Origin of the sequence: Microvirga sp. HBU67558, assembly GCF_018069605.1 — a bacterium.
GTDB classification, from domain to species: domain Bacteria; phylum Pseudomonadota; class Alphaproteobacteria; order Rhizobiales; family Beijerinckiaceae; genus Microvirga; species Microvirga terrae.
Window position 1 is genome coordinate 1 of record NZ_JAGPUP010000557.1, and the last position, 57,671, is coordinate 57,671.

46 protein-coding genes (1 of these 46 running past the window's edge) are annotated in these 57,671 nt (G+C 63.8%); 32 read left to right on the plus strand and 14 right to left on the minus strand.

Features of this window, described 5'->3' with window-relative positions; all coding sequences use genetic code 11:
* On the plus strand, positions 1–3,519 hold a 3,519-nt coding region (locus tag KBI52_RS27105), incomplete at its 5' end, for a response regulator (RefSeq protein WP_210812326.1).
* The gene (locus KBI52_RS27110) at positions 3,516–5,624 is read left to right on the plus strand and encodes a response regulator (RefSeq protein ID WP_210812327.1); all 2,109 of its coding nucleotides are present in this window, start codon (positions 3,516–3,518) and stop codon (positions 5,622–5,624) included. The genes KBI52_RS27105 and KBI52_RS27110, both read left to right, overlap by 4 nt.
* 470 nt (positions 5,625–6,094) lie before the next feature.
* Here the strand turns inward: KBI52_RS27110 and KBI52_RS27115 are convergent, their stop codons facing one another.
* Positions 6,095–6,859, minus strand: coding sequence for an SDR family oxidoreductase (locus tag KBI52_RS27115; protein ID WP_210272364.1), 765 nt, complete (start codon positions 6,857–6,859; stop codon positions 6,095–6,097).
* Between the two features lie 399 nt (positions 6,860–7,258).
* On the opposite strand from KBI52_RS27115, the gene denD reads away from it, so the two are divergent.
* Positions 7,259–8,239 carry a D-erythronate dehydrogenase gene (gene denD, locus KBI52_RS27120; protein WP_173949611.1) on the plus strand — a complete coding sequence of 327 codons (981 nt, stop codon included), beginning with the start codon at positions 7,259–7,261 and terminating at the stop codon, positions 8,237–8,239.
* 45 nt (positions 8,240–8,284) lie between these two features.
* On the opposite strand, the gene KBI52_RS27125 is transcribed toward denD, so the two are convergent.
* Together KBI52_RS27125 and KBI52_RS27130 are read right to left on the minus strand one after the other, a co-directional pair.
* A complete protein-coding gene (locus KBI52_RS27125) occupies positions 8,285–8,551 on the minus strand; it encodes a hypothetical protein (RefSeq protein ID WP_371823219.1) in 267 nt (88 codons plus the stop codon).
* 228 nt (positions 8,552–8,779) lie between these two features.
* Complete coding sequence (locus tag KBI52_RS27130) at positions 8,780–9,079, minus strand: hypothetical protein (protein ID WP_173949609.1); 300 nt, start codon at positions 9,077–9,079, stop codon at positions 8,780–8,782.
* A gap of 186 nt (positions 9,080–9,265) precedes the next feature.
* Between KBI52_RS27130 and KBI52_RS27135 the strand changes: the two genes are divergently transcribed.
* From KBI52_RS27135 to KBI52_RS27155, 5 genes are all read left to right on the plus strand, one after another.
* Positions 9,266–10,585, plus strand: a complete 1,320-nt coding sequence (locus KBI52_RS27135; protein WP_247654684.1) for a globin-coupled sensor protein — start codon at positions 9,266–9,268, stop codon at positions 10,583–10,585.
* 273 nt (positions 10,586–10,858) lie between these two features.
* Positions 10,859–11,071 (plus strand): hypothetical protein, encoded by a 213-nt coding sequence (locus tag KBI52_RS27140; RefSeq protein ID WP_173949607.1) that lies wholly within the window; start codon positions 10,859–10,861, stop codon positions 11,069–11,071.
* 173 nt (positions 11,072–11,244) lie between these two features.
* Positions 11,245–12,225, plus strand: a complete 981-nt coding sequence (locus tag KBI52_RS27145) for a S1C family serine protease (RefSeq protein WP_173949606.1) — start codon at positions 11,245–11,247, stop codon at positions 12,223–12,225.
* A gap of 105 nt (positions 12,226–12,330) precedes the next feature.
* Positions 12,331–13,167 carry an aldo/keto reductase gene (locus KBI52_RS27150; protein WP_210812330.1) on the plus strand — a complete coding sequence of 279 codons (837 nt, stop codon included), beginning with the start codon at positions 12,331–12,333 and terminating at the stop codon, positions 13,165–13,167.
* Positions 13,168–13,203: 36 nt separating this feature from the next.
* Complete coding sequence (locus KBI52_RS27155) at positions 13,204–14,037, plus strand: inositol monophosphatase family protein (protein WP_173949604.1); 834 nt, start codon at positions 13,204–13,206, stop codon at positions 14,035–14,037.
* On the opposite strand, the gene KBI52_RS27160 is transcribed toward KBI52_RS27155, so the two are convergent.
* Both KBI52_RS27160 and KBI52_RS27165 read right to left on the minus strand, forming a co-directional pair.
* On the minus strand, positions 14,028–14,669 hold the full coding sequence (locus tag KBI52_RS27160; RefSeq protein WP_173949603.1) for a transcriptional regulator: 642 nt from the start codon (positions 14,667–14,669) through the stop codon (positions 14,028–14,030). The genes KBI52_RS27155 and KBI52_RS27160 overlap by 10 nt on opposite strands.
* Complete coding sequence (locus KBI52_RS27165; protein WP_210812331.1) at positions 14,666–15,781, minus strand: aminotransferase class I/II-fold pyridoxal phosphate-dependent enzyme; 1,116 nt, start codon at positions 15,779–15,781, stop codon at positions 14,666–14,668. The genes KBI52_RS27160 and KBI52_RS27165 overlap by 4 nt, the downstream gene beginning before the upstream one ends.
* Positions 15,782–15,957: 176 nt before the next feature.
* Between KBI52_RS27165 and KBI52_RS27170 the strand changes: the two genes are divergently transcribed.
* The 4 genes from KBI52_RS27170 to KBI52_RS27185 are packed head-to-tail and all read left to right on the plus strand — an operon-like array spanning position 15,958 to position 20,409.
* On the plus strand, positions 15,958–17,070 hold the full coding sequence (locus KBI52_RS27170; RefSeq protein ID WP_210812332.1) for an aminotransferase class I/II-fold pyridoxal phosphate-dependent enzyme: 1,113 nt from the start codon (positions 15,958–15,960) through the stop codon (positions 17,068–17,070).
* A 30-nt stretch (positions 17,071–17,100) separates the two neighbouring features.
* On the plus strand, positions 17,101–18,480 hold the full coding sequence (locus KBI52_RS27175; protein ID WP_247654679.1) for a M20/M25/M40 family metallo-hydrolase: 1,380 nt from the start codon (positions 17,101–17,103) through the stop codon (positions 18,478–18,480).
* Positions 18,477–19,439, plus strand: coding sequence for a pyridoxal-phosphate dependent enzyme (locus KBI52_RS27180; protein WP_173949599.1), 963 nt, complete (start codon positions 18,477–18,479; stop codon positions 19,437–19,439). The genes KBI52_RS27175 and KBI52_RS27180 overlap by 4 nt, the downstream gene beginning before the upstream one ends.
* Positions 19,440–19,452: 13 nt before the next feature.
* Entirely contained in the window at positions 19,453–20,409 is a 957-nt protein-coding gene (locus KBI52_RS27185; RefSeq protein WP_210812334.1) for an ornithine cyclodeaminase family protein, read from the plus strand.
* Between the two features lie 16 nt (positions 20,410–20,425).
* On the opposite strand, the gene KBI52_RS27190 is transcribed toward KBI52_RS27185, so the two are convergent.
* From KBI52_RS27190 to serA, 3 genes are all read right to left on the minus strand, one after another.
* Complete coding sequence (locus tag KBI52_RS27190; RefSeq protein ID WP_210812335.1) at positions 20,426–21,031, minus strand: hypothetical protein; 606 nt, start codon at positions 21,029–21,031, stop codon at positions 20,426–20,428.
* 195 nt (positions 21,032–21,226) lie between these two features.
* Positions 21,227–21,805 (minus strand): hypothetical protein, encoded by a 579-nt coding sequence (locus tag KBI52_RS27195; RefSeq protein WP_173949596.1) that lies wholly within the window; start codon positions 21,803–21,805, stop codon positions 21,227–21,229.
* A 114-nt stretch (positions 21,806–21,919) separates the two neighbouring features.
* On the minus strand, positions 21,920–23,167 hold the full coding sequence (serA, locus tag KBI52_RS27200) for a phosphoglycerate dehydrogenase (RefSeq protein WP_210812336.1): 1,248 nt from the start codon (positions 23,165–23,167) through the stop codon (positions 21,920–21,922).
* 627 nt (positions 23,168–23,794) lie between these two features.
* On the opposite strand from serA, the gene KBI52_RS27205 reads away from it, so the two are divergent.
* The 3 genes from KBI52_RS27205 to KBI52_RS27215 all read left to right on the plus strand — a co-directional run bounded on the left by KBI52_RS27205 (position 23,795) and on the right by KBI52_RS27215 (position 27,056).
* Positions 23,795–25,108 (plus strand): O-antigen ligase, encoded by a 1,314-nt coding sequence (locus KBI52_RS27205; RefSeq protein WP_210812337.1) that lies wholly within the window; start codon positions 23,795–23,797, stop codon positions 25,106–25,108.
* A gap of 130 nt (positions 25,109–25,238) precedes the next feature.
* Complete coding sequence (locus tag KBI52_RS27210) at positions 25,239–26,006, plus strand: endonuclease/exonuclease/phosphatase family protein (RefSeq protein WP_371823220.1); 768 nt, start codon at positions 25,239–25,241, stop codon at positions 26,004–26,006.
* Between the two features lie 105 nt (positions 26,007–26,111).
* Positions 26,112–27,056: a YbhN family protein gene (locus KBI52_RS27215; protein ID WP_210812339.1), complete on the plus strand. Its 945-nt coding sequence runs from the start codon at positions 26,112–26,114 to the stop codon at positions 27,054–27,056.
* A 3-nt stretch (positions 27,057–27,059) separates the two neighbouring features.
* On the opposite strand, the gene KBI52_RS27220 is transcribed toward KBI52_RS27215, so the two are convergent.
* A complete protein-coding gene (locus KBI52_RS27220) occupies positions 27,060–28,547 on the minus strand; it encodes a phospholipase D-like domain-containing protein (RefSeq protein WP_262265550.1) in 1,488 nt (495 codons plus the stop codon).
* Between the two features lie 159 nt (positions 28,548–28,706).
* Here KBI52_RS27220 and KBI52_RS27225 point away from each other — a divergent pair, with 159 nt between their 5' ends.
* The 4 genes from KBI52_RS27225 (at position 28,707) to glgA (KBI52_RS27240) (ending at position 32,774) form a co-directional block, all read left to right on the plus strand.
* On the plus strand, positions 28,707–29,312 hold the full coding sequence (locus KBI52_RS27225) for a DedA family protein (protein WP_173949591.1): 606 nt from the start codon (positions 28,707–28,709) through the stop codon (positions 29,310–29,312).
* 209 nt (positions 29,313–29,521) lie between these two features.
* Positions 29,522–29,860 (plus strand): DUF2934 domain-containing protein, encoded by a 339-nt coding sequence (locus tag KBI52_RS27230; protein WP_173949590.1) that lies wholly within the window; start codon positions 29,522–29,524, stop codon positions 29,858–29,860.
* A gap of 152 nt (positions 29,861–30,012) precedes the next feature.
* Positions 30,013–31,296 carry a glucose-1-phosphate adenylyltransferase gene (gene glgC / locus KBI52_RS27235; RefSeq protein ID WP_173949589.1) on the plus strand — a complete coding sequence of 428 codons (1,284 nt, stop codon included), beginning with the start codon at positions 30,013–30,015 and terminating at the stop codon, positions 31,294–31,296.
* Positions 31,293–32,774 carry a glycogen synthase GlgA gene (gene glgA, locus KBI52_RS27240; RefSeq protein ID WP_210812340.1) on the plus strand — a complete coding sequence of 494 codons (1,482 nt, stop codon included), beginning with the start codon at positions 31,293–31,295 and terminating at the stop codon, positions 32,772–32,774. The genes glgC and glgA (KBI52_RS27240) overlap by 4 nt, the downstream gene beginning before the upstream one ends.
* A 33-nt stretch (positions 32,775–32,807) precedes the next feature.
* Here glgA (KBI52_RS27240) and KBI52_RS27245 read toward each other — a convergent pair whose 3' ends face one another.
* The 5 genes from KBI52_RS27245 to treZ form a co-directional block, all read right to left on the minus strand.
* Positions 32,808–33,200, minus strand: a complete 393-nt coding sequence (locus tag KBI52_RS27245; RefSeq protein ID WP_210812341.1) for a GFA family protein — start codon at positions 33,198–33,200, stop codon at positions 32,808–32,810.
* A 166-nt stretch (positions 33,201–33,366) separates the two neighbouring features.
* The gene (glgX, locus tag KBI52_RS27250) at positions 33,367–35,574 is read right to left on the minus strand and encodes a glycogen debranching protein GlgX (protein ID WP_173949586.1); all 2,208 of its coding nucleotides are present in this window, start codon (positions 35,572–35,574) and stop codon (positions 33,367–33,369) included.
* Positions 35,575–35,654: 80 nt separating this feature from the next.
* On the minus strand, positions 35,655–37,901 hold the full coding sequence (gene glgB, locus KBI52_RS27255; RefSeq protein WP_173949585.1) for a 1,4-alpha-glucan branching protein GlgB: 2,247 nt from the start codon (positions 37,899–37,901) through the stop codon (positions 35,655–35,657).
* 168 nt (positions 37,902–38,069) lie between these two features.
* The gene (locus KBI52_RS27260) at positions 38,070–42,914 is read right to left on the minus strand and encodes a malto-oligosyltrehalose synthase (protein ID WP_210812342.1); all 4,845 of its coding nucleotides are present in this window, start codon (positions 42,912–42,914) and stop codon (positions 38,070–38,072) included.
* Positions 42,911–44,731, minus strand: a complete 1,821-nt coding sequence (gene treZ / locus KBI52_RS27265; RefSeq protein WP_210812343.1) for a malto-oligosyltrehalose trehalohydrolase — start codon at positions 44,729–44,731, stop codon at positions 42,911–42,913. The genes KBI52_RS27260 and treZ overlap by 4 nt, the downstream gene beginning before the upstream one ends.
* 255 nt (positions 44,732–44,986) lie before the next feature.
* Between treZ and glgA (KBI52_RS27270) the strand changes: the two genes are divergently transcribed.
* The 13 genes from glgA (KBI52_RS27270) to KBI52_RS27330 form a co-directional block, all read left to right on the plus strand.
* A complete protein-coding gene (glgA, locus tag KBI52_RS27270) occupies positions 44,987–46,513 on the plus strand; it encodes a glycogen synthase GlgA (protein WP_210812344.1) in 1,527 nt (508 codons plus the stop codon).
* Between the two features lie 311 nt (positions 46,514–46,824).
* Positions 46,825–48,081, plus strand: a complete 1,257-nt coding sequence (urtA, locus tag KBI52_RS27275; RefSeq protein ID WP_210812379.1) for an urea ABC transporter substrate-binding protein — start codon at positions 46,825–46,827, stop codon at positions 48,079–48,081.
* A gap of 68 nt (positions 48,082–48,149) precedes the next feature.
* On the plus strand, positions 48,150–49,739 hold the full coding sequence (gene urtB, locus KBI52_RS27280) for an urea ABC transporter permease subunit UrtB (RefSeq protein WP_210812345.1): 1,590 nt from the start codon (positions 48,150–48,152) through the stop codon (positions 49,737–49,739).
* Entirely contained in the window at positions 49,736–50,872 is a 1,137-nt protein-coding gene (urtC, locus tag KBI52_RS27285; RefSeq protein ID WP_210812346.1) for an urea ABC transporter permease subunit UrtC, read from the plus strand. Before urtB ends, urtC begins: the two co-directional genes overlap by 4 nt.
* Before the next feature lie 3 nt (positions 50,873–50,875).
* Complete coding sequence (gene urtD, locus KBI52_RS27290) at positions 50,876–51,628, plus strand: urea ABC transporter ATP-binding protein UrtD (RefSeq protein WP_173949579.1); 753 nt, start codon at positions 50,876–50,878, stop codon at positions 51,626–51,628.
* Positions 51,629–51,630: 2 nt separating this feature from the next.
* Complete coding sequence (gene urtE / locus KBI52_RS27295) at positions 51,631–52,326, plus strand: urea ABC transporter ATP-binding subunit UrtE (protein WP_210812347.1); 696 nt, start codon at positions 51,631–51,633, stop codon at positions 52,324–52,326.
* Between the two features lie 115 nt (positions 52,327–52,441).
* Positions 52,442–53,155 (plus strand): urease accessory protein UreD, encoded by a 714-nt coding sequence (locus KBI52_RS27300; RefSeq protein ID WP_315974845.1) that lies wholly within the window; start codon positions 52,442–52,444, stop codon positions 53,153–53,155.
* A 9-nt stretch (positions 53,156–53,164) separates the two neighbouring features.
* Positions 53,165–53,785 (plus strand): urease subunit gamma, encoded by a 621-nt coding sequence (locus KBI52_RS27305; protein ID WP_173949576.1) that lies wholly within the window; start codon positions 53,165–53,167, stop codon positions 53,783–53,785.
* Entirely contained in the window at positions 53,785–55,512 is a 1,728-nt protein-coding gene (ureC, locus tag KBI52_RS27310; protein ID WP_173949575.1) for an urease subunit alpha, read from the plus strand. Before KBI52_RS27305 ends, ureC begins: the two co-directional genes overlap by 1 nt.
* A 1-nt stretch (position 55,513) precedes the next feature.
* Positions 55,514–55,993, plus strand: coding sequence for an urease accessory protein UreE (locus KBI52_RS27315; protein WP_173949574.1), 480 nt, complete (start codon positions 55,514–55,516; stop codon positions 55,991–55,993).
* Complete coding sequence (locus KBI52_RS27320; RefSeq protein WP_247654681.1) at positions 55,986–56,687, plus strand: urease accessory protein UreF; 702 nt, start codon at positions 55,986–55,988, stop codon at positions 56,685–56,687. The genes KBI52_RS27315 and KBI52_RS27320 overlap by 8 nt, the downstream gene beginning before the upstream one ends.
* On the plus strand, positions 56,681–57,307 hold the full coding sequence (ureG, locus tag KBI52_RS27325; RefSeq protein WP_173949617.1) for an urease accessory protein UreG: 627 nt from the start codon (positions 56,681–56,683) through the stop codon (positions 57,305–57,307). The genes KBI52_RS27320 and ureG overlap by 7 nt, the downstream gene beginning before the upstream one ends.
* A gap of 15 nt (positions 57,308–57,322) precedes the next feature.
* A protein-coding gene (locus KBI52_RS27330; RefSeq protein WP_173949572.1) for a HupE/UreJ family protein crosses the window boundary here: on the plus strand, positions 57,323–57,671 show its 5' portion. Its footprint extends 221 nt past the window's final position; only the first 349 of its 570 coding nucleotides appear in the window; the start codon lies at positions 57,323–57,325; its stop codon lies off the right edge, out of view.

The following is a 57,671-nucleotide window of genomic DNA, read 5'->3' on the forward strand; positions in this document are numbered from 1 at the left end:
CGCGGCGAGATCCTGGAGCTGAAGTCGACCATCAACACCATGGTGGATCAGCTCAACTCCTTCGCGTCCGAGGTGACCCGCGTGGCCCGCGAGGTGGGCATCGAGGGCAAGCTCGGTGGGCAGGCGCAGGTGCGCGGGGTCGCCGGCACCTGGAAGGACCTCACCGACAACGTCAACATGATGGCGAATAACCTCACCGGCCAGGTGCGCGGCATCGCCAGCGTGGTGACGGCGGTCGCCGAGGGCGATCTCAAGCGCAAGCTGACGGTGGATGCCAAGGGCGAAATCGCCGCGCTGGCCGAAACCATCAACGAAATGATCGACACGCTCGCCACCTTCGCCGATCAGGTGACTAACGTGGCCCGCGAAGTGGGCGTGGAAGGCAAGCTCGGCGGGCAGGCGAGGGTGCCGGGCGCCGCCGGCCTGTGGCGCGATCTCACGGATAACGTGAACCAGCTCGCGGCCAACCTGACCACTCAGGTGCGCGCCATCGCGGATGTGGCCACCGCCGTGACCAAGGGCGATCTGACCCGGTCGATTTCGGTGGAAGCCTCGGGCGAGCTGGCCTCGCTCAAGGACAACGTCAACGAGATGATCCGCAACCTGCGCGACACGACGCTCAAGAATGCGGAGCAGGATTGGCTGAAGACCAATCTCGCCAAGTTCACCCGCATGCTGCAGGGCGAGCGCGATCTCACCACCGTGTCCAACATGATCCTGTCGGAGATCGCTCCGCTCGTGAACGCGCAGCAGGGCGTGTTCTATACGGTCGAGACCGACGGGAGCGAGCCCATCCTGGAGATGGTTGCCTCATACGCATTCACGGAGAGAAAGCACCTTAACAACCGGTTCCGTCTGCGCGAAGGTCTGGTCGGGCAGGTCGCCTACGAGAGGAAGAGGATCCTGCTCACCAACGTGCCGGGCGACTACATCACCATCAGCTCGGCCCTCGGCGAGGCGCCGCCTCTCAACATCATCGTACTGCCGGTGCTGTTCGAACAGGAGGTGAAGGCGGTCATCGAGCTCGCCTCCTTCAGCCGGTTCTCGGAGACGCACCAGTCCTTCCTCGAGCAGCTCACCGAGTCGATCGGCATCGTTCTCAACACCATCGCGGCGAACATGCGGACGGAGGGCCTGCTGAAGCAGTCGCAGCTCCTGACCACCGAGCTGCAGAGCCAGCAGGAAGAGCTGCGGAACACCAACGACCGTCTGGAGCAGCAGGCTGCAACCCTGCGTCAGTCGGAAGAGCTCCTGAGGCAACAGCAGGAAGCGCTTCAGAAGACCAACGAGGAGCTCGAGGACAAGGCGCAGCTGCTCGAGCTCCAGAAGCGGGAGGTCGAGACCAAGAACCAGGAAGTGTCCGTCGCCAAGACGGCCCTGGAGGAGAAGGCCGAGCAGCTTTCGCTGACCTCGCGCTACAAGTCGCAGTTCCTGGCCAACATGAGCCACGAGTTGCGGACGCCGCTGAACTCGCTTCTGATCCTGTCGAAGCTGCTGACCGAAAACTCGGACGGCAACCTGACCGACAAGCAGAGGGAGTTTGCGAAGACCATCCACGCGGCGGGATCGGATCTTCTCTCGCTCATCAACGACATCCTGGATTTGTCGAAGATCGAGTCCGGCACTGTCAGCCTGGAAGTGTCGAGCGTCGCCTTCAAGGACCTGGTCGACAACATGGAGCGCACCTTCCGCCAGGTGGCGGAGGAAAGAAGGCTCGACTTCCATGTGGAGGTCGATCCCAAGCTGCCGCCCGCCATCCGGACGGATTCGAAGCGGCTGCAGCAGGTGCTGCGCAACCTCCTGTCGAACGCGTTCAAGTTCACGGAGCGCGGAGGCGTGACGCTTCAAATCGGATCGGCCGAGGGAACGCCCTTGAGGGCGGGAAGCCAGTGGATCGCCATGTCGGTGACCGATACGGGCATCGGCATCCCGGAGGAGAAGCAGCGCATCATCTTCGAGGCTTTCCAGCAGGCGGACGGCACGACAAGCCGGAAGTACGGCGGAACCGGTCTGGGTCTCTCGATCAGCCGCGAAATCGCCCGTCTGCTCGGCGGCGAGATCGTGGTGTCGAGCACGCCGGGGAGCGGCTCGACCTTCACGCTCTTCGTCCCGGTCGATCCTCCGGCCAGTCACGGAATTGCCGGCAGCGAATCCGCCGCCAGACCCAACGGAAATGGAGCAGGGCAGTACCTCGCCTCCGACGAATCGGCCGGATCGATGATCCGTCAGCCCTCGGCCGCAATGGCCCTTTCGGCCTCGCTCGACGATCGGCACGCGATCACCGGTGGTGATCGCGTGGTGCTCATCATCGAGGACGACGCGATGTTCGCCTCCGTCCTGCTGGAGCTCGCCCGGGAGGAGGGCTTCAGGGGACTGATCGCCATGGACGGGGCATCGGCCCTTGCCCTCGCGCATCGCTACAAGCCCCATGCGATCACGCTCGATATCGGACTTCCCGACATGGACGGCTGGGCACTCCTCGATCTGCTCAAGCACGATCCTCGCACCCGGCATGTGCCCATCCACGTGATCTCGGTCGACGATCAGAAGAAGCGCGGTCTCAAGGCCGGTGCCTTCGGGTTCCTGGAGAAGCCCGTCGACCGGGAAGCTCTCATGGGAGCGCTCAACCGCACCAAGGAGTTCATCGACCGGCCCGTGAAGAAGCTGCTTCTCGTCGAGGATGACGACAATCAGCGCATGAGCCTGTCCGAACTCATGAAGAGCGAACAGGTCGACGTGACCGCGGTGGGAACGGCCGAAAGTGCCCTGGAGGTGATCCAGGCGCGGCAGTTCGACTGCGCGATCGTCGATTTGGGTCTTCCCGACCTTCCCGGTGCGGAGCTCATCGAGCGCATCCGCAAGACGAAGGGAGGCGAGGAGCTGCCGATCGTCATCTATACCGGTCAGGACCTGACGAAGTCCGATGAGCGTCGGCTGCAGGGCATCGCCGCGACGCTCATCGTCAAGGGCGAAGGCTCGTCCGAGCGCCTCCTCAACGACACGGCTCTCTTCCTGCACCGGACGATCAGCGCCATTCCGGAAGAAAAGCACATCATCGTCGAGCGGCGTAGCGACAGTTCTCTCGAAGGCCGGAAGGTGCTGATCATCGACGATGACATGCGCAACATCTTCTCCCTGACGAGCGCACTCGAGCAGCATGGAATCTCGGTCGTCTTCGCTGAGAACGGACTGGAAGGCATCGAGAAGCTCCAGGCGAATCCGGATCTCGACGTGGCACTCGTCGACATCATGATGCCCGAGATGGACGGCTACGAGACCATGCGGGCCATCCGGAAGATTCCGCGCTACCGTGACCTTCCCCTCGTTGCGGTAACGGCGAAGGCCATGATGGGTGATCGCGAGAAGTGCCTCGAGGCGGGTGCGACCGACTACGTGTCGAAACCTGTCGATGTGGATCAACTCCTGGCCGTCTTGCGCGTTCAGCTCAGCCGGAGCACATATATCCCGGACGGGAGGATTGCTCCCAATGGTGCCGCAGAGACCGGGCTGAACACATGACGGAAGACGTAAGGCGAGGGGAGTCGGGTCTGGAACCGGACGATTTTCATCTCGTGTCGGCGCGTCCTCTTTCGGATCCGATACCGGCCAAAATTCTGGTTGTCGATGACGACCCCCGCAATCTGATCGCCGTCGAGGAGGTGCTCCGTTCTCCAGGCGTCGAGATCGTCACCGCCGATTCGGGTGAAGGAGCCCTGCGGCATGTGCTGAAGGACGACTTCGCCGTCATCCTTCTCGACATTCAGATGCCGCGTCTCGATGGATACGAGGTTGCGAGCCTGATCAGGAACCGGCCGCGTTCGTCGCGGGTGCCGATCTTGTTCCTGACGGCCTTCAACAAGGACGACATGCACGTCTTCAAGGGATACTCGGCAGGGGCGGTTGACTATGTCTTCAAGCCCATCGAGCCCCTGATCCTGAAGTCCAAGGTCGACATCTTCGTCGACCTTTACCGCAAGACCGAAGAGATCCGCCGGCAGGCCGAGCAGGAGCGGCGCCTGCTGATGGACAACCTTCATGTCCGCAGCGAAAAACTGAAGGCGGAACAGGCCCTGCGCCGGCGCGAAGAACATCAATCGATCGTCCTGCAGTCTCTGCCGATCGCGCTCTATACGGCTTCGGTCGAGGAGGATCACCGGCGTCTGCATTTCACCAACGAGAGCATCGAGCGCATCACCGGATTCGGTCCGGCGGCCTTCCTCGAGCGGCCCGACTTCTGGTCCTCCCGGATCAACCCGGAAGATCAGGAACGCGTCCTGATTCAGCTCAAGCGTCTAGGGGAAGAGGGAGCTGTCAATCTCGAGTACCGGTGGCGATGCGCCGATGGCGTCGAACGGTATTTTCTCGATCAGACGGTGCTCATGCGAGATGAGGACGGACGACCGCGTGAGTTCTTCGGCATGTGGTTCGACATTACCGAAAGCAAGCAGATGGAGCAGAACCTGCTTCACGCCAGCAAGCTCGAGGCCGTCGGCCGTCTCACTGGCGGAATCGCGCATGACTTCAACAACATGCTGAGCGTCGTGATCGGCAATCTCGACCTGCTGAAGAAATCCATTCAGGGCAACGAGAAGGCCGAGCGTCGGGTTCGCATGGCCCTGGAGAGCGCCCAGCATTGTGCGGATCTCACGTACAGGCTCCTGACCTTCTCGCGGCGTCAGGCGCTGCAGGTCTCGACGATCGACGTCACGAGCCTGATGCCGAGCCTTCTGGAACTGATGCGCAGAACGCTGGGCGAACATATCAATGCAAGCTTCCGTTCTGGCGACGGCATCTGGCCGATTCAGGTCGACCGTGCTCAGTTCGAGGCAGCCTTGCTGAACCTCGCGGTCAATGCGCGCGACGCCATGCCGGACGGCGGCGATCTGACGATCAGCATCGAGAACCAGGCTGTGGAGGAGGGCAGACCCACGCCCGGCGGCGAGTTCGTCGTGATTTCGGTCAGTGATACGGGCATCGGCATGCCGCCCGAGGTGCTCGAGAAGGTCTTCGAGCCCTTCTTCACCACGAAGGAGAGCGGCAAGGGGACCGGCCTGGGCCTGAGCATGGTCTATGGCTTCGTGCAGCAGTGCCATGGCCATGTGGAGATCGACAGCACGCCGAACGCCGGTACGACGATCCGCCTCTTCCTTCCCCGTTCTCATGAAGCTGCGGAAAGCGGGCCGGATCATCAACCAGGCATGGCTCATCCGTTCGGGGACGGGCGCACGGTGCTCGTGGTCGAGGACAACCCGGCAGTACGCCAGGTGGCGCAATCCACCCTTCATTCCCTCGGCTTCAAGGTGCTCGAAGCCGAGACCGGCGACGAGGCCGCCCGGCTCCTGAAGGCGAAGACGGACATCAAGCTCGTCCTTTCCGACGTTCGGATGCCGGGAGAACTCAGCGGCATCGACTTGGCGCGGCTTATTCAGCGGGAGCAGCCCGAGATCCAGGTTCTCCTGACCACCGGCTACTTCGATGGCGACGACAAGCTCGAAGACCTCAATCTTCTCTACAAACCCTATCGAGCAACGGACCTCGCAGAAAAGATCCAGTCGCTGATGAAGACGCCGCAGAGCGTCGAGTTGGAGAACACGGCGATCCACCAGGCTGCAGCTGTCGCTTAGCTCGGTTCAGACTAAGGTCGGGGGAGGAGTGTTGGCGTAGAAGATCATGCCTTCGAGCCCCGGCGCTTGCCCGCCCTCAGTCGTGCCCAGCGATGTTCGGAAGTCTCAAGAATGCACTCACGCCTCGGCGCTGAGGCTGTCCCGCCCCCCGCACCACGCCGTATAGAAGTCGCCAGTCCGATCGAGAACGAACACGGTCGGACGGTTCGATATGGCCGACCAGCATGCGGACTCGACGGCGAATTTCAGGGCCTTCGCGCGAAAATGGAACGATCCAAGATCCCGTCCGAATTGAGAAACAGTCCAGCGATCATGCTTAAATGCAACGCAGTACGCTCCGTGGGGCATGAAGCACCTCCCAAGTAGCTTTCCGGCAAATCACAGGTGACGTTGCTAACCACCCTGCGCCGAGATGGCAACCGCCAATGGCGATCTACGGCTCAAACGTTAACGCCAGGTTTCGGTGTCGTTCAGAGGGAGGCCGTCACACCGCCATCGACGTAGAGGATCTGCCCGTTGACGAAGTTGGCGGCATCGGATGCGAGGAACACGGCCGCTCCGATGAGATCCTCCAGCTCTCCCCAGCGGCGGGACGGCGTACGGGCAATGAGCCAGTCGGAGAAGGCCTTGTCGTCGACCAGGGCCTGATTGAGCTCCGTCTTGAAATAGCCCGGGCCGATGCCGTTGACCTGAAGGCCATGCTTGCCCCAGTCGATCGCCATGCCCTTCGTCAGCATCTTGACGGCGCCTTTCGTCGCCGCATAAGGGGCGATCGAGGGGCGGCCGAGTTCGCTCTGCACCGAGCAGATGTTGATGATCTTTCCCCGACCGCGCGGAATCATGCGCCTGGCAACCGCCTGGCTCACGTAGAAGACGCTGTCGACATTCGTCGTCATCAATTGGTGCCAAGCTTCCTCCGGGTAGTCCTCGAGCGGCCCGCGACGCTGCATGCCCGCATTGTTGATCAGGATGTCGATGGGCCCGACGTCGACTTCAATTTCCTCGACGGCCGCCATCACGGCGGCCCTGTCCGTCACATCGAAGGCCATCTCGAAAACCAGTGCGCCCTCGTCCCTAAGCTTCCGTGCCGCATCGGCGACTTTCTCGGGTCGGCGCCCGTTCAGAACGACCTGCGCTCCTGCTCGCCCGAGTCCGCTCGCGAGTGCGCAGCCGATCCCGGCGCTCGATCCGGTCACGAGGGCGATGCGACCTGACAGATCGAAGAGCTTCTCCATGTTCCTCATCATCGTCGGCCCCTGGTTGGCCCCGTACGTTCGGCAGAGAAGAAGACCTGGGTCGACGGCGTGCAGCGTGCGCTTCGCGTTCACCATCGGGCCGGGTTCGATTCCGCCGCACCGATCGCATAAAGGCCCGAATCCGATCGTCGATCAAGACGTCGCGTGCAGGCTGAAAGGACGAGACGCGGGATGGGCAGCAGGCTCGGTGGACAGGCTCCCGTACGTGCCGGCGTCCATGTACGCGGCACTGGACAAGGTTCGGCAAAAGTGACCTATTCTTCCTGAGCGAAACAGCGCCGCTGAATGGGTTTAATCTGCAGCGGCGGCGTCAACCCACATTTCCGACCTGGACGTCCATTGCGGTGACCGGGCATGACCTGAAAGGATTGCTGATCGATGCGGATCCTCATTCTCGGAGCGGCCGGCATGGTCGGCCGCAAGCTTACGGAACGCCTGGTGAAGGATGGCCGGCTGGGGCGAGAGGCAATCACGCGTCTCGACCTCCACGATGTGGTCGAGCCCGAGCGCCCCGATGCTCCCTTTGCGGTCGAGACGATGACGTCGGATTTCTCCATGCCGGGAGAGGCGGAGAAGCTCGTTGCCGGCCGCCCCGACGTAATTTTTCATCTCGCGGCCATCGTGTCCGGCGAGGCCGAGGCCGATTTCGACAAGGGATACCGGATCAATCTGGACGGCACCCGCTACCTGTTCGACGCGGTGCGGGTCGTCGGAGGCGGGTACAAGCCGCGGCTTGTCTTTACCTCCTCCATTGCGGTTTTCGGCGCCCCGTTCCCGGATGCGATCGGGGACGAGTTCTTCCTGACGCCGCTGACGAGCTACGGCGCGCAGAAGGCGATCGGCGAGTTGCTGCTGGCCGACTACACGCGACGCGGGTTCTTCGACGGCGTCGGAATACGGCTTCCCACGATCTGCGTACGCCCCGGCAAGCCCAATAAGGCCGCTTCAGGTTTCTTTTCAGGCATCATCCGCGAGCCGCTCAACGGTCAGGAGGCGATCCTGCCGGTCTCGACGGATGTCCGGCATGCCCATGCCTCGCCCCGGTCGGCCGTCAATTTCCTCATCCATGCGGCGAGCATGGACACCTCAAAGATCGGCCCTCGCCGCAGCCTGACCATGCCGAGCGTGTCGGTGACCGTGGGCGAGCAGATCGATGCGCTCCGGCGGGTCGCGGGCGACGAAGCCGTCGCTAGGATCCGTCACGATCCCGATCCCGCCATCATCCGGATCGTCGAAGGATGGCCCCGTCACTTCGATGCCCGCCGCGCGGAGAGCCTCGGCTTCCGGGCCGAGTCCAGCTTCGACGAAATCATTTCCATCTACATCGAGGATGAGCTTGGGGGCGTCAAGCCGAGGTGAGCAGCAGTCCTGAGCGACCCGGGCGGCTGGTCCTCGCGACGGGCCTCAGCCCCTCGGGCGCTCCGGAAAGAACCATTGCCGGAAAGAAGCCCATTTCTGGATCGCCCAGAGGGTGAAGCGACCGACCGGCTTCTGCAGGAAGGGGATGTCATAGGCGATCAGCAGCAGGCCCAGGGGGAGCATCCAGAGACCGAGAAACGGCAGGATCGAAAAGATCCCGCCCAGGATGAGCAGGATGCCCGCGGGAATCCTCACCCAGCGCGAATCCGGGTGACGGAGGCTGCGAAGGACGCGGGCAACCTTGCCCGGCACCTCCTGCTCCAGCCGCCTGAATGCCCGCCTCAGAACGACTCTTCCGCTTTCATGTTCCATGCTCTTCGAGACATCCATCCGCGAGAGGAGTTAAGACGCACCGGCAGGATTGCCGGGCTCTTCCTCGAGCTCAGCTCTTCTGGGCCGCGGACCTTGAACGCGACCTGAATCGGCACCTGCCGTCCGGCGGGACGGGATGAAAAGAACTCCGCTCCTCCGGGATGCGCTTTAGATCTCGAGCCCCGAGAGCGCGTCGGCGACCGCCCGCGTGCCCTGTTCCCGAGCCCTCATGAGCCTGAGAGCCCGCTCTTTCTGTTCGAGACGGTAGAGATATGGGTCGAATTCGAGCGGAAGCGCAGTATCACCGAGGTAACGCGGCTTTTCCGTCCGCTCATAATAATCGGCTCTCAACATCTGGCCGAGATGTTCCTGTACCGCATGGGGAAGCGGCGGCACATTGTGCCGCGAGGGAAGCGTCCGCGAACCGGAAAGGGAGGATCCTGAATAATCTGCAATGTTATCGAGCATCTCGAAGCCCCGCAAAACCGCTAAGGTTAACGCTTGGTTCATGGAATGGTTTCAGCGTGGATAGGTACAAACTGACGCAGATCACGGGTCACTGCCCCGGGTTGGCAGTCAGCTTCGGCCAAGCATGGCACCTTAGAGATTTCCCCAATTGCCGAATCCTGAGGAAGTCCATTGCAAAATGATTCATTGCTCGCTGAGCGGCTCGCGTTCATTGGAATCGATGGAAGGGTGTGCCACGATCTTCCCATCATCTGGAAGGACATCTCGTCCGAACTGCCCCGGATCCTTGAGCTGTTCTATGCCCATATGCATCGGCAGCCGCACCTGTCGAAGATGATCGGAACCCAGCAATCCAGGCTCGTGTCCGCCCAGATGCAGCATTGGGGCCGGCTGTTCAGCGGCAGGTTCGATGCGGCCTATGTGGAGGGGATCCAGCGCATCGGGCTCATTCACAACAAGATCGGCCTGGAGCCCCGGTGGTACATCGGAGGCTATGCTTTCATCATGAACGAGCTGGTGAAGGCGCTGTCGAAAAAGCACCGCTTCAACGCAGCAGCGCTCGCGCGCAAGCTGGCGGTGGTGAACCAGGCGGTCATGCTCGACATGGATTTCGCGATTTCCGTGTATCAGGATGCTTTCGTCCAGGACCGCCAGAAGAAGGGCGAGGTTCTGTCGCAGGCCGTCGCCGACTTCTCGGACGCCGTGCAGGAGAGTCTCGATATCTCAGGCCAGGCAAGTGGTGCCTTGTCGGAGAGTGCGATGGTTTTGGACGAAGCAACCGGGAGCGCCAGCAGCCTAGCCGTTCAGGTTACGACAGCGGCCGAGCAGACGGCGTCGAACATGCAGTCGGGAGCCGCCGCAACGGAGCAGCTTGCGTCGTCCGTGCGTGAGATCGGGCAGCAGGCGAGCCGCTCGGCCGACGTCGCGCGACATGCCCTGCAAAGCTCCCAACGTACGAAGGAATCCGTCAACGGATTGGCCGAGCAGGCAAGACAGATCGGAGATGTGGTCGACCTGATCGAGCGCATTGCGGCTCAGACCAATCTGCTCGCCCTGAACGCCACGATCGAGGCGGCCCGTGCGGGAGAGATGGGCAAAGGCTTTGCGGTCGTCGCGCAGGAGGTCAAGACCCTTGCGAACCAAACCGCCAAAGCCACGACGGAGATCGGCTCCCGCATCGGCGCGATCCAGGAGGCGACGCAACGCAGCGTGGCCGATATCGATGACATCGGCCGCATCATGGAGGAACTGAGCGGTATCGCCACGGCCATCGCCGCCGCGGTCGAGGAACAGGCCGCGGTAACCTCGGATATCGCGGTGAACGTCAGCCAGACCACCGATCATACGCATGCGGTCGTTCGCAGCATCGAGGCACTGACCGGATCGACGGCATCCGCGGCAGCAGCGGCGCAGCACGTCTCAAGCGCGAAGCAGACTCTGGATCAGCAGCTTGGTCGCCTGAGGCAGGACATCGGTCGGTTCCTGGCTACGGCGAGGGCTGCCTGAGCACCGTGCGAGAGAAGGCGGTCGTGATCCGTCAGCCCGGCTTTGTCCGATAGCTTGGACACGTGGAGTGCTCCAGGAGAAGGGCGTCGGATCAAGCGGCGAGGCCTTTGCCCTGCCCCGCGCGGGAAGGTCTTCCGACCCGCATTTGCGGCAGAATCGTGTCTTTTTGGGTACAGACACGAGTCCGCAAATCAGACACCTTGCCGACAGTTGCAGCCGAAAGTGCTTTTCGGAGCAGTTGACGGAGCCGTAAGGGCTTCTGTGGGGGCACAGGTGGATCAGACGGACCAGGAAATCGAGCAGATCGCTCGGGCATTCTTCGTCGCTCGGCATGAAACCGGGGTTTGGGAAACTGCGTCGCGGGTTCTGAAGCACGAGTTTCGTCTTTATGCCCGGCACGCGCTGCGCACACTCGAAAAGAAGCAGGAGCAGATCTGGGTTGAAGCCCAGAGCGTGGCTGTTATGGAAACCCGCGAGGCGGCGTAACGTACCCTCTGCCTTCACCACGTCGGGCACGTCGCGAAGTTGCACATCGTTGCCGGATCCTCTGTCTGGTGACGGGTTTTTCTGCGTCAAAAGGGGGAGGCCTGTTGAAGGCGCCGCGTTTCCTGCCATTTTGAAGGGTGCAGGCTCTCTGCCGGGAGCCTGAGGAGCAATTCATGCAATCACCCGACGAATGGGAAATCCCTCCTGAGTACCAGCCCGATCCGCGAACCCTCGACTATGATCTGAAGAATGCCCTGGCGGCCGTAGTTTCCCTTAGGGCGCGGGTGCCCGACGATGCCTTCACGGCGGAAACGCTCGGGACGGAGCGGGCCGGGCAGGGCGTCGTCATCCGGGATGACGGCTTGGTCGTCACCATCGGGTACCTGATTGCCGAGGCGGAAGAAGTCTGGCTCACGACCAACAAGGGCCGTGTCGTTCAGGCACATGTGCTCGCTTACGACTATGAAAGCGGCTTCGGATTGGTGCAGGCGCTCGAGCCCCTGGGCGTGCCGGTGCTGACCCTCGGGGATTCTCGACGTTTGCAGCCCGGTGACCAGGTCGTCGTCGGAGGCAGCGGGGGCCAGAGCCATTCGCTTGCCGCACAGGTTGTCGCGTGTCAGGAGTTCGCCGGTTACTGGGAATACCTGATCGATCCGGCCATCTTCACCGCGCCGGCGCACCCCAACTGGGGCGGAACGGCGTTGATCGGCCCGCGAGGGGACCTGATCGGCATCGGGTCTCTCCAGCTCCAGCACCAAGCTTCGGGCGGTACCGTCGTTCCTCTGAACATGAGCGTGCCCGTCGATCTCCTGAAGCCGATCTTGGACGAGCTCCTGACTCATGGGCGGACCAGAAACCAGCCAAGGCCGTGGCTCGGATTCTATGTCGCGGAGGCGGAGGACGATCAGATCATGATCATCGGGCTCGCCGGGGATGCCCCCGCACAGCGGGCGGGCCTGCGGGCTGGAGACCAGATCCATGCGGTTGCCGGTCAGCCGGTGACGTCGCTGGCCGAGTTCTATCGCGCCATCTGGGCTCTTGGCGCCGCCGGCGTCGATGTTCCCCTGACCCTTGAGCGGGAAGGAGACAGGTTCGATGTGACGGTACGATCTGCCGATCGGGGCCGCTTCATGAAGGGCCCTCGTCTGCAGTAGCAATCCAAGGGCCGGCACAAGCGCCAAAGCAGTGCGGGCACCATTGCTTTCCGTCAACGCTCGTGCCGCCCCGACGAGCATCATCCCCGACGAGGAGTTTGCGACATGAGCCTCAGTGCAATCCTGCCAGGAGGCGAGACCGTTCCGGCCCTAGGGCAGGGAACGTGGCAGATGGCCGAGCGGGCGGGCAACCGCGCGGAGGAGGTCGAAGCGCTTCGCCTCGGCGTCGAACTCGGCATGACGCTGATCGATACGGCCGAAATGTATGGAGACGGAGCCGCGGAGGAACTCGCGGGCGAAGCCCTTGCCGACCAGCGCGATCGTCTCTTCCTGGTGAGCAAAGTCTATCCCCACAATGCTAGTCGTCAGGGCGTCGTCGAGGCGTGCGAGCGGAGCCTCAAGCGCCTGCGGACGGACCGGTTGGATCTCTACCTCCTGCATTGGCGCGGCGGCGTGCCGTTGGAGGAGACCGTAGCCGGCTTCGAGGAACTCCGGCGCTCCGGCAAAATCCGCCATTGGGGGGTCAGCAACTTCGATGTGGATGACATGGAGGAGCTGTTTCAGGCACCCGGAGGGGCGACCTGTGCGACCAACCAAGTGCTCTATAACGTCACCCGGCGTGGACCAGAATTCGATCTCCTTCCATGGATGGCCGAGCGCCGCATGCCGCTCATGGCCTACAGCCCGGTCGAACAGGGCAGGCTCCCCCGCGGGGGCGTGTTGCAGACAATCGGTCAGTCTTACGGCGCAAGCCCGTTCCAGGTCGCGTTGGCCTGGCTTCTGCAAAAGCCGAACTTGATCGCGATCCCCAAGGCCTCCCGTGCCGAGCATGTACAGGACAATCATCGAGCGCTTGAGATTCGGCTCAGTCCGGAGGATCTTGCAGCGATCGATGGAGAATATTCTCCGCCCCGGCGCAAGCGCCCACTTGAGATGATCTAGCAGGTTGCCGAGAAACAAGAGGGATACCAGACGCTCATGACCTTTACCCGAGCCGATGCACTCGACGTCGCGCATATCCTCAGGACGACGGCTCAGGCCGAGATTCTGCCGCGGTTCCGCAACCTGTCTGCTGACGCCATCCGGACCAAGTCTTCGCAGCTCGACCTCGTGACGGATGCCGACGAGGCCGCCGAGCGCGTCATCGAAGCCGAGCTCCTGCGCCGGTTCCCGGGAGCTCTGGTCATCGGCGAGGAGGGCGTGAGTCGCAACGCGAGCCTGCTCGACGGGCTCGGTGACGCTGACCTCGCGTTCATTCTCGATCCCGTCGACGGCACGCTGAATTTCGCCTCCGGGCTGCCGCTCTTCGGTGTGATGGCCGCTGCGGTGATGAAGGGCGAGATCGTCGGCGGCGTGATCCTCGATCCGATCTCTGACGATTGGGCCATGGCGGTCCGCGGCGAAGGGGCGTGGATCCAGCGCCCGGACGGCAGCAGCAGCCCGCTTCAGGTTGCCGCACCGACGCCCCTGTCACAGATGGCGGGTAATGTCTCATGGCGTTATCTGCCCGAAGACCTCCGCCCTGTAGTGACGAGGAATCTGCCGAAGGTCGCGATGGCGGCCGATCTCCGCTGTGCGGCCCACACCTACCGCCAGACCGCGGCCGGCTACCTTCACTTCTCGTTCTCGTCCAGCGTGATGCCGTGGGATCATGCAGCTGGATGGCTGATTCATCAGGAGGCTGGCGGCTACACGGCGCATTTCGACGGTTCGCCTTACCGTCCCGTGAATCGCAGCGGCGGTCTCATCAGCGCGCCGGACAGGGAAAGCTGGCAGGCCATTCGCGACGCGCTCCTGCCGCCTCAGGCCTGATCCTTCTTGAGGTAGTTGTAGACCGTGGCACGGCCGAGACCGAGCACGCGGGAGATATAGGCCGCCGCGTTGCGCCCGCCGAACGCTCCGTCACCGGCCAGATCCGCGACGAGCTGCTGCTTCTGTGCGCGGCTCATCTCGGTGATGGTGAGACCGCGCGCGCGAGTCCAGGACTGGATGTACTCGTTGATCCGTTCATGCCAGTCCTCCTTGAATAGCGAGGCTGGCTTCTCGGGTGATTGCGGCACGGCGACGAGCGCATTCAGCGTCTGCATGACGGCATGGAAGTGCGAGACGTCCACATTGATGCACAGGATACCGATGGACTTCCCGTTCGTGCGCAGGACGGCGCTGACAGATTTGATGCGCCGGCCGTCCCAGTTCACTTTCTCATAGGGCCCAATGATGATGTCGGACGGTTTGAAGTCGATCTCGTGGAGAAGGGACGGCTCGCCGAGTTCCCGCTTGGAGAACGGGTTGGAGAGATGCACCACGGTCTCGGTCGCGAGATCGTGGAGCACGACTTCCGCGTAGGGCTGGAAGAGAAGGGCGATGGCGTCGCAGACCGGCGCATAGCTCGCCAGCTCAGGTGTGAGCGCCACTGCGTCGCTCGCCTTGCTCGCGCGGCTCATCTGTTCTGTGCGCGCACGAAAGCCGCGAGCCTTTCCAAGCCGGCTTCCAGATGATGGGCGGGAGCTCCGATGCCGACCCGGATGTAGTGATCCATGCCATAGACGTCACCCGGCAGGAGCATGATGCCGCGCTCTTCGCGCAGGCGGTGCACCAACTCGGTCGAATTCATCGGCATGGCATAGCGGACGAAGGCCATTCCGCCGGCCTTGGGTGACACGAAGGAGAACAGGTCGTTGTTGTGATCGACCCAGCGCTGCAGCAGCGCGAGGTTCTCGCGCAGGATGCGCTTGCTGCGGGCGAGGATCTCCTGGCGCTTGGCGGGCTGCACGGCGATCTCCGCCACGAACTCGCTCACGGCGCCTGTCGTGATTGACGTGTAGTCTTTGCGCTGCCAGGACGCGTAGATCTCCTGAGCTGGTCCGACCAGCCAGCCGATGCGCAGGCCCGGAAGCGCCATGGCCTTCGACAATCCACTCGTGATAATCGCTTTCTCGTAGAGATCCGCGAAGCTCGGAGGCTCGTCCTGGTCTAGCTCCGCGCCCTTGTAGACCTCGTCAGCGTGGAGGTAAATGCCGTGTTGGCGCGCGATCGCCACGAGGCCATCCATCGTCTCGCGGGACAGGACGGCCCCGGTCGGGTTGTTGGGATTGCAGATGGTCATCATCTTCGTGTGGCTGGAAATCGCCTTGCGGACGTCGTCGAGGTCCGGGGTCCAGCCGAGCTCCTCGCGAAGCAGGACCTCCTTGACGGTGACGCCGATGGCGCGGGCCCAACCCCAGATCTGCAGATAGTTCGGGACGAAGACCACGAGTTCGTCGCCGGGCTCCAGCACGGACATCACGAGGAGAAAATTCGCCTCTGCCGAGCCATTGGTGACGATCACGTGGTCCGGGTTGCGGTTTGGATGGAGATTGGCGATCGCCCGCCGCAGCTCCACGCGGCCGTTCGTCCAGCCATAGCCCAGTTCCACGTCGAGCACCTGGGCCTGCTGCTCCGGGGTCAAAAGTTCGCGCAGCGAATAAGGATGTACGCCGCTGTCGGACAGGTTGTACTCAACCGTGTTCTCATAGAGCGACTGGATGCGCTCGAGCGTGAACTCTTCGATCTTCATGGCCATCCCCGCACTGCAAAGCAACGTACCGGGTCTGTAGCATCAGGCTTTTGGACTTCATAGTCCAAAATGGACTTGACTGTTTAATTGCTTGGCTGCCATGGTCCGGTCTCCCGAATGCGCGCCTACGATCCGCTGCATCCGGAGTTTCTTCCTCATCCCGAATGGAGCCTTGAGTGCAGTTCGATACCTTCCTGATGGAGCGGAACCAGACGCTGTACGAGAACGGTGTCGAGATCAATCTGACGGAAAGCGGGGTCCATCCCTGCACCATCGAGGAGATCTTGCCGGCCGATCACGCGCAGGCGCTGCTGCGCCAGCCGCTCGGCTACGGCTGGACGGACGGGAGGCCGGATCTCAGGGCCGCCATCGCCAACTGGTATCCGGGCGCCTCGGCGTCCAACGTTCTGGTGACCAACGGATCGTCGGAGGCGACGATGATCGCCCTGATGGCGCTGGTCGATCCAGGCGACAAGGTGCTCTTCGCGGTTCCCAACTTCATGCAGGTGGATGGACTCGGGCGGGCCCTGGGCATGTCCATCGAGCGCCTTCCCCTTCTCGCCGATCACGGCTGGCAGATCGATCCGGAAGGTCTGGGTGCCGCCATGGACGGCGTGAAGCTGATCTGCGTCACCAATCCCGGCAACCCGACCGGTGTGGTCCTGTCGTCCCGGAGCCGCGATGCGCTGCTGGCGGCCGCGCAGAAGGCGGGCGCGTGGCTGATGGTCGACGAGATCTATCGGGGCGGCGAGATCGACGGGGCGGAGACGGAGACATTCTACGGGGGCTATTCCCGCGTCATCGTCACCAGCAGCCTGTCCAAGTCTTTCGCCTGTCCGGGCCTGCGTCTCGGCTGGATCGTCGGGCCGGAGGGCGTCGTCGAAGAGGCGGCCAAGCGGCAGGACTACACGACGATCGGCAGCGGGATCCTGAGCCAGATCCTGGGGGCGGCCGTTATGGAGCCAGGGAATCGCGAGCGCATCCTGGCGCGAGGGCGGACCCTCCTGCGCGCGAACGCCGACATCGTAGAGGGCTGGGTCGAGAAGCGGAACCGCTGGTCCTGGCAGCGTCCTGCGGCGGGCGGCATGGCGTTCCTGCACTACGATTTCGACATGCCGTCCGAAGAGTTGTCGAACAGGCTGCGGGAAGAGGAAAGCGTCTTCGTGGTGGCCGGGGCCTGGTTCGGAATCGAGCGCCACATCCGTCTCGGCATCGGCGTAAAGACCGAGGATCTGGTCGAGGGGCTGGCTCGCCTCGACGCGTTTCTCGTCCGCCACGGTCTAGGGTAGGGCCTACACGCGATGCGGCGGAACGACCACTTGCTGCGAGCCGCGACGGATCTCCGCCGCCTCGTCGCTATTCCATCGGTGAGCGCGCGGGCTCAGAATCTGCCCGAATGCGCCGAGGCCGTGCGCGATCTCCTCGACGGCGCCGGCTTTCAGACCGAGATCCATCCCGGCGGGATCGGCCCCTTCGTAGTCGGCGAGATCGGCGAGGGGCCTTTGTCCGTAATGGTTTACAACCACTACGACGTGCAGCCGGAGGATCCGCTGCCCTTGTGGGACAGCCCTCCGTTCGAGCTGAGCGAACGCGGCGGGCGCTGGTACGGACGGGGTGTCGCCGACGACAAGGGCGAGTTCGTCAGCCGCCTCGAGGGCTGGCGCCTGTTCCGGGAACGGTATCCCGAGCCTTTGCCCTTCAAGCTCATCTGGCTGGTCGACGGCGAGGAGGAGATCGGCAGCCCGTCGCTCGAAGCATTCCTGAAGGCTCGCTTCCAGGACGAGAAGGTCGATGTCTGCTGGTGGGAATACGGCGAGATCGACTCGAGCGGCCGGCCCATCATCCTGTGCGGCTTCAAGGGCGTGATGGCCGTCGAGCTGCGCTGCCGGACCGCGACGGCCGACCTGCATTCGAGCTTGGGCGTGATCTTCGACAACGCCCTTTGGCGGCTTGCCGCCGCGACCGCTTCCCTGCGCGACAATGCGGGCTGCGTTCTGATCGACGGGTTCTATGATGCGATCCGGCACCCCGCACAGGAGGAGCGGAGGCTCGCCGGCACGCCGCCGTTCTCGTTTCGCAGCCTCGTTCAGGCGACCGGCGGGCAGCGGGTTCTCCAGGGCATCGACGAGGAGAATTTCTACACGGCTTTGAATTTCTCCCCATGCATGAACGTCAATGGCTTTTCCGGCGGCTATACGGGCGAGGGAGCCAAGACGGTCGTGCCGGCGCAAGGCTTGGTCAAAGTCGACTTCCGCCTCGTTCCCGACCAGGATCCCCAGCAGATCGTGGGTCTTCTGCGCGCGCATCTCGACCGGCATGGCTTCGACGATGTCGAGCTCATCGTTCACGATGCCAACGTGAAGCCTATTCGATCGTCGACCAATCACTGGTTCATCCAAGACGCGAAGACAATCCTGGAGGAACACTTCGGGCAACCTGTCATCGTGCAGCCGAGTTCGCCGGCCTCCGGCACGGCTCATCCTTTTGTCGAGCAGCTCGGCGCGAGTATCGTCGGCATCGGCATCACCCATCATGGGGCGATGCTCCACTCGCCGAACGAGAACATCATCATCAGCCAGTTCGAAGCCATGATCGAATGCTCTGCCGCGCTCTTCCAAACGATCGCCGAGCGAGCGGCGGGACAGAGGCCGATCCCTGCGGCGAGTTCCGTCGAGTCGTCGAATGAGGTGACGCCATGAACAGCATCGTTCTCGAAACCGCCGCGCGGTCGGTCCAGGCGCGCCGGCGCATCCGACCGCACATCTTCGAAACGCCTCTGCTGCCGTCCCGTCAGATCGGCCGCGAGACCGGATCCTCCGTGTACTTCAAGGCCGAGAACTTTCAGCTCACCGGATCCTTCAAGATTCGGGGTGCCGCGAGCAAGATGACATCGCTCGGACTCGACCGTGGCGTCATCACAGCCTCGTCGGGCAATCACGGCATCGCAACGGCGCAGGCGGCGAGTTCCATCGGGCAGGTCTTGACTGTCGTCCTGCCTGAGACGGTTTCGCAAGCGAAGCTCGAGCGGATCCGCTCCTTCAACGTCAATGTTATCCTGCATGGTGCCGAGAGCGGGCTGGCAGAACTGCACGCCCAGCAGGAGGCAGCCTCCCACGGCCTGGTCTATGTCTCTCCCTATAACGATCCCGAGGTCGTGGCCGGGCAGGGCTCTATCGGACTGGAGCTCCTCGAGCAGGCTGACAGCATCGACAACGTCTTTGTCTCTATGGGAGGCGGAGGCCTGATCGGCGGCATCGGATCCGTGCTCAAGAGTTTCAGCCTGCGCACGCGGATCTTCGGCGTAGCGGCTCAGAACTCGGCGGCTCTCGCTGCGGCCATCGAGGCGGGACGTGTCGTCGAAACGGAGCATCTGGATACGCTTGCCGACGGCGTGGCCGGCGGTATGGACGAGGACAGCATCACGCTGCCGCTTGCGCTCTCCGTGATCGACGGAGTCGTGGCATGCACGGAAGCCGAGATCGCCGGAGCTCTTCGGGATCTGGCCTTCAAGGAGAACCAGATCGTCGAAGGCGCCGCGGCCCTTGCTCTTGCCGGGTTTCTCAAGGTTGCGGAGCGCTGCAGGGGGCAGACCAACATCGTGGTTCTCTGCGGGGCCAATTTCGACCGCGAGAAGATCTTCTCCATTCTGAACGATTAGAACTGGAAGCGCCATGGCGCCTGCATCCCGCATCACCTTTCTCGAGCTTCCGCAGATCGAAGAGCGCCTCAAGGGGCTCGATCTGGTTGCCCTGATGGAAGAAGCTTTCGCGGCCTTCTCGCGAGGCGAGGCGGTGGTGCCAGCGCCCGGTGAACTGCTTCTCGACGATCCGCCGGGCGAGGTGCACATCAAGTATGGGTATCTGACGTCAGGCGGCACTTACGTGATCAAGGTGGCCTCCGGGTTCTGGAACAATCCGGCGAAAGGCCTCAACAGCAGCGATGGTCTTCTCCTCATCTTCAGGAAAGAGACGGGAGAGCTCGCCGCGGTGCTCAACGATCGGGGACGTTTAACGGACCTGCGCACCGCCGCCGCCGGAGCGGTCGCGGCCAAACACCTGGCGCCCGCGAGAGTGGATGCCATCGGTGTACTCGGTTGCGGCATTCAGGCCGAGCTGCAGGTGCAGGTGCTGCAAGCCGTTCGGCCCTGCCGCAACATTGTGATTTGGGGGCGAAACCCCAAGCATGCACTCGCTTATGCAGAGCGCATGCGGAGCAGGGATTTCTCTGTCGAGATTGCTCCATCTCCGTCAGAGGTAGCGTCCCGCTGCCGGCTGATCGTCACCGCAACCGCCAGTCCGTCACCGCTCCTGCGGTGGAGCGATTTGTATCCTGGGACCCACATCACGGCCATCGGCGCCGACAGCGCCGAAAAGCAGGAATTGGACGAAGCGATCATCCACAATGCCGACATCGTTGTAACGGACAGCAGGCGCCAGGCCGGGTCGCGGGGCGAGCTGGGACGGGCCTATGGCCCAGACGCGACTATGAGCAGAGTGCTGGAGATCGGCGAGATCATCATGGGCACGGCGCGGGGACGCGCGACGCCAGATCAGATTTCGGTTTCGACCTTCTCCGGATTGGCCGTTCAGGACATCGTGATGGCGTCGGCGGTTCTGCAGCAGCCCTAGAGGCTGCGCGGACCGATCAGCCGGTCAGTTCGATGCGGCCGATCAGGGCATCGATCTCGATGATCTTCTTGAGCCGGCGCTTGCATTGCCTGTCGAGATACCAGGCTCTTCCGATGCTCAATCCTAGAATCGGCAGGGCCCAGACAATGCTGACCGCCTTCAGGAGAACCAAAGCAAGGAACGCAACAGAGAGGATCCAGGCCTCGATCCGCCCGAAGCCTTCCGTGAGTTCGTTCTTCACGAGCAGGTGCTGCCGCTCGATCAGAAGCTGACCTCGCGCTCGGTCGAGCCTGTCCCGTTGCGCCATGGACGGGAGGGCGCTGCGTAGGGTTTCGAGAGAGCCCTTGATCTGCGTCAGGTGCGGTGCTCGTTCCGCCGTTTCGTGCTCGCGTGCAACTGGCACGAAGGCTGCGGTGATGCGGCGATAGAAGGCCACGAGCGCGGGCGGGTGATTGTCCTGCTCGGTCTGGACCCCGTCGGGAGGGAATCGGGCCGTGATGCGATTGCGGACGAAGGAGGTGAGCGAGGCGGCCTTTTCGTTCCGGGCCGTGCGTCCGAAGGAGTTCGCAACGTGTTCGGCGATAGCGGGTTCTACCGCAGCCCCGACTCTGTCCGTCGACATCAACAGCTTCCTTCACGTCTGCGCCTGGGACAAGGATGCGCCGTGTCGTTGAGCCGATGGCTCAGGCCACTACACGTTCCCATTCCACTGCGGCTTTCCTCACCGTGAGGGAGTATGGTTAATGAACGGTTAAGCATGGCCCCGGTAACCGTGCGCCGGGGAGAGCCTGCGCCTCGCAGGGAGTTGCAGCCTGTATCAGCGTTGTTCGTCCGAAAGCATGCCGGCGAGATCCTGCAAAAACTTGATGGATGCGGGCGGGCGGCCCTCCTGTTCGGCGATCTTGATGATGTTGTTCAGGATGTGGGCGATTTCGCTCAGCTTGGCGACACGACCTGCCGAGAGAACGTGGAAAAAGGTCGAGAAGGCGACGGCGATGGCCTGATCGTGCTCTTCGAGGCGGCGGCACTGCTCCTTGAGCGCCTTGATGTCCCTTTCCTGAGCCGAAACGATCTCGACCAGGGTCAGCATCTGTTCTGCCAGGGTATCCACTGAAGCGTTCATATCGGATGGGCGTCCCAATTCTTCGATTCTGGTGAGAGGAAGCGGCTGAAAATCTGCGGCGACTTGGAGGCGGAGCGACTCGCCGACGGCGTGCAGCGCGGATGACAGGCGATCTGGTGCCTCCGATTGGGGGGCGACGGTCGCGGATGGTGACGGACCAGGCACAGCCTCAGATTCATCCGCGGTGATCCTGGGCAGACCTGTCGCGCGGGTGAACCCGGACATCGCCTGTCGCACGAATCGACGCACCTTCACCTGAACATCGGCAATCACGATCCCACGTCTGCTCCCGCCAACCTGCACGCAGCCTCCTCGAGAGAAAGGCGCCTGACGGTACCATGACTTCCGAGGAAATGCTTCAGGAAGCTCTCGCACGTGCGAGACAGGTTATCCTCTTGCGTAGAGCAGCCGCGCCCGAATGGTCCCGTCGAGTGCGCGAATCTCGTCCAAGGTTTCCCGGCTTTGCTCCGGCAATCCTTCCGCTTCGATCACGACATAGCCGATCTCGCCGTCGGTTTGCAGATGCTGGCCCGTGATGTTGAGGCCGCGCTGCGAGAAGGCGTTGTTGAGGCGGCCGAGGATGCCCGGCACGTTGCGATGCACATGGATGTAGCGCGTGCCGGCGCCGCGGGACGGAAGCTGGACCTGTGGGAAGTTGACGGCCCCGACCGTCGTTCCGACGTCCGAATATTCGACGAGTTTCTTCGCAACCTCGGCGCCGATCCGTTCCTGCGCTTCTTCCGTCGATCCACCGATGTGAGGTGTCAGAATAACGTTTGGGAGCCCCTGTAGGGGGGTCACGAACGGCTCCTTGTTGGAGGTGGGCTCGGCCGGAAATACGTCCACGGCCGCGCCGCGGAGGTGTCCGCTCCTCACAGCCTCCGCGAGGGCGTCGAGATCGACCACGGTGCCGCGACTGTTGTTGATCAGATAGGCGCCCTTCTTCATGGCGGCGATCTCAGCGCGCCCGATCATGCCGTGCGTGGCGGGCGTCTCCGGAACGTGAAGGCTCACCACATCGCTCTGGTTCAATAGGGCGTTCAGGCTATCGGCAGGTTCGGTGTTCCCGTGGCGCAGCTTGTCCGTCTGATCGAAGAAGATGACCCGCATTCCCATCGCCTCGGCCAAGTAGGACAACTGGGAGCCGATGTTGCCGTAGCCCACGATGCCGAGCGTCTTGCCGCGGACCTCGTGGCTGTCGACCGCCGACTTGTCCCATTGCCCGGCATGAGCGGCGGTGGATTTGGGAAATGTGCGCCGCAGCAGCATGACGATTTCGCCGATCACCAGTTCGGCGACGCTTCGGGTATTGGAGAAGGGGGCGTTGAAGACGGGAATGCCTGCATGGCGTGCGGCTTCCAGGTCGACCTGGTTCGTGCCGACGCTGAAGCAGCCGATAGCGATCAGCCGGTTCGCGGCTTCAAGGACCTTTCGCGTCAGCTGTGTTCTTGAGCGGATCCCGAGGAGATGGACACCCTGCAACGCTTCAATCAGGTGATCTTCGTCGAGAGCCGTCTTGAGATAGGTCAGGTTCGTGTAGCCGGCGCCTCTGATCAGCTCGACAGCGCTGTCGTTCACCCCCTCGAGCAAGAGAACGCGGATCTTGTCTTTCTGAAGAGAGAACATCTCGGACATGTCAGCTCCAATTGGCCTTGCGCCGGCATGCCATACCCCGCCTCAGCGGTCGCGGAAATCCCCTTCCGTGCATTGAGCCCATGCCTGGCGGAGAGGCGCCTCGACCGGAGGAGCCTCATACCTCCTATGCGCCGTCCTCCCAGAGTGGGCCTGGAGTATCATGACTCAATCCGGCTGCGGAGGCGGCCGGTCAAGGAGACGGGAGCCGTTGCCGGATGTACGCACGGCTCCCGTTCCATTGTGGCACGGGTCTTGTCATTCTAATCCCGGTCGTCCCCGAACCTAGGCGTCCGCGCCGAAATTCCCTCGAAAATCCTGCGGTGCGCCGATGAGACGTCGTCCTCTCGGTGCATGCCTGGGTCCCATCCTGCTCAGCACCGATCCATTGCCGCGAAGCTGACCCATCGGCTATCCTGGGTCAGCGCCGTCAGGGTTCCGCTCCCCGGCAAGGGGCAGGTCACCATTGGGCGATCCAGCCGAACCGGGAACGTCGGGCCCTGTTTGAACTAGTAATGCTGTTGCGGATTGATTGCTGATGTGGCTGCTATTGGGAACGCCCGGGCACACGTTGCAGAATCCCCAAAGATCGAATTGTCAAATCGAAGTATCGAAATTAAGAGATCACGCATGTTTGCTGAATATAGACCTGCCTATAAGCAAGAACATGCGGAAGACATGCTAAGTCTTGCGGGCATCGAAGAGCCCGAGACGAGGCAACTTACAGAAAAAAGCCGTCGCCTCAGCGTGCATCTCGACAACATTGGGCATGGTCTGATCGTCAGCCTGCCGGTGGCCATGGTGGTCGCCAACCGGTCGTCTCCCTTGCTTCTCACCTGCGCGGCTCTTTTTATTCTCGCCGCGCGATTGATCTCCGGAACTGCGGCTCCGCACCGTTTGGCCGTACGGAGGCCTCGAACAGGTGTCCTCATCCTCGTCCTCTGCGGGGTCGCCTACCCACTGGTCACGCTCGGCTGGGCCATTAAACCGGCCGTGGGGCTGTTTTCCTGGGGCGAGGCTGTCCTTCCGGCCGTATCGAGTGCGATCCTGATCCTCAGCTGGCGCGCGGCGCCCCCGCCCCGGTGGATGGCCAAAGGCTTGGCGCTGGCACTGATGATCGCGGCAGCACTGATCGCCGCGGAGCTCCTGCTCAACTTCCCCTTGCGGCATATCCTCCGCGACCGCGTAGGGACCTTCATTCACAACAGACCAACCGTGACTCTGTTTCTGCTGCTTGGGCCTGTGATCGCCCTGCTCGGGTTCCGAAAGCGGCGGACGCTTTGCCTTGTGCTGTTGCTGGCAACAGTTCCTACGATCGTCATCTCCGACAGCGAGGCCGCGAAGCTTGGCCTGCTGGCTGCAGTCGGGACTCTCGCGCTCAGCTACGCCCCCTTCGCCTGGGTGAGGCGATTCCTGACGGTCGCGCTTCTCTGCCTCATCTGGGTGCAGCCGTTTTTCGGCGGTACCGTTGCCAGATCCGTGCCCGACAGCATGGTCGAGGCGACCAAGGGGGCCCACACGCGGGAGCGCATCGAACTCTGGCAGGCCTTCAGCGACGTCGCTCGCCGGTATCCCGTCTTCGGAACAGGCTTCGCATCATCGCCGCATTTGGGCAATCATCCAATCGCCGCTGAAATCAATCCTGCTTATCGTGAGATGCTGAAAGTCGGCCATCCCCATAATGCTTTCCTCCAGGTGTGGGTCGAGCTGGGGGCGGTTGGCGCTCTCTTATTGAGCTTTCTCACCCTGTGGGTGATGCGGTGTCTTGCCACCGCGCCGGCCGATATCCGCCGTGTCGGACTGATGACCCTCATGTCGGCGAGCGCGATCGCGCTGGTCAGCCACGGCGCATGGCAGGGCTGGTGGATTTCCGCCGTGACTCTGGCGGCCGCACTCCTGACCCTTCGCTCGACATCCCGGAGGAACGCGCAAGGCCCCAAGTAACAAGGCCCCAAGTAAATTGTCAGGCTTGGCCGGGATCCAAGCCGCCAGGGTGTGTGTTTGGCTTCAAACCGTTTTGATCGACCTCCCGAAGCGGCCGCTTTCACGGGGTGGCATGACGAGAGGGGGCCAAGTGCCGCGTATCATGACCTACAACGTGCACCGCTGCCTCGGGACGGACGGTCGTCTCTCGCCGGCACGGATTGCCGGTGTGATCGCGGCCTACGAGCCCGACGTGGTCGCGCTTCAGGAGCTGGATGTGGGGCGTGTCCGGACCGGCGGGATCGATCAGGCTCATGCGATCGCCCAGGCCCTTGGAATGCAGGTGCATTTCCACGCCAGCCTGAAGGTCCTCGAGGAGGAATACGGCAATGCGATCCTGACCCACAGACCCTCGCATCTGGTGAAGGCGGAGGCGCTGCCTGGCTGGGCGCGCAAGCCGGGGCTCGAGCCGCGGGGAGCCCTTTGGGCGGAGGTCCAGATCGGCGGCACCGGGGTCCAGGTGATCAACACCCATCTCGGCCTGCGCCGGCACGAGCGCCTTGCCCAGATCGAAGCCCTCCTGAGTCCCCGTTGGCTCGGGCATCAAGCCTGTCGGGAGCCGGTGATCCTGTTGGGCGACCTCAACGCGACGCCTCGCTCGCGGGCCTACCGGCGGCTCGCCTCGCAGCTCTGGGATGCCCAGGCCCGGCTTCCGAAGCCTAGGGCGACTTTCCCGTCCCGCCTGCCGTTCCTGCGCATCGACCATGTTTTCGTCAGCCGGTCAATCCGCGTCATGCGGGTCGAAACGGTGCGGACCCCGCTTGCCCGCATTGCTTCGGATCACCTGCCCCTCCTGGTCGAGTTCCAGGTGGCACATGGACAGGTCAACAAATCCAGCCTTGCCCATGCACAGGAATAGTCGGGGCAGGGCGGCTGCGGCGGATCGCCCGGCTCGCCACCGCGTTGGGTTCGATGGAGCTCGGCGGTTCTCCGTGGGCCGGATGGATGGAAGCAAGGAGCCTGGATGCGGTACTGGAAATACGTGATTGCTGCGGCGGCCATCAGCCTGGCAGCCTTTCTGCTCTACCGCACGCTCAGCCGCTACAGCCTGGACCAGCTGATCGCCGCTGTGGCAGCCGTTCCCGGTCCCAGGCTCCTGGGTGCTTTCGGCTTCGCTGCCGCGAGCTACCTGTCCCTGACATTCTTCGACTATCTGGCCCTGTATTACGTGAAGCGGCCGCTGCCTTATCCAAAGGCCGCCTTGGCCTCGTTCACGGCCCTGTCCCTCGGCCATAACATCGGCCTGGCCGCGTTGAGCAGCGGGGCAGTCCGCTATCGGTTCTATACCCGCTGGGGCTTGAAGACTGCCGATGTCGCCAAGGTGATCGTGTTCTGCGGCGTCACGGTCGGGCTCGGTCTCCTGGTCCTTGGGGGCGGCGCGCTCCTGTTGCGCTCCGGGCTGGCGATGGAGATCACCGGCCTCTCGCGGCCTGTCGTCCTGGCGCTGGGCGCCGGCTGCCTTGCGCTGCCGGCCCTCTACCTGGGTCTGTCCGCCGTCGTCCGCACGCCCTTGAGGATCAGGCGGTGGACCCTCGAGATGCCGCCGCTCAAGCTTGCCATAGGGCAGGTCCTGGTCGGCTCCATCAACTTCGCCTTCGTGGCGGCCTGCCTCCACCAGGCGCTCGCGGCCGTTGCCGACGTGGCTTACCTCGGCGTGGCGTCCGTCTATGTGATCGCCAACGCCACGGCCCTCGTCAGCCATGTTCCCGGCGGCCTTGGAGTGATCGAAAGCGTGGTCATGTATCTGCTACCGCAGAACGATCTGATCGGGCCGCTCCTGGTGTTCCGGTTCGTCTACTTTCTTGTGCCGTTGGTTCTGGGGATCATCCTGTTTGCCGTGACGGAGCTGGTCTACCGCCGTCGCGCTGCAGCCTACTCGCCCGGTGCAGACATCGAAGCGAAGGCCTGACGGCTACTCCTTGCGGCGGCGGAACAGGGAGAGGGGCTCGAGAGGATCGAGGAGCCCCGTCCCGGCAGCCGGCACGTCGGGCCCGTCGTCCGACATCGCTCCGAACGCCCGAAGACCACGGGTGCCGGTGTTAAGCTGCTCGATGGCCGCGAGGACGGACCCGTTCGCGCGGTCCACGGCTTTCATGAACATCTCCGGGCTGGTGTCCAGGTGCTCCGCCAGCAGACGGTCCCGCAATTGGACGATCGTCCGGCGCATCTCCTCGGTTGTGGCTTCGATCGCCACGTCGCATTCGCTGTCGAGGCCGATCGAACGGTTGTTGAGGTTCGAAGACCCGATGCGCAGAAACAGGTCGTCGACGATGATGAGTTTGGAATGGATCAGGACCTGGCATTCTCCACCCTGGTCGTTGGGAATGACAGGGAAATAGACACGCAGGCGGTCATGATGGTCGCACTTGCGCAGGCGGCGGATCAACCGGTCCCGGTTGGTGCCCATGACCAGTTCCTCGGCCCACCCATGAGATTCGTGGGTCTGGATGACGACGATCTCGGGGCCGTCAGGATCGGCGAGGTGCCGCTCCAGAACGTCGCCTATGGCAGGCGCCGTCATGTACTGAGCTTCGATGTAGATCGTCTTGCGTGCCGCCGCGAGGGCATCCAGGGTCAGGGCGGCGGCCTCGTTGGCCGCGGGCTGCTCTCCCCAGGCCGGATAGGTCCGGGCGACGGCAATCGGCACGTGGCGGAAATCGGGATCGAGGCCGGGCGGCCAGGGATCGGAGCCCGCGGCCGTGGGCGCCAGTTCTTCGCCGGTGGCGAATTTCCAGCGTCCGTAACCAACCTCGGCGATAGCCCGAGCCGCATCGCCGTCGAGGGCCATTTGGAGGTCATGGACGGGCTCGTAGATGGTCCCGTCATCCTTCAGCCGGATCGGATCGTTGCAGGCATGGCGATGGGTGTCCCACCGCTCGACGGTCAGATCCATGCCGCCGACGAAGGCCAGAGCGTCATCGATGCAGACAATCTTCTGGTGATGGGCCGCATAGAGCGGATGGTGCGTATCGAGCTTGAGATGCAGGCGCGGATGGTTCTGCCAGTCGGCGCCGAAGATCAGCGGCCCGGGAGCGCCAGGCGCATGCACAACGGCAACGCTCCACACGAGGATCCTGACCTCGAGGTCGGGCTTCTCCTCGACAAGCGAGCGTAGCAGGGGGCCGAGCGGAGGCGATTCCTCGATACTCGCGTCCGGACGCAGCCGGATGCTGCCGTCGAAATCCCAGCCGATGATGAGGATCGAACGCCGGGCCCGGCGCAAGGCGGCTTCAAGATGCGCGAAATAGGGCGCTCCGTCGATCAGCACGCTGGCCCGGTCGGCCTGAGCCACGCGCCAGCAATTGTCGCCCGGGCGCAGGATCGGTCCCACCGCCCCGCGTGCAGCCCCATGGCCTAGGTCGAGCGCCTGCGCTCCCGTTGATTCGTCCAAAAGTTGCACGTCAGCCACGTTCTCGAACGGAATATTCTGCCAACTCAGGACTGAAGCCAAGGTTCCGGGCGGAGCCGGGCCAGGATTCGAGCACTGCCGCTGTGGATCGGGCGTGCACATGGGCCCATATAGGGCCCGCAACTCTGCCTTAAGGGATGGTGAACCCCCGTGTTCGATTGGATTGTCAGCCTCGTCGATAAGGCCGGTTATATCGGCATCGCGGTTCTCATGCTGTTGGAGAACGTGTTTCCGCCGATCCCATCGGAGGTGATCATGCCCCTTGCGGGCTTTTCCGCAGCCAAGGGAACGCTCAGCTTCACCGGGGTCGTCGCCTCGGGGACGGCCGGGTCTCTTGCGGGCGCCTATTTCTGGTTTCTGATCGGGCGATGGATCGGTCCGAAGCGACTGAAGCGGTTCGCGGCGCGGCACGGACGCTGGCTTACGATGCATCCCGACGAGGTGGAACAGGCCCGGGCCTTTTTCGCCCGTCATCAGGCCGTGGCGCTCTTCCTCGGCCGCCTGATTCCCACCATCCGGTCGCTCATCTCCGTTCCGGCCGGCGTGAACTGCGTTCCGGTCTCGGCCTTCCTTTTGTGGAGCTCCATGGGCACGGCGCTCTGGACTTTCCTGCTGGCCGGTGCGGGCTATCTTCTGGAGAGCCAGTACGAGCGAGTCTCGGAATGGCTCAATCCGGTCTCGAATGTCGTCGTCGCCGGATTGGCGATCTGGTACGGATACAGGGTCTTGCGCTTCAAGGCCCAGGAGGCTTCCTGATCGAGCCGCTGAAAACTTCCTCGACGATGGTTCGAGTGTAGGCAGACATTTGCCGCAGATTCGGTATGCAGCCGTTGCTATTCGCGGGAACCGCCTAATAATTTACACAGTTCATATCCGATGGACGCGTAACCTTGTGACTGACCGGCGGGTCCGGTCGGTTCGGCGCGTCCTTGGGGCGAGGCACGGTATCAGGTTAAAGGGCAATCATGGACAAGCGAACCGAAGAAAGAATCCGTGAGCGGGCATATGAGCTCTGGATGCGGCATGGGAGCATTCATGGCCGCGCGGACGAATATTGGTATCAGGCGGAACGGGAGGTTCTTGGCGAGGGCGAAGAGGGGGACGCCCTGCAGGCGCCGATCATCGATCCGGCACCCCTGGGCATGACGAGCATGACGGCGGACGAGGAGCTTTCGAGCCCAGTCGCCCCGAAAACCCGCAAGAGACGCAGCCCGGCCGCCGTTCCGGTCACGGAAGAGGCGGCAGAGGCCAATGAGATGCCCGTGGCAGCGCCGAAGCGTCGGCGCACGACCCGGGTATCCTGAAGCAATTCGTGATACGAGCCTCCGACCCGTGCGGACGGAGGCTCAAGGGGCAAGAGCAAAACTGAATCCGGAATACATCAGCGAGAACTTGCGGCCGGGTTCAGCGTCTACAGAGCGGGGCAGGTGGCTGCCTTTGATGTGAGGACCCGGTCTTGCCGAATTCCAGCGTATCCCACGCACCTCTCTCCCGCCATGCAATGGCGTATGTTCTCGCCGGCGGGCGCGGCAGTCGGTTGATGGAACTGACCGACATCCGCGCGAAGCCCGCTGTCTATTTCGGCGGCAACACACGGATCATCGACTTCGCCCTATCGAATGCTTTGAACTCCGGCATCAGGCGTATCGGGGTGGCGACGCAATACAAGGCACACAGCCTCATCCGCCATCTCCAACGGGGCTGGAACTATTTTCGTGCGGAGCGGAACGAGAGCTTCGACATCCTGCCCGCCAGCCAGCGTGTATCCGAGACAATGTGGTACGAGGGCACGGCCGATGCGGTGTATCAGAACATCGACATCATCTCGAGCATCGACCCCGAATACATCATCATTCTGGCAGGCGACCACGTCTACAAGATGGATTACGAGATCATGCTTCGGCAGCATGTGGATTCGGGAGCCGATGTGACCGTCGGATGTCTCGAGGTGCCACGCATGGAAGCAGTCGGCTTCGGCGTGATGGCCATCGACGAGACCGACCGCATCATCTCGTTCCTCGAGAAGCCCGCCGATCCTCCGGGCATGCCGGACAAGCCCGACATGGCGCTGGCCAGCATGGGCATCTACGTTTTCAACACCCGGTTCCTCTTCGAGCAGTTGCGGCGCGATGCGGCAGTGCCAGGCTCGAACCGCGATTTCGGCAAGGACATCATCCCCTATCTGGTCGAGCACGGAAAAGCCGTGGCGCACCGCTTCACGACCTCGTGCGTTCGCTCGGGTGCGGAGGCCGGCGGCAGCAACGCTGAGGCCTATTGGCGCGACGTGGGTACGGTCGACGCTTATTGGGAGGCCAATATCGACCTGACTGCCATCGTTCCATCGCTCGATCTCTATGATCGGGATTGGCCGATCTCGACCTTCTCCGAGACATGGCCGCCGGCCAAATTCGTTCATGACGAGGAAGGCCGGCGCGGGCACGCGATCAACTCCCTGGTGTCGAGCGGCTGCATCGTGTCCGGAGCGTCCCTGCGCCGGTCGCTCGTCTTCACGGCCGTGCATTTGCATTCCCACGCCGATGTCGAGGGCGCCGTTCTGCTGCCCTATGTCGAAATCGGCCGCGGAGCGCGGTTGAGGAACGTGGTCGTCGACCGCGGCGTGCGCATCCCCGATGGACTGGTGGTCGGTGAAGATCCCGAACAGGATACGCAGCGGTTCCGCCGCACCGAAAAGGGCGTCTGCCTCATCACCAAGCCGATGATCGAGAGACTGGCCGGATGAAGCCTCTGAGCGTTCTGTCGGTCACGTCGGAGGTCTTTCCCATCATCAAGACAGGCGGCCTGGCTGATGTGGCCGGAGCCCTTCCGTCCGCTCTCGCACAAGAGGGCGTGACGGTCGTCACGCTCGTACCGGGCTATCCTGCGGTTCTGACGGCTCTCGAACGTCAAGAAGTCCTGCACCAATATGCCAGCTTCTTCGGCGGAACGGCCCGTCTCCTCTCCGGACGGGCGGGAGGCCTCGATCTCTTCGTCATCGATGCTCCTCATCTTTTCGAACGTCCGGGCTCTCCCTATCTCGCGCCGAACGGCCGCGACTGGCCGGACAATGCTCGGCGCTTCGCAGCACTCGGGCGGGCTGCGGCCGATATCGGCCAGGGGCTGACCCCGGGCTTCGTTCCCGAAGTGATTCACGCCCACGACTGGCAGGCGGGTCTCGTGCCGGTCTATCTGAGCCTCGGTGACAGCCCGCGCCCGGGCACGATCATCACCATTCACAACATCGCTTTCCAGGGCATTTTTCCGGCCGATCTCCTCTTCGAGCTCGGCCTGCCCGCCAGCGTGTTCACGGTGGACGGGGTCGAGTACTACGGACAGATCGGGTTCCTGAAGGCGGGCCTGCAGCTTGCGGACCGCATCACGACCGTGTCGCCGACCTATGCCAAGGAGATCCAGACGCCCGAAGGCGGAATGGCGCTGGACGGATTACTGCGCGCCCGCTCGAATGTCGTTTCGGGCATTCTCAACGGCATCGACGACAAAGTATGGGATCCATCAGCAGACGCGCACCTAGCGCAATCCTACGACCGTGACAGCCTCGAAGCGCGAGCGGCCAACAAGAGAGCGTTGCAGGAGCGCCTGGGGCTGACACCCGACCCGGATGCCCTCTTGTTCGGCGTGGTCAGCCGGCTGTCGGAGCAGAAGGGGCTCGATCTCGTGCTCGCCGGTCTTTCGCGTCTGCTCGCGGACGGCGCGCAATTGGCTCTGCTGGGCGCGGGAGACAAAGCTCTCGAAGACAGCTTTGATACGGCGCGTATCGTCTATCCCGGCCAAGTGGGTTGCTTCCTCGGCTATGACGAGGCGCTGGCTCACCAGATCCAGGGAGGGAGCGACGCACTTCTCGTCCCATCGCGGTTCGAGCCCTGCGGCCTGACGCAGCTCTGCGCCATGCGCTACGGCAGCATCCCGATCGTCTCGCGGGTGGGAGGGCTGGCCGATACCATCATCGACGCGAACGAGATGGCCATCGCCACCGGGGCGGCAACGGGATTCCAGTTCGGGCCCGTCACACTCGGCGCGGCGCTCGATGCCTTCGACCGTGCAAAGCACCTGTGGCGCGACAAGGATGCTTGGCAGCGTCTGCAGGTGAACGGCATGGAGGCCGATGTGAGCTGGCATCGTCCGGCGAGGCAATACGCCGATCTCTATCGCTCTTGCGCCAGAGCGCCAGGAGGCGAGAAGGCCGCCACTCCGTACAGGTGAGTGGGGCCACGACGGAGCCGACGTGAGTGCGACCTATTCCTCAAATCGGCTCGTGCCGTCGCGGTTGCGGTCGTATCGTTTCCTGAGCGGGAACAGCGGCAGCCAGGACTCGCGGCGGATGGTCCAGAGTTCGTAGGTTGGCATCAGTTGGTCGGGAGCATCCAGGGATCCCAGGTTCACTTCGATCTCGTCTGCGCTGCGCGCGAACACGGACGAGCCGCAACGGGGACAGAAATGCCGGCCGGCATAGTCCCCCGTCTCGCCGCAGATCGTCACCACTTCCTGAGGGAATATCGCCGAAGCGTGGAAGAGGGCCCCATGATGCTTGCGGCAGTCGAGACAATGGCAGAGGCCGACACGATAGGGTCGCCCTGAGGCCACGATGCGGACGTTGCCGCACAGGCAACCGCCGGTGAAACGGTCCATGCTGCGTCTCCTCCAGATCCAAGGAAGCGGCTTACGATGGACAGCGCTGCCCATCCTGGTCAAGTCACCTAAGCGATCCGGCACAGCGCGTGGGCGCGAAAGGTCCGCCCGCGCTCTCCCGCGTCAGTGAACTCGGAGGCGGCCCGCTGCGCCCTCGATGCTCCGTTCAGGCGCTTTTCTTCTTCTCCGCCCTGCGCTGCCTTTCCGGCTTGAGTTGGAAGAGAAGCAGGGAATGAGCCGTCACGGTATATTCCTTCCCGAACCTGAACTCGGTCGGCACCTCCAGGTCGGGCTGATTGGTATCGATGTGGCACATCCAGGCTTCCCCGCCGACCACCTCGGGCAGGGTGCACTTCACCACGTCATGGTGCGCGTTGAGGATCAGCAGCAGGGTCACGTCCGTGCCGCGCCGACGGATGCCGGTCGGCTGGGCGCGGCCATCGAGCAGGATGCTGATGCAGCGGGCGTTCGGATCCTGCCAATGGTCAGGCGTCATCTCGTCTCCGGCAGGCGTGAGCCAGGTCACGTCCTTGACGTCGAGCTCCTCGTTGTAGACGCCGGACAGGAACCGTCCCCTACGCAGGATCGGCAGATCCTGGCGAAGCTGGATGAGTTTGCGGGTGAACTCGAGAAGCTCGATGCCGTCATCGTCGATTCCCTCCCAGTCGATCCAGGAAATCTCGTTGTCTTGGGCATAGGCGTTGTTGTTGCCATGCTGAGTCCGGGCGAACTCGTCGCCGGCGAGCAGCAGGGGCGTTCCCTGCGAGAAGAGCAGGGTGGCGAGCATGTTGCGCATCTGGCGTAGCCGAAGCGTGCGGATCTTCGGGTCGTCCGTGGGACCCTCCGCGCCGTAGTTGAAGGACAGGTTGTGATCGTGACCGTCCTTGTTGTCCTCGCCGTTCGCCTCGTTGTGCTTGTCGTTATAGGAGACGAGATCGTTCAGCGTGAAACCGTCATGGGCGGTGATGAAATTGACGGAGGCCCACGGCCGGCGCCCGCGCTTGTTGAAGATGTCGGCCGATGCGGTGAGGCGGGAGGCCAGTTCCGGCAGCTTGCCTTCCTCCCCCTTCCAGTAGGCCCGCACCGTATCGCGATAGCGATCGTTCCATTCGGCCCATCCGGGCGAGAAGCGGCCGACCTGATAGCCGCCCGGCCCACAATCCCAGGGTTCCGCGATCAGTTTGACCTGGCTGAGCGCCGGATCCTGGCGGCAGGCGTCCAGGAAGCGTCCATCCTCGTCGAATCCGTGCGGCTCGCGGCCGAGAATGGTCGCAAGATCGAAGCGGAAGCCATCGATCTGCACCTCCTGGGCCCAGTAGCGAAGGCTGTCCGTAACCATCTGGAGCACGCGCGAATGGCTGAGATTGACAGTGTTCCCGGTGCCGGTGTCATTGATGTAATAGCGCTTGTCCGGGGCCAGCCGGTAATAGGATGCGTTGTCGATCCCCTTGAAGGACAGGGTCGGCCCCAGCTCGTTGCCCTCGGCCGTATGGTTGTAGACCACATCCAGGATGACCTCGATGCCGGCATCGTGGAGATGGCTCACCATCTCCTTCACCTCGTTCACGAAAGGAGTGGCGAGGTAGCGTGGCTGCGGGGCGAAGAAGCCGATGGAATTGTAGCCCCAGTAGTTCCGCAATCCCTTCTCGATGAGATAGCTGTCATCAACGAAAGCGTGGATGGGAAGGAGCTCGACGGCCGTGACCCCGAGATTCCTGATGTATTCGATCACCTCGTGCTGCATGAGGCCCGAGAAGGTGCCGCGCAGCTCTCGAGGCACGGCCGGGTGCTGCATGGTGAAGCCGCGCAGATGAGTCTCGTAGATGATCGTGCGTTCCCACGGAGTCTGAGGCCGGCGCATGCGTCCCCATGTGAAGGCCGATTCCACGACGCGACATTTCGGCATGAAGCGCGCGCTGTCCCGTTTGTCGAACGACAGATCGGCATCCGGCGAGCCGATGGTGTAGCCGAACAGGGCCGGGTTCCAGACCAGATCGCCGACGAGCTGCCGGGCGTAGGGATCGAGCAGGAGTTTGTTCGGGTTGAAGCGGTGACCCTCCTTCGGATCGTAGGGGCCGTAAACCCGATAGCCATAGGTCGTCCCCGGTCGCGCATCCGGCAGGTATCCATGCCAGACCTCGTCCGTATATTCCGGCAGCTCGATCCGCTCGAGCTCGTTGCGCCCCTCCAGGTCGAACAGGCAGAGTTCGACCTTCGTGGCATTGGCGGAGAAGATGGCGAAGTTGACGCCCAATCCGTCCCAAGTCGCCCCGAGCGGGTAGGGTAGTCCCTCCCGCACGCGGGAAGTACGCCTCACGTTCGGAGCGACGATCTGAGCAGCCGGGAGCTCACGGGTATCGACTTTGTCGTTCATCTGGAATCTCGGGAACCAAGCGGAGCAAAACGTTCACTTCGTCAACGCACGAAGCTTGGGGAAGTCCCACGCAAGCGGGACTATATGTTCGCGCCCGATCCATCCTGGTCGAGGACGAGAATGACCGTCGCGAGGGGCGGAATCGTGAGGGTCAGAGAGCAGGGCTGGCCATGGCTCGGCGTGCCCGCGGCCACGACCCCGCCGAGATTGCCCACGTTGCCGCCGCCATACTGGGCGGCATCCGTGTTGACCGCTTCCCGATAGGAGCCCGGCAGCGGAACACCGATGCGATAACCTTCCCGGGGAACGGGCGTGAAGTTGGACACGACGATGGCAAGCGACCTCTCGTCGTCGCCCCGGCGCGCCCACGCGATGACGCTGTTGTCGCGGTCATCGGCCACGAGCCACTCGAATCCCTTCGCGTCGCAATCGCGTTCATGCAAGGCGGGAATGGCACGATAGGCGCGGTTCAGGTCCCCAATGAGCGTCTGCATGCCCTTGTGGTAGGAGTCACCCAGGAGATGCCAGTCGAGGCTCTCGTCGTGGTTCCACTCCCGCTCCTGGGCGAACTCGCCTCCCATGAACAGAAGCTTCTTGCCGGGATGCCCCCACATGAAGCCGAAATAGGCTCGAAGATTGGCAAATTTCTGCCAGCGATCGCCCGGCATCTTGCTGATGAGCGAGCCCTTGCCATGGACGACTTCATCGTGGCTCAGCGGCAGGATGAAGTTCTCCGAGAAGGCGTAGAGCAGGCCGAAGGTGAGGTCATGATGATGGTATTGCCGGAAGACAGGATCCTTGCTGATGTAGCGAAGGGTGTCGTGCATCCAGCCCATGTTCCATTTGAATCCAAAGCCGAGGCCTCCCGTGTAGGTCGGCTGCGAGACGCCCGGCCAGGCAGTGGACTCCTCCGCGATGGTGATCGCGCCCGGCGAGGTGGCGTAGGCAACCTCGTTCATCTTGCGGATGAAGTCGATGGCGCCGAGATTCTCGTTGCCGCCATAGCGGTTCGGGATCCACTCCCCGGGCTTGCGCGAATAATCGAGGTAGAGCATCGACGCGACCGCATCGACCCGCAACCCGTCGAGATGGTAGCGCTCCAGCCAGAAGCGGGCGTTGGCCACGAGGAAGCTCATCACCTCGCGGCGTTCGAAATTGTAGATGTAGGTGCCCCAATCCTGGTGAAATCCCAGTCGGGGATCGGCATGCTCGTAGAGATGCGTCCCGTCGAAATAGGACAATCCATGCGGATCGTTCGGGAAATGCGCCGGCACCCAGTCGAGGATGACCCCAATTCCGGCTGCGTGCGCCGCCTCGACGAACGCCGCGAAGTCCTCCGGCGTGCCGAAGCGGCTCGTGGGAGCATACAGTGAAATGGTCTGATAGCCCCATGAGCCGTCGAACGGATACTCGGTGATCGGCAGAAGCTCGATATGCGTGAAGCCGAGGTTCTTCACGTATGGGATCAGCCGCACGGCCAATTCGCGATAGGTGAGATAGCGATTGCCTTCCTCGGGAACGCGGGCCCAGGAGCCGAGATGACACTCGTAGATCGACATCGCGGCCTTGCGATGATTCTGCGCGGACCGCGAGGTCATCCACGCGCTGTCCTGCCAGTCGAATGCTGGTGTTCGTCTGAGAATGGAGGCCGTAGCAGGCGGGTGCTCCGCGGCAAACGCGATGGGATCGGCCTTGAGGGCGAGAAGGTTGCCGTGCAGTCCGATGATCTCGAACTTGTAGCGCTGATCCGGCCGCACGTCCGGAATGAACAATTCCCAGATTCCACCCTCATGGCGGCGGCGCATGAGGTGGCAGCGCCCATCCCAAGCGTTGAAATCACCTACGACGCTGACCCGGCGGGCATTGGGCGCCCAGACGGTGAAGAGGAAGCCGTGGATGCCACCGAGGTCGAGAAAATGAGCGCCGAGCTTCGTGTAGACGGCATCGCTTGTCGGATCGCCGATCCGTACGAGGTCGTCATGCGACAGGAAGGTTCCGAAGCTGTAGGGATCGTGTCGGATCTCGGTGTTGCCCTGCCTCTCGATCCGCAGCCGGTAGTCGGGCCGGTCGGTGGCGCTGAAGGAGGCAACGAGGAGACCATCCGGCGGCATCCGCTCCATGGTGCCGAGAACCGTCTGTCCGTCCCGGTCCACAACCGACACGACCTCGACATCCGGCACGATGGCACGGATCTCCCACCGGCCCGGAGAAACCTCGTGCGGACCGAGAACCGAGAATGGATCGCCCGAATTGACGATCTCGGCAACCGATGGCGGCTCGACCGGGCGCGTCGGAGCGCTCTGCGATCCACGGCGGTGCTGATCCATTCGGCTGTTCCCCTTCATATGCTGTCCCGTGGGCGCCGACGAGCGGCATAGGCCCATGCAATCCGTTGAGAGATCTCATTATGGAGCAGGCCCAGGCTCGGACCAGAACCATCTGGGTCCTCTCATGGATGTTGCGGCAAACTTTGTTAATGCGGTGCGCCGTCCGCCTCACTCACGCTTTAGGACGACCAAGGGAAGGGGAGACATGAGCGACGCGATCTGCTGCCGATCACCGTCGATCACAATATCGTCTCCTGTGAGGATGTTGCGCCAGCGTCCGTGGGGCAAGGTAACGGTGGTGCCGCCCCAGGCGGAGGGATCGACGACCTGGCTGTCTCGGGGCATCAGCCGACCCCAAAGGCGAGGCACGACAGCGGCCAGAGCCGTCTCGCCGTGCTGCCTTCCGAAGGCGATCAGGCGAGACGTCTGTTCGCCCTCGACCGACAGTGGCTGGTAGCTGCCCTCGGCATAGAGTGTGGGAGATTCGGCACGATCGTGAAGCAGTCTCATCAGGACATGCTGCTTGATCCGCCCGTCCGGCCAGGTTTTCAGGAGCGTTGCCAAGGGCTCGTTCGAGGCGAGCGCCGCCATGCGGGCTTCGTAGTCCACCGGGCGGCGGTTGTCCGGATCGACGAGGGAGAGGTCCCAGAACTCGGTGCCCTGATAGATGTCGGGTACGCCCGGCAGCGTCATCTTCAGGACGGTCCGCGACAGACCGTTCAGCATGCCGAGTAGGGCAAGGCGTCGGGCGAGAGGCTGAAAGCGACCCAGGATGGGAGTAGCGGGATCGAGGGCGACCTGCAGAAGCTTGCGGGCCGCGTCTTCATAGGCTTCGTTCGGGGCCACCCAACTCGTATGCCGCTTGGCCTCCCGGAGAGCTTTGGTGAGGTATTCATTCACACGCTCGTGAAACGCGGCAAGCTGCTGGCCGTCGAGCCTTTCCACAAGCTCCTGGGGCCAAGCGCCGAGCAGGGCCTGGAGCAGGATCACCTGGTCGTTGGCGTCGGGCGCGGCTACACCATCCATCTGCGACAGATGAGGGGCGGCAACCTCGCGCCAGAGTTCGAGCGCCTGCTCCCATTCCTCTGGCATTTCCGACAGGGCGAGAAGGCGCGCCCGCGCATCCTCGCCCCTTTTGGTGTCATGTGTCGCAGTGGCGATCATCGCATGTGGCCAATTTCGGGCGCGGTCCGCATTCGCCTGATGGAAGGCGTCGGGGGACAGGCCGAAATGGCCTGGGTCCCCGCCGACTTCGTTGAGGGCGATCAAGCGTCCATAGCGGTAGAACAAGGTGTCTTCCAAGCTCTTGGCCATGACGGGACCAGTCAGCTGCTGGAACCGCTGCCGGAACCGGTGGATGTCGGCCGGGTCCGCTGCCGCCTCGCCGAGCAGCGCGGAGGCGACGAAGGCGTGGACGCTTCGATCGGCCAGGGTGCTTGATCGCTGAGCGGCCCGGACGGTCTCGCCGATCAACTCCATATCCGCGACCTCAGGCTCCGCGTCGCCGAGATAGCTGCGGTAGACTGGGAAAGCGGCAATGATCTCGATCAGAGCGCGGCGGAGGGAGAAGGCCGTATAGTCCCGCGTGCGCCGGTCGGCATCGGCGATCGCCTTGATGTCTGAGACCAGAGCCTCCAACTCGCTAGCGAAGTTCTTCTCGGTGATCTCGACCTTCGCGACTTTCAGCAGTTCGTCATAGGAGCCCTGAAGTCCCGAGGCTTGACGATAGATGTGCTCGAACCGTTCGCCGGCCTCCGCATTCACCAGGACGCCGTCGATCACGTTGAGCACGTCGTAGCCGGACGTTCCGGCGACCGGCCAGCGACGCAGCTCCTCGCCGGGCTCCAAGATCTTCTCGACCGCCACGTAGAAGCCCGGTCCCACCTTCTGCTGGAGGGCGCGGGTATAGCCCTCCGGATCGGCGAGGCCGTCGATATGGTCGATTCGCAGACCGTGGACGAGGCCCTCATTCACGAGACGGACGATGAGCTCGTGCGTCTTGTCGAAGATCTCCGGGATCTCGACCCGAATGCCCGCCAGGGTGTTAATGTCGAAGAAGCGGCGGTAGTTGATGTCGCTCGATGCCACCCGCCAGTAGGAGAGGCGATAGGCCTGTGCTTCGAGGAGTCGATGCAGGGTGTTGAAGCTCTCAGGCTGTCCAGGGACGCCGTTGACGGCTGCGACGGCGCTCTCGATGGCCTTCTTCAGTCGAGGGGAGGCGCCGACTGCCTGCGCAAGGTCGCGCTTCAGCTGTTCCCCCTCGTCCGGTAGGTCGTCTTGGCCACCGCGTGATGTGGGATTCTCCAGCGCCCTCAGGCGCTCGGTGATGCGACGCAACTCTATGGCTTCTGCTGGATCATCGAGGATGGCAAGCGCACGGTCGAGCACGACCGGGTATGTGGTCGGGCGGATCGGAAACCTGTGCTCCCAGTGCCAGACGCTCAAGGAGCCCTCCGCCGCGTCGAATTTCAGCTGGAGCTCGCCCTCCTCCAGGACTTCGCCGTAGAGCCCGCCCAGGGACGGGACAACGAGCTTGCCGTCGGCGCCGGGCCGCTCCCAGTCGATGTCGAAGGCTTGAGCGACCGGGGAGAGTTGGCCCCATTCCAGCACCGAGAGCCACCAGCCGTTGTCCTTCCCGCCCACGCCCATGTGGTTGGGCACGATGTCGAGGAGGAGCTTGAGACCGTGCTCCTTCAGGGCGTTCGAGAGGCGGCGGAAGCCGGCCTCGCCGCCGAGTTCCGGATTGATCGTCGAATGGTCGACGATGTCATATCCGTGGGTTGATCCTGGGGCCGCCGTCTGGATCGGCGACGAATAGACGTGGCTGATGCCGAGCTTCGCCAGATAGGGCACGATCTTCACCGCATCGTCGAAGGTGAAGTCCTTGTGGAACTGCAGCCGGTAGGTCGCTCTCGGCGGGGGCGAAGCGAGAGCGTTCCGGCGGGCGCGGACGTCCCGTCCTTCCTCGGCCAATGCGACGGCGAGCCTAGGCATCAGGCTGCCGGGCGCACCGATGGCCTCGATCGTGTTCGACAGGCGCCGGCGCCAGTTTGGGTGGCCCATATCCATGCCCGGCATATTGGGCTGATTCAGCTCGCCCGAAGCGTCCTCGATCTGCAGAGCCGTGAGGACGGACGACGTGCGGCCGAGATAGCGGACCGTTTCCTCGAGGGGCGGCATCTCCGGAATCTGCCGGCAGGGGAGAAGGCCTTCCCCTGCAAGAGCCTCGGTCAGGTGGCGCTTGTCGGCTGCCCGTCCGAGGCGCTCGTCGGCCGCCCGCGCGGGCTCGAAGATGCCCAGCGTCTGGCGCAGGTCGATATCGAGGCCCCGCCACCAGCCGGCGAAAGTCGGCAGGTCGTGGGTGGTCAGGACGGCCAGCGCCGAGCGGGGATAGTCACCCGGTGTCTTGAAGGCCGCTCCCTCCCGTTCGAAGGGCAGCACCCGGTAGCTGAGGACGCCCGATTCCATGATGGCGTCGGAGAAGCCTTCCGGGGCCGTACCCAGATCCTCGGCGATCACCAGGCATTGGGCGCGGTGGCTCTCCACGCGCAGAACCGCGAGCATCGCCTCGAACGGGTAATCCACATAGGCGCCCTGGGACGCGGGGGCTCCCGACGGGATGAGGAACAGCCGCTGCAGCTGGAACGCGTGGTCGATCCGGATCGCGCCCGCATGGCGCATATTGGCCGCGACGAGATCGCGGAAGGCGGCCAGCCCCTGCTCCTCCAGGGTAAGCGGGTTGAAGGGCGGCAGACCCCAGTCCTGGCCCTGCGGGCCGAGCGGATCCGGCGGCGCCCCTATGGAGAGTTTCGGGGCGTAACGCTCCGGCGCCGCCCAGATCTCGGATCCGCTACCATCGGCTCCCACGGCGAGATCCCGGTAAAGGCCGATGGGCAGGCCCGCCCCCCGGGCCCGCTCGGCCGCCTGCGCGAGCTGGAGGTCGGCAAGCCATTGCAGCCAGGCATGGAACGCCACCCGATCCGGGTGGTCCAGGCGGAAGCGCCGGACTGCCACGGAATGAACCGAGCGGTACTCCTCCGGCCAGTCGCCGATCCAGAACCGCCCTTGACTCTGGAAATGTTCGGACAGCGCCTCAAAGGTGGCGTGCGCCTCCAGTGCCTCGCCGCCCGTACGCCGGAAGGCCTCAAAGGCGGAATGGTCGCCTGACGTCCGATGATGCGCCCACAGGGCCTCGAGCAGCGGACGCTTGACCGCCCAGACCTCGGCATAATCGATCAGCTGAGCGCGTCTGAGCTGGGCGAGCCGCTCCTGCAGGTCTGGACTTTCGAGGAGCTCCTGGGCGCCGCTCTCGACGAAGCCCTCCACGGCGGTCGGGTCGAGATAGAGAGATTCGAGGAAGAGGCGCGAGGACGGTGAATAGGGCGATATCTTGGAGCGATCCGAGGCGAAGAGCGCGTGAACGGGGCTCAAGCCGAGGAAAGCGCCGCCGAGGCGGCCGACATTCTGGGCCAGAAGCGCCACGTCGGCATAGTCGCCGATGCCGAAGTCCCGCTCGGAGCGCAGAGAATAGATCTGGGCGGCCGCGCCCCAGAGCCGGGTCTCTCCTTGGAGGGCCTCGGGCTCGAAGCATCGGGACGGGGCCGCGATGATCGTCGTCTCCTGGTCGCCGAGCCGGAACCGATGATAGCCCATCGGCAGGGTGGGAAGGTCGAGGGCGTTGTCGTTCCTCGCAAGGCGTCCTTCATGGACCGCTCCATCCTCCTCGATCAGGATCCAGGACATGGGACCGGGCGCGGCGCGGAAGGTGAGGGTCGAGGCCCTGTCCGCATCGACCGTGATGACGGCCGGGACCGGCCCATGCCTCAAACGCTCCAGCCGGGCCAGGCTCTCCTGTGCGCCCGCCTCGGATGCAATGTCGAGGCCAAGAGCCGCCAGCAGCGTCCGCCGGGTCGACGGGCTGGTCTCGACGCTCTGGCCGAACGCGTCGGTGTAGTCTGGGGAGATACCGACAAGGGCGGCCATGCGCTCCACGAGAGCGTCCAGCTTGCTCATGCCGATTGTCCTTTCATGATGATGCCGGACCAGGGGGGAAGTTGCAGGTTCGTGCCGCCCGGGTCGAGACCCGGACTGGACCAGAGCACGCGGGTCCCGTTCTCGATGGCCCCGTTCGCGGGAGCGTCGCCGAAATTCGCGAGAAGGCGAAGAGATCCACCGGCGAAGGTCCAGGTCACGTCGAGGGTCCTGTCCGGCGACAGCGTGTAGTCCGAGCCGCCGTAACCGCCCTTGAGCAGCGGAACGATCTCGGTCCGCCTCAGATCGAGCAGATGACGGGTCTGCGCGAGAACCTCCCGGTGCGGGGACCGGTCTGCCTCCGACCAGTCGATCCGCGACCGCTCGAAGGTTGCCCGGTCCGTCGGATCGGGGATCCTCTGCGACATTTCCGGATCCGTGAAGGCCTTGAAGCGCTTGAACTCGCCCCGCCGCCCGTCCCGGACGGCCCTGGCCAGGTCGGGCTCGCTTTCAAAGTCGACGAAGAACTGGAAAGGCGTCGAGGCACCCCATTCCTCGCCCATGAACAGCAACGGGATCTGCGGCGAGAGCAGGAAAATGCCTTGAGCGAGGGCGAGCCGCTCCGGCGGGATGAGGTGCGCCAGGCGCTCGCCGAAGGCGCGGTTGCCGACCTGGTCGTGGTTCTGCAGGAACGCCACGAAGGCGCTCGGCGGCAGATGGCCCGATTTCTCGCCACGAACAATGCCGTCCTTGTGCGGCGAGGGATCGCCCTGATAGGCGAAGCCTTCCGCTAGCGCACGGCCGAGATGCTGGAGCGGCCTGTTCGCATAATCCTCGTAATAGCCCTCGTTCTCGCCGGTCAGGAGGGCGTGCCAGGAATTGTGGATGTCGTCCGCCCACTGCGCCGTGTGAAGCCTCGGCTTGTGGTTGTCGTCGCGGTTGAGCCAGCGTGCCTGGTTGGCTTCGTTCTCGAGAACGAGATGGACATGGCGGCCGGGGATCGCCTCGCGGATGCGGTTTGCCAGCTCTTCGATGAAGTGGGGATTCCCATCGTCGGTGATGGCGTGGACCGCATCAAAACGCAGGCCGTCGATGTGGAATTCCTCCAGCCAGTAGAGCGCGTTGTGGAAGAAGAAGTCGCGCACCACGGAGCTGCCTTCTCCGTCCACGTTGATGCCGGCGCCCCAGGGAGTCGGATGCCGTTCGGTGAAGAAGGTCTTCGCATAGGCGTGGAGATAGTTTCCCGAGGGGCCGAAGTGGTTGTAGACCACGTCGAGGAATACCATCAGGCCGAGCTCGTGCGCCCGCTCCACGAGACGCTTGAGATCCTCCGGGCTGCCATAGGCCGCATCCGGTGCGTAAGGCAGGACGCCGTCATAGCCCCAATTGCGCCGGCCCGGGAACTCGCCGATCGGCATGAGCTCGACCGCCGTGACGCCGAGGTCGCGCAGAACCTCGAGCTTGGTCATCAGGCCCGTATAGGTGCCCTCGGGCGTGGCCGTGCCCACATGGACTTCATAGAGAACGGTTTCCTCCCAGGGTCGTCCCGTCCATGCCGTGTCCGACCATTCGTAGGATTGAGGATCGACGACGAGGCTGAGCCCATGGACGTCGTCGGGCTGGAAACGGGAAGCGGGGTCCGGAACGGTGAGGTTGCCCTCGATCCTGTAGCCGTAGCGGCTCCCGGGGTGAGCGTTCGCCGACACGACACGGTACCAGCCGTCCTGATCCGCACTCAGCGGCAACTCGGACCCGTCGAGAACAAGACGCACATCGCCGGCCGTTGGCGCCCACAGGGCAAAGCGAACGCCATCGGGGGTTATCTCAGCCCCAAAGGGCATGGAGTGAACACGCCGCATCTGATCTCCGGAAAACATCGAGGAAAGCACTTGCGAACGAGCATGAAAAGGCAATGTTCCAAGGGCCGATAAAAAACGGCCAAGCTCGCCTCCGGGCCACGCAAGCTATGCAGTATGCGAATGGGAAATCCGTCCGATTGAGCTAGTCAGAAATTTCGCGAAATTTTTTCGGAACCTTTTCGCAGGTGCGAGAGTTAGACAGCGCGACTGCCTGTGGCGCGGGGGGTCGCTGGGGATCGCGCCGCCTGAGTGAACATGCCGGAATCATTTCAACTGGAAGCCCGTGGGGCTTACCCGACGGTGGCGCATGCCGAGTTGCAGGGCGGCGTCCAGCCGTCGATTTCGGTCACACGCCGTCAGTCTATTCTCTTTGTGACGTCCGAGCTTGCCGATTACATCAAAGCCGGCGGCCTCGGCGAAGTGTCGGCCGCCTTGCCGCGCGCGCTCCGTCACCATTACGACGTGCGCATCCTGATCCCAGGCTATCGTCAGGTTCTGTCGCAGATCGGCCACGTCGAGGAAATCGCGCGGTTGCCGGCCTCTTTCGGAATTCCCGCCTGCGGCCTGGGGCGCGGCACGACGCAGGACGGCTTGACCGTATACGTTCTGCTCTGCCCGGAGCTCTACGATCGTGACGGATCGCCTTACGTCGACAGCTTCGGCGCGGACTGGAGCGACAACGACATCCGCTTCGCGAGGCTCGGCCTCGCGGCCGCCGACATCGCCTGCGGCAACGGCGACCATCTGTGGCGCGCCGACCTTCTCCACCTCAACGATTGGCCGTCCGGTCTCGCATCGGCATATCTCGCCTGGCGCGGGCAGCACATCCCGACGATCCTGACTATTCACAACCTTGCCTATCAGGGCATCTTCGACCGCAATCGATTGTCGCATCTCGGCATTCCCGATGCCGCGTTCCAGATCAACGGCGTCGAGTTCTACGGCAAGCTCTCCTTCCTGAAGGCGGGCATCTATTATTCATCTCACATCACGACGGTCAGCTCCACCTATGCTCATGAGATCACCCGGCCGGAATTCGGCTGCGGCCTCGACGGGCTTTTGCGGACCTGTGCGGAGCAGGGAAGGCTGGACGGCATCATCAACGGCATCGACGCGAGCTGGGATCCGAGCACAGACCCATATCTCGTCAGCCCCTTCTCGGCCGAGAATTGCCGAGGCAAGCGGGCCAATGCCAATAACGTACGCGAGAATTTTGGCCTCGCCCTGTCGAGCGGGCCGCTCTTTGCAGTCGTCTCCCGTCTGGTCCACCAGAAGGGGGTTGATCTTGCCATCTCGGCGGCCGAGACTATCGTGTCGCAGGGCGGCCAGATCGCCGTCATTGGTCAGGGCGAGCCGCGCTTCGAGGCCGAGCTTCAGGCGCTTGCAAGCCGTCACCCGGGCTCCGTGGGCGTGAAGATCGGCTATGATGAGGGAGACGCGCGGCGCATGTATGCGGGCAGCGACTTCCTGCTCATGCCGTCGCGTTTCGAGCCCTGCGGTCTCAGCCAGATGTATGCGCAGCGCTTCGGTTCTCTGCCGATTGCACACAAGACCGGCGGTCTCGCCGATACCATCGAGGACGGTGTCAACGGCTTCCTCTTCGGCGAGCCCTCGCTGAACCGCTTTAAGGACGCCATCAAGCGCGGGCTCGAAGCGTTCCGCTCGCGCCCGCGCCTGACCGCCATGCGCCGTGCCGCGATGAAGCGGCCGCACGGGTGGGATCGCTCCGCATCGCGGTATCAGGAAGTCTACGAACGGGCACGTCAGGCGGCGCTCGCGTGACCCTTGCTGCACATTGATCGTTGAGAGAATGGGCTGAACGCGCGTCGGCCCATTTTTCGTGCAGCACGACCATCCGACGATCATCGTTGTCATGATGTTGCAGCCTTATTCTTAAGCCTTTGACGCTTTTTCGGGCAAAGCACGCGCGTTCGCGTTTCCAGCCCCGTTCGTCCCGCGGCTCCGGCACTCTGCGCGATTAGAGAAGATCGCTGCTGGCATGGTTCTTGCGTTAGGTCCCGCTGCTGCACCTGAAACAGGGCAGCCAAGGGAGAGGACCTATGTCGATGTTGAATGTGACCCGCAGACACCTCATGGCGCTGGCCTCTGCCGCGCTGGTTTCCGGCGCCGTGATAGGAACAGCGCAGGCGCAGGAGACCATCAAGGTCGGTGTTCTGCATTCTCTGTCCGGCACGATGGCGATCAGCGAGACGACCCTGAAGGACGTCATGCTGATGCTCATCGAGGAGCAGAACAAGAAGGGTGGTCTGCTCGGCAAGAAGCTCGAGGCGGTGGTGGTTGATCCGGCCTCCAACTGGCCGCTCTTCGCCGAAAAGGCGCGCGAATTGATCAGCCAGAACAAGGTCTCGGCCGTGTTCGGTTGCTGGACATCCGTGTCGCGCAAGTCCGTGCTGCCGGTGTTCAAGGAATTGAACAGCATCCTCTTCTACCCGGTGCAGTACGAGGGCGAGGAGAGTGAGCGCAACGTGTTCTACACGGGCGCTGCGCCGAACCAGCAGGCGATCCCCGCCGTCGATTACCTGGCCAAGGAAGAGAAGGTCGAGCGCTGGGTTCTCGCCGGAACCGACTACGTCTATCCGCGCACGACCAACAAGATCCTCGAGGCCTACCTGAAGTCCAAGGGCGTGAAGGCCGAGGACATCATGATCAACTACACGCCGTTCGGCCATTCGGACTGGCAGACCATCGTGGCGGACATCAAGAAGTTCGGCTCGGCCGGCAAGAAGACCGCCGTGGTCTCCACCATCAACGGCGACGCCAACGTGCCATTCTACAAGGAGCTGGCGAACCAGGGCGTGAAGGCGACGGACATTCCGGTCGTGGCCTTCTCGGTCGGCGAGGAGGAACTCGCCGGCATCGACACGAAGCCGCTCGTCGGCCACCTCGCGGCCTGGAACTACTTCCAGTCGGTCGATACGCCGGACAACAAGGCCTTCATCGAGAAGTGGAAGGCCTTCACCAAGAACGATAAGCGCGTCACCAACGATCCCATGGAAGCGCACGTGATCGGCTTTAACATGTGGGTGAAGGCGGTGGAGAAGGCGGGCAGCACCGATCCGGACAAGGTGATCGACGCGATCGTCGGCGTCGAGGTCCCGAACCTCACGGGCGGCACGTCCAAGATGCTCCCGAACCACCACATCACCAAGCCGGTTCTGATCGGCGAGATCAAGGAAGACGGGCAGTTCGAGACCGTCTCTCAGACCGACGCGCTCGTGCCGGGCGACGCCTGGTCCAAGTATCTCGACGGTTCGAAGGACCTGATTGCCGACTGGAAGGATCTCAAGTGCGGCAACTACAACACGGTCACGAAGAAGTGCGGCGCCTGACCGCCTGACGAAAATGGGGGCGGCCGTCGCGGCCGTCCTCACCTTGTCCTCCTTTTGAAGAAGATTGCATGACCCGCTTGCGCTGCCTTCTGCAGGCCTTCGTTCTGCTGATCGGAATGGCGTCCGCCGTCGTGGCGGGACCCTATGAAGACGCGTTGCCCAAGTTCGCGGCGGACAGCTATTCCGATACGGAGGCCGCGATCGGCGCCGTTGCGGGGAGCGGTCACCCGCAGGCGCTGAACCTCGTCGAAGCCTTGCGCGATGGCCGCCTGATGGTTGCCGCCGGGCAGGTGTACATTCGCAACTCGGCCGGCCAATTCGCGGAAGCGGCGACCGGACGGTCGATCGAATCTCCCGCAGGCGCCAAGCCCGTGCGCGTCAACAACCGCGTCCGGCGCGCTGTCGAAGCGGCGTTCGGCAGCATGACTCTGCTCAGCCCCGATGCCGGAATACGCCTCGATGCCGCCCGCGCGGTGTTCCGCTCGCGTGATGGGGCAGCACTGCCGACCCTCGAAACCGCCATCGCGCAGGAGAGCGACGCGGCCGTAAAGGGAGCTCTCGAGAGCGCTCGCGCGGCCGTCCTCCTGGCCAAGCCAGATGCCTCGTCGTCCGAGATGCTCGCAGCCATCGACACCCTGCGCGCCCGCGGCGATCAGGATGCGCTGGCGCTTCTCTCGTCCCTGCCTCAGGGAACACCTGCGGATGTGTCGGACACCGCCACCAAGGCGGCCGAGGGGATCCGCTCGCGGCTGGCGGTCTGGAACGCCGCGCAGAACGTCTGGTACGGCATCTCCCTCGGGTCCGTCCTGCTGCTCGCAGCCATCGGCTTGGCCATCACCTTCGGAACCATGGGCGTCATCAACATGGCCCATGGCGAAATGGTCATGATCGGCGCCTACACGACCTTCCTGGTCCAGGAGACGATCCGCACCCACGCGCCCGGCCTGTTCGGCGTATCGCTCTTCATCGCGCTGCCGCTCGCCTTCCTCGTGGCTGGCCTGATCGGCATCCTCATCGAGCGCACGGTGATCCGCTTCCTCTACGGTCGGGCGCTCGAAACGCTGCTCGCAACATGGGGCATCTCGCTCATCCTGCAGCAGGGCGTGCGCACGATCTTCGGCCCGACGAACCGCGAGGTCGGAACCCCCGCCTGGATGAGCGGCGCACTGGAGATCGGGGGGCTGAGCCTCACCTACAACCGCATCGCCATCGTGGTCTTCTCCTTCGCAGTCTTCGCCACCCTGCTGCTCGTCCTGCGCTACACGTCGCTCGGGCTCTATGTCCGTGCCGTCACGCAGAACCGGCGCATGGCGGGCTCCATGGGGATCCGGACGAACCGCATCGACGCGCTCGCCTTCGGCCTTGGATCTGGCGTCGCCGGCATCGCCGGCGTGGCGCTCTCGCAGATCGACAACGTGAGCCCCAATTTGGGTCAGGGCTACATCATCGACAGCTTCATGGTGGTCGTGTTCGGCGGCGTCGGCAATCTCTGGGGCACGCTGGTCGGCGCCATGACGCTCGGCATCGCCAACAAGCTGCTCGAGCCCTATGCGGGCGCGGTGCTCGGCAAGATCGTGCTGCTCGTCGCGATCATTCTGTTCATCCAGAGGCGTCCGCGCGGGCTCTTCGCGCTGAAAGGCAGGGCGGTCGAAGCATGACAACGCAATCCGTGCTCGATCGTCAGAGCATCATCGTCCTCCTCCTGCTCGCGGCGGCCGCCGTGCTGGTTCCCGTCCTGAACGGCGCGGTGGTGCCGGGATCCCCGCTCCACCTGTCGGATCACCTCGTGCCGCTGCTCGGCAAGTACGTGTGCTTCGCGCTGCTCGCCCTCTCGGTCGATCTGATCTGGGGCTTCTGCGGGATCCTCTCGCTGGGCCACGGCGCGTTCTTCGCCCTCGGCGGCTATGCCATGGGGATGTATCTGATGCGCCAGATCGGCCCGCGGGGCGTCTATGCCGATTCGGTCCTGCCTGATTTCATGGTGTTCCTGAACTGGAAGGAACTCCCCTGGTTCTGGCAGGGCTTCGATTGGTTCCCGTTCGCGGCCCTCATGGTGCTCCTCGTGCCGGGCATCCTCGCCTTCGTGTTCGGCTGGTTCGCCTTCCGCTCGCGGGTGACGGGCGTGTATCTGTCCATCATCACGCAGGCGATGACCTTCGCCCTGATGCTCTCGTTCTTTCGAAACGACATGGGCTTCGGCGGCAACAACGGACTGACCGATTTCAAGGACATCCTCGGCTTCCCGATCCAGGCTGCGTCCACACGCATCGTCCTGTTCGTGCTCTCGGTCGCGGCGCTCGCCGCCGGTTACCTCATCTGCCGGTGGGTGGTGAACTCCAAGTTCGGCAAAGTTCTCGTGGCGGTGCGCGACGCGGAGAGCCGGACCCGCTTCCTCGGCTACCGGGTCGAGCACTACAAGATCGCCGTCTTCACCCTCTCGGCCATGCTGGCGGGCGTCGCGGGCGCGCTCTACGTGCCGCAGGTCGGCATCATCAACCCGAGCGAATTCGCGCCGGCGAACTCCATCGAGGTGGTGATCTGGGTGGCGGTGGGCGGCCGCGGCACGCTCGCCGGCCCGATCCTCGGCGCCCTCCTGGTCAATGCGGGCAAGACTTGGTTCACCGGCATGCTGCCGGAGTTCTGGCTGTTTGCGCTCGGCAGCCTCTTCGTCTTCGTCACGCTCCTGATGCCGCGCGGCATTCTCGGCGCGGCCAAGGATCTTTATGCCCACGCCGAACAGCGGCTGAAGCCGAGGCCCCTGTCCGAGCCGGTCTCGCAGGCGGCGGAGTAACCCATGAGCGCACCCGTCACTCCGACCCTCCTCTACCTCGACAACGTCTCCGTCTCCTTCGACGGTTTCCGCGCCCTGAATGCGCTGTCGCTTGCCGTCGACCATTCGGAGATGCGTGCCATCATCGGGCCGAACGGCGCCGGCAAGACCACGATGATGGACGTGATCACCGGCAAGACCCGCCCCAACGAGGGCACGGCGCTGTTCGACGGCTCCCACGACCTGACGGCACTTGATGAGGCCGCCATCGCGGAACTCGGGATCGGCCGCAAGTTCCAGACCCCGACCGTCTTTGAGATGCACACCGTCGAGGACAACATCCTGCTCGCCCTCAAAGAGAACCGCTCTCCCTTCGCAACCCTCCTGTCGCGGCGCACGGCCCGCGAGCGCGAGCGGATCAACGCGCTGCTGGAACGCGTGCGATTGACGGGCCACCGCCATCGCAAGGCAGGGGAATTATCGCATGGCCAGAAGCAATGGCTCGAGATCGGCATGCTGCTGGCGCAGCAGCCCAAGCTCCTCCTGATCGACGAGCCTGCTGCGGGAATGACGGATCAGGAGACCGCCGACACGGCCGATCTCCTGCGCGACATTGCCACGACGCAGGCGGTTATCGTGGTGGAGCACGACATGACCTTTGTGCGCGACCTCGGCGTGAAGGTCACGTGCCTGCACGAGGGCTCGGTGCTCGCCGAGGGATCGCTCGACGCGGTAAGCGCCAACGAGCGAGTGGTCGAGGTCTATCTGGGGCGATGACGATGCTGTCTGTCGAGAATCTATCCCTCTACTACGGCGCCGCGCAGGCGCTGCGCGGCGTATCCGTCGCCGCCTCCGTGGGCGAGGTCACCTGTGTGCTCGGCCGGAATGGCGTCGGCAAGACGTCGCTCCTGCGCGCCATCGCCGGCCACCGGTCGATCGCGGGCGGCAGCATCCGGTTCGACGGCCGGGACATCGCACGCCTGAAGCCGTTCGAGCGGGCGGCGCTCGGCATCGCCTACGTGCCACAGGGCCGGGAGATCTTTCCGCTCCTCACGGTCAAGGAAAACCTCGAGACGGGCTTTGCCCCATTGAAGCGTGGCGAGAAAACGATCCCCGAGGAGGTCTTCGAGCTGTTCCCGGTGCTGAAGTCGATGCTGGGCCGCCGGGGCGGCGACCTGTCCGGCGGGCAGCAGCAGCAGCTCGCCATCGGTCGGGCGCTCGTCACCCGTCCGCGCCTGCTCGTGCTCGACGAGCCGACGGAAGGGATCCAGCCGTCGATCATCAAGGATATCGGCCGGGCGATCGCCTACTTGCGCGAACGGAAGGATATGGCCATCCTCCTGGTCGAGCAATATTTCGACTTCGCGCGCGACCTGGCCGACCGGTTCGTGGTGATGGAGCGCGGCGAGATCGTGCAGGATGGCGACCGCTCGGCGCTCGAGGGAGACGATGTACGTCAGCGCTTGGCCATTTGATGGTAATTCCCCGCCGGTCTCTCAAGAGCGTCAGCGTGCCGTCGGTCGTGTCGCGTTCAGCGCGACCGGCCTGGGCGGCCGTACGCGGCCCATGCGGATCGAGGAGAGCGGATCCATGCGGATCAGGCTTCCGAAGGGCGAGGGACGAGGGCTCGATGCCGTTCTCGTCAACACGGCCGGAGGCATCGCGTGCGGCGATCGCTTCTCCGTCGCGGTCGAGGCGCGCACAGGCGCCGCCGTCACCGTTGCGACACCGGCCGCCGAGAAGGTCTACCGCTCGGACGGGCCAATCGCGGAGCTGTCGGTCGATCTCACGGTCGAGGCCGGCGCGCGGCTCGATTGGCTTCCGCAGGAAACCATTCTGTTCGACAGGGCGCGCCTACGCCGCAGCCTCACGGCCGACATGCCCGAGGATGCGCGGCTGACCGTGTTCGAGGCTGTCGTGTTCGGGCGCGAAGCGCGCGCCGAGCACATCACGGACGGCCTCTTCGAGGATCGCTGGCGCATCAGGCGGGCAGGACGCCTCGTCTATGCCGACACGCTGCGCCTCGATGGGCCGATCGCCGATCGTCTCCGGAAACCCAGTGTCGGAAAGGGCGCCCGTGCCTTCGCCACCATGGTCCATGTGGCGCCGGACGCCGAGGCGCGGCTCGACGAGGTGCGCAACCATTTGTCCTCTAGCGGCGGCTGCGAGTCTGCGGCGGGGGCCTGGAACGGGCTTCTCGCCGTCCGCTTCTGCGCCATGACCATCGAGTCGCTGCGCAAGGCCGCTGTTCCGTTTCTGCTCGCCTTCCGCGGTGCGCCTATGCCGCGCGTCTGGCTCAGCTAGGGTCAAACCATGCAACTCACTCCTCGCGAAAAAGACAAGCTCCTGATCGCCATGGCTGCCATGGTGGCCCGCCGCCGGCTGGAACGCGGCGTCAAGCTCAATCATCCGGAAGCCATCGCGCTCATCACCGACGCGGTCGTGGAGGGCGCGCGGGACGGGCGCTCCGTCGCTGAGCTGATGGAGGCCGGCGCACATGTGATCACGGTCGACCAGGTCATGGAGGGCGTCGCCGAGATGATTCACGACGTGCAGGTGGAGGCGACCTTTCCCGATGGCACCAAGCTCGTGACCGTGCATCACCCGATCCGCGGCGCAGCCTCGAAGGACGTGCCCGGCGAGGTGACCGCGCAGCAGGGCGAAATCGTCTTCAACGAGGGCGCCGAGCGTACCGTCGTCACCGTGGCGAATACCGGCGACCGTCCGATCCAGGTCGGCAGCCATTATCATTTCTTCGAGACGAACCCCGCCTTATCGTTCGATCGCGAGAAGGCGCGCGGCATGCGGCTCGACATCGTGCCTGGCACGGCTGTGCGCTTCGAGCCCGGATCCACCCGCGAAGTGGTGCTCGTTCCGCTTTCCGGCAGGCGCGAGGTCCACGGGTTCCGACAGGCCGTGATGGGAGCGCTCTGATGTCGAACGCGAGAAAGCCTGCTTCGCTCCCACGCTCGGCTTACGCCGACATGTTCGGCCCCACCGTGGGCGACCGCATTCGCCTGGCCGATACAGCCCTGGTGATCGAGGTGGAGAAGGACTTCACCACCTATGGCGAGGAGGTGAAGTTCGGCGGCGGCAAGGTCATCCGCGACGGGATGGGGCAGTCGCAGGCGACCCGCGCCCATGGCGCCGTCGACACGGTCATCACCAACGCGGTGATCCTCGACCATTGGGGCATCGTGAAGGCCGATATCGCCATCGCGGGCGGGCGGATCGCCGCGATCGGCAAGGCCGGCAATCCGGATGTGCAGCCCAACGTCGACATCGTTATCGGGCCGGGCACGGAGATCATCGCGGGGGAAGGCAAGATCATCACGGCCGGCGGCTTCGACTCGCATATCCATTTCATCTGCCCACAGCAGATCGACGAGGCGCTGATGTCGGGCATCACCACGATGCTCGGCGGCGGCACGGGACCGGCGACCGGCACCTTCGCCACCACCTGCACGCCGGGTCCGTGGCACATCGCCCGCATGATCGAGGCCGCCGATGCCTTTCCGATGAACCTCGCCTTCACGGGCAAGGGCAATGCCTCGAAGCCCGGCGCCCTGGAGGAGATGATCGAGGCCGGCGCCTGTGCGCTCAAGCTCCATGAGGACTGGGGCACGACACCGGCGGCGATCGACTGCTGCCTGTCGGTGGCCGATGCCTATGACGTGCAGGTGATGATCCACACCGACACGCTCAACGAATCCGGCTTCGTCGAGGACACGATCGCGGCCTTCAAAGGCCGCACAATCCACGCCTTCCACACGGAGGGCGCGGGCGGCGGGCATGCACCGGACATCATCAAGGTGGCTGGACTGCCCAATGTGCTGCCGTCCTCCACCAACCCGACGCGGCCCTATACGGTGAACACCATCGACGAGCATCTCGACATGCTCATGGTCTGCCATCACCTGTCACCATCAATCCCGGAGGATCTCGCCTTCGCGGAGAGCCGAATCCGCAAGGAAACAATCGCCGCGGAGGACATCCTGCACGATATCGGCGCGCTGTCGATGATGTCGTCCGACAGCCAAGCCATGGGGCGCGTCGGCGAGGTCATCATCCGCACATGGCAGACCGCGCATAAGATGAAGGTCCAGCGCGGCGCGCTTCCCGGTGAGAGCGGCGGCAACGACAACCTCCGCGCCCGGCGCTATGTGGCGAAATACACGATCAACCCGGCCATCGCCCACGGCGTGTCCCGACACATCGGATCGGTCGAGGTCGGCAAGCTCGCCGATCTCGTGGTCTGGACGCCGGCCTTCTTCGGCGTGAAGCCCGATCTCGTGTTGAAAGGAGGCGCAATCGCGGCCGCTCTGATGGGCGACCCCAATGCGTCGATCCCGACACCGCAGCCGGTGCATTACCGGCCAATGTTCGGCGCCTACGGCCGGGCGCTCGTCACCACGTCGCTCACCTTCGTGTCGAAGGCCGCGGTGGAGAACGGGCTTGCGGCAAAGCTCGGCGTCCAGAAGCCGCTCGTCGCGGTCGAGAACGTCCGCGGCGGGATCGGCAAGAAAGACATGGTGCATAACGATGCGACCCCGGTCATCGAGGTCGATCCCGAAACCTACGACGTCCGTGCCGATGGCGAGCTGCTCGTCTGCGAACCCGCAACAATCCTTCCCATGGCTCAACGATACTTCCTGTTCTGATATGATCCGCGCCACATCCATCATTCGCCGTGAGGCCGTCGAGCAGGACCGCATCGTCGACGTCATCACCCTCGATCATGGCGGCCGCCATCGCCGTCGCATCATGCTCCATGCCGAGGGCGGAACCGCCTTCCTGCTCGACCTCGACAGGGCCGACGTGCTGGAGGACGGCGACGCCATCCGGCTTGAGAGCGGCTGGCTCGTCGAGGTGCGGGCCGCGCCCGAGAAACTTGTTGAGATCACCACGGAGAAGCCGCTCGACCTCCTGACTCTCGCCTGGCATATCGGCAACAGGCACGTGCCCGCGGAGATCACCCGCACGGCGATCTATATCGGCTACGATCATGTGCTGGTCGACATGCTGATCGGGCTGGGCGCCCGGGTCGAGATCGTCGAGCGGCCGTTCCAACCGGTCCGCGGTGCCTATCATCACCACGAGCAAGGCGGGCATTCACATCACCACGGAAATGGCCATGGATGATGTATCCGTGACAGTAAGAGCTCAAGGATCGGAGGCAGCGATCCTGCCGCTCTTCGCCTGGCTGTCGCCCTCTTATCCGGTCGGCTCCTATGCTTATTCGCACACGCTCGAATGGGCTGTGGAGGCCGGCGACGTTGCCGACGAGGCGACGCTCGTGGCTTGGCTGACCGACCTCCTGACGCTCGGCATGGGGCGCAACGACGCCATTCTCCTGAGCCATGCCTACCGGGCCATCGAGCAGGATGATCGAGACGCTCTCGAGACCGTCAACGAACTCGCGCTTGCCCTGTCGCCCTCCGCCGAACTCTATCTCGAGACCAGCCAGCAGGGGCGCAGCTTCCTGGATGCGACGCTCGCCGCATGGCCCTCGCCCCGGCTGACGCCGCTCGAGGGCGATGTCGCCTTTCCGGTCGCCATCGGCATGGCGGCGGCGGCCCATGCCGTTCCCCTGCCGCTCACATCGCCCGCCTATCTCTTCGGGCTCGTGCAGACGCTCGTGTCGGCGGCCATCCGCCTGGCGCCCATCGGCCAGACGGCAGGCATCCGCGTGTCCGCCGCTCTTGCCGACACGGTGCAGACGGTTGCCAGAGAGGCCATGGCTCTCACGCTCGACGATATCGGCGGCTCGACCTTCCGGGCCGATCTCGGCTCTTTCCATCATGAGAACCAGTATACGAGGTTGTTTCGATCATGACTTCTCACACGGGACCCCTGCGGGTCGGCATCGGCGGACCGGTCGGGTCTGGCAAGACGGCCCTGATGGAGGCGCTCTGCAAGACCTTCCGCGAGCGCTATGACATCTGCGCCATCACCAACGACATCTACACCAAGGAGGATGCTCGGCTCCTGACGGTTGCCGGCGCACTGCCGGTGGAGCGCATCATGGGCGTGGAGACGGGAGGATGCCCACATACGGCGATCCGCGAGGATGCGTCAATCAACCTTGCCGCCATCGCCACCATGCGCAAGCGCTTCCCGGCCCTCGACATCGTGCTGGTGGAATCCGGCGGCGACAACCTGGCGGCCACGTTCTCGCCCGAGCTCGCTGATCTGACGGTCTACGTCATCGACGTCGCCGGGGGAGAGAAGATCCCGCGCAAAGGCGGTCCCGGCATCACGCGCTCGGATCTCCTGGTGGTCAATAAGATCGATTTGGCGCCCCATGTCGGGGCAGACCTTTCGATCATGGAGGAGGACACGAAGCGCATGCGCGGCCAGCGTCCATACGTGTTCAGCAACATCCGCGACGGCGTAGGCGTCGACGCCATCGCGGCATTCATCGAGCGGGCCGGCGGTCTGTCGGCCGCGGCCTAATAGGGGATCTTCAAAATGTTCAAACGCTCGGTTCTTGCCACGCTGTTCATCGCGGCAGCCATGCCGGCTTTGGCCCACACGGGTCATGCTTCTGCATCGGGCTTCCTGTCCGGATTCTCGCATCCGCTGGGCGGGATCGACCATGTGCTGGCCATGGTGAGCGTCGGCCTCTTCGCGGCCCTGCTCGGAGGACAGGCCGTGTGGGCGTTGCCGACGAGCTTCGTCGCCATGATGCTGGCGGGCGGAGTCTTAGGCCTGATCGGCATCGCGGTTCCAGCCGTCGAATCCGGCATCGCCCTGTCCGTGGTCGTGCTGGGCGCCGTCGTCACATGGGGGCGGCGATGGCCGGTCCAGGCTGCGGCCG

What these genes read in the sequence shown, in the direction of transcription:
- glgX (WP_173949586.1), bottom strand. Translation starts at nt 35,574, where the DNA reads ATGAACGACAAAGTCGATACCCGTGAGCTCCCGGCTGCTCAGATCGTC.
- KBI52_RS27305 (WP_173949576.1), top strand. Translation starts at nt 53,165, where the DNA reads ATGCAACTCACTCCTCGCGAAAAAGACAAGCTCCTGATCGCCATGGCT.
- urtD (WP_173949579.1), top strand. Translation starts at nt 50,876, where the DNA reads ATGAGCGCACCCGTCACTCCGACCCTCCTCTACCTCGACAACGTCTCC.
- KBI52_RS27190 (WP_210812335.1), bottom strand. Translation starts at nt 21,031, where the DNA reads ATGTCGACGGACAGAGTCGGGGCTGCGGTAGAACCCGCTATCGCCGAA.
- KBI52_RS27185 (WP_210812334.1), top strand. Translation starts at nt 19,453, where the DNA reads ATGGCGCCTGCATCCCGCATCACCTTTCTCGAGCTTCCGCAGATCGAA.
- urtB (WP_210812345.1), top strand. Translation starts at nt 48,150, where the DNA reads ATGACCCGCTTGCGCTGCCTTCTGCAGGCCTTCGTTCTGCTGATCGGA.
- KBI52_RS27110 (WP_210812327.1), top strand. Translation starts at nt 3,516, where the DNA reads ATGACGGAAGACGTAAGGCGAGGGGAGTCGGGTCTGGAACCGGACGAT.
- KBI52_RS27315 (WP_173949574.1), top strand. Translation starts at nt 55,514, where the DNA reads ATGATCCGCGCCACATCCATCATTCGCCGTGAGGCCGTCGAGCAGGAC.
- KBI52_RS27205 (WP_210812337.1), top strand. Translation starts at nt 23,795, where the DNA reads ATGTTTGCTGAATATAGACCTGCCTATAAGCAAGAACATGCGGAAGAC.
- KBI52_RS27130 (WP_173949609.1), bottom strand. Translation starts at nt 9,079, where the DNA reads ATGCTCGATAACATTGCAGATTATTCAGGATCCTCCCTTTCCGGTTCG.
- KBI52_RS27320 (WP_247654681.1), top strand. Translation starts at nt 55,986, where the DNA reads ATGGATGATGTATCCGTGACAGTAAGAGCTCAAGGATCGGAGGCAGCG.
- glgA (WP_210812344.1), top strand. Translation starts at nt 44,987, where the DNA reads ATGCCGGAATCATTTCAACTGGAAGCCCGTGGGGCTTACCCGACGGTG.
- KBI52_RS27165 (WP_210812331.1), bottom strand. Translation starts at nt 15,781, where the DNA reads ATGAAGATCGAAGAGTTCACGCTCGAGCGCATCCAGTCGCTCTATGAG.
- KBI52_RS27245 (WP_210812341.1), bottom strand. Translation starts at nt 33,200, where the DNA reads ATGGACCGTTTCACCGGCGGTTGCCTGTGCGGCAACGTCCGCATCGTG.
- ureC (WP_173949575.1), top strand. Translation starts at nt 53,785, where the DNA reads ATGTCGAACGCGAGAAAGCCTGCTTCGCTCCCACGCTCGGCTTACGCC.
- KBI52_RS27260 (WP_210812342.1), bottom strand. Translation starts at nt 42,914, where the DNA reads ATGAGCAAGCTGGACGCTCTCGTGGAGCGCATGGCCGCCCTTGTCGGT.
- serA (WP_210812336.1), bottom strand. Translation starts at nt 23,167, where the DNA reads ATGTCCGAGATGTTCTCTCTTCAGAAAGACAAGATCCGCGTTCTCTTG.
- KBI52_RS27300 (WP_315974845.1), top strand. Translation starts at nt 52,442, where the DNA reads ATGCGGATCAGGCTTCCGAAGGGCGAGGGACGAGGGCTCGATGCCGTT.
- KBI52_RS27115 (WP_210272364.1), bottom strand. Translation starts at nt 6,859, where the DNA reads ATGGAGAAGCTCTTCGATCTGTCAGGTCGCATCGCCCTCGTGACCGGA.
- glgA (WP_210812340.1), top strand. Translation starts at nt 31,293, where the DNA reads ATGAAGCCTCTGAGCGTTCTGTCGGTCACGTCGGAGGTCTTTCCCATC.
- KBI52_RS27145 (WP_173949606.1), top strand. Translation starts at nt 11,245, where the DNA reads ATGCAATCACCCGACGAATGGGAAATCCCTCCTGAGTACCAGCCCGAT.
- KBI52_RS27155 (WP_173949604.1), top strand. Translation starts at nt 13,204, where the DNA reads ATGACCTTTACCCGAGCCGATGCACTCGACGTCGCGCATATCCTCAGG.
- urtE (WP_210812347.1), top strand. Translation starts at nt 51,631, where the DNA reads ATGCTGTCTGTCGAGAATCTATCCCTCTACTACGGCGCCGCGCAGGCG.
- KBI52_RS27180 (WP_173949599.1), top strand. Translation starts at nt 18,477, where the DNA reads ATGAACAGCATCGTTCTCGAAACCGCCGCGCGGTCGGTCCAGGCGCGC.
- denD (WP_173949611.1), top strand. Translation starts at nt 7,259, where the DNA reads ATGCGGATCCTCATTCTCGGAGCGGCCGGCATGGTCGGCCGCAAGCTT.
- urtA (WP_210812379.1), top strand. Translation starts at nt 46,825, where the DNA reads ATGGCGCTGGCCTCTGCCGCGCTGGTTTCCGGCGCCGTGATAGGAACA.
- urtC (WP_210812346.1), top strand. Translation starts at nt 49,736, where the DNA reads ATGACAACGCAATCCGTGCTCGATCGTCAGAGCATCATCGTCCTCCTC.
- KBI52_RS27160 (WP_173949603.1), bottom strand. Translation starts at nt 14,669, where the DNA reads ATGAGCCGCGCGAGCAAGGCGAGCGACGCAGTGGCGCTCACACCTGAG.
- treZ (WP_210812343.1), bottom strand. Translation starts at nt 44,731, where the DNA reads ATGCGGCGTGTTCACTCCATGCCCTTTGGGGCTGAGATAACCCCCGAT.
- KBI52_RS27215 (WP_210812339.1), top strand. Translation starts at nt 26,112, where the DNA reads ATGCGGTACTGGAAATACGTGATTGCTGCGGCGGCCATCAGCCTGGCA.
- KBI52_RS27230 (WP_173949590.1), top strand. Translation starts at nt 29,522, where the DNA reads ATGGACAAGCGAACCGAAGAAAGAATCCGTGAGCGGGCATATGAGCTC.
- KBI52_RS27150 (WP_210812330.1), top strand. Translation starts at nt 12,331, where the DNA reads ATGAGCCTCAGTGCAATCCTGCCAGGAGGCGAGACCGTTCCGGCCCTA.
- glgB (WP_173949585.1), bottom strand. Translation starts at nt 37,901, where the DNA reads ATGGATCAGCACCGCCGTGGATCGCAGAGCGCTCCGACGCGCCCGGTC.